Annotated in this window: 50 protein-coding genes and 1 pseudogene (2 of these 51 only partly in view); 25 read left to right on the forward strand and 26 right to left on the reverse strand. The window is 43.3% G+C overall.

All coding sequences use genetic code 11. The annotated features are described in order from the left end of the window. A protein-coding gene (locus DFP82_RS05545) for a glutamine synthetase family protein (RefSeq protein WP_110922737.1) crosses the window boundary here: on the reverse strand, positions 1-286 show its 5' end (the start). 1,058 nt of this gene lie to the left of the window's left edge; 286 of the gene's 1,344 nt are visible here — the first part of the coding sequence; the start codon lies at positions 284-286; the stop codon falls past the left edge of the window. Positions 287-630: 344 nt separating this feature from the next. On the opposite strand from DFP82_RS05545, the gene DFP82_RS05550 reads away from it, so the two are divergent. Together DFP82_RS05550 and DFP82_RS05555 are read left to right on the forward strand one after the other, a co-directional pair. Continuing rightward, positions 631-1,368 carry a gamma-glutamyl-gamma-aminobutyrate hydrolase family protein gene (locus DFP82_RS05550; protein ID WP_110922738.1) on the forward strand — a complete coding sequence of 246 codons (738 nt, stop codon included), beginning with the start codon at positions 631-633 and terminating at the stop codon, positions 1,366-1,368. Further along, positions 1,346-1,993: a cupin domain-containing protein gene (locus tag DFP82_RS05555; RefSeq protein ID WP_227681425.1), complete on the forward strand. Its 648-nt coding sequence runs from the start codon at positions 1,346-1,348 to the stop codon at positions 1,991-1,993. The genes DFP82_RS05550 and DFP82_RS05555 overlap by 23 nt, the downstream gene beginning before the upstream one ends. Before the next feature lie 87 nt (positions 1,994-2,080). Here DFP82_RS05555 and DFP82_RS05560 read toward each other — a convergent pair whose 3' ends face one another. The 9 genes from DFP82_RS05560 to carA all read right to left on the reverse strand — a co-directional run bounded on the left by DFP82_RS05560 (position 2,081) and on the right by carA (position 13,922). Beyond that, positions 2,081-3,403: a glycosyltransferase gene (locus tag DFP82_RS05560; RefSeq protein WP_245905648.1), complete on the reverse strand. Its 1,323-nt coding sequence runs from the start codon at positions 3,401-3,403 to the stop codon at positions 2,081-2,083. A 143-nt stretch (positions 3,404-3,546) separates the two neighbouring features. Further along, positions 3,547-4,419, reverse strand: a complete 873-nt coding sequence (locus tag DFP82_RS05570) for a TIGR03915 family putative DNA repair protein (RefSeq protein ID WP_110922741.1) — start codon at positions 4,417-4,419, stop codon at positions 3,547-3,549. A gap of 80 nt (positions 4,420-4,499) precedes the next feature. After that, positions 4,500-5,768: a putative DNA modification/repair radical SAM protein gene (locus DFP82_RS05575; protein ID WP_110922742.1), complete on the reverse strand. Its 1,269-nt coding sequence runs from the start codon at positions 5,766-5,768 to the stop codon at positions 4,500-4,502. A gap of 176 nt (positions 5,769-5,944) precedes the next feature. Next, the gene (locus DFP82_RS05580) at positions 5,945-6,520 is read right to left on the reverse strand and encodes a hypothetical protein (RefSeq protein ID WP_110922743.1); all 576 of its coding nucleotides are present in this window, start codon (positions 6,518-6,520) and stop codon (positions 5,945-5,947) included. A gap of 112 nt (positions 6,521-6,632) precedes the next feature. Further along, the gene (locus DFP82_RS05585) at positions 6,633-7,670 is read right to left on the reverse strand and encodes a hypothetical protein (protein WP_245905649.1); all 1,038 of its coding nucleotides are present in this window, start codon (positions 7,668-7,670) and stop codon (positions 6,633-6,635) included. A gap of 184 nt (positions 7,671-7,854) precedes the next feature. Next, positions 7,855-8,331 carry a transcription elongation factor GreA gene (gene greA, locus DFP82_RS05590; RefSeq protein ID WP_110922744.1) on the reverse strand — a complete coding sequence of 159 codons (477 nt, stop codon included), beginning with the start codon at positions 8,329-8,331 and terminating at the stop codon, positions 7,855-7,857. Between the two features lie 352 nt (positions 8,332-8,683). Next, positions 8,684-11,953, reverse strand: coding sequence for a carbamoyl-phosphate synthase large subunit (gene carB, locus DFP82_RS05595; RefSeq protein WP_110922745.1), 3,270 nt, complete (start codon positions 11,951-11,953; stop codon positions 8,684-8,686). 95 nt (positions 11,954-12,048) lie between these two features. Then, a complete protein-coding gene (locus tag DFP82_RS05600; RefSeq protein WP_110922746.1) occupies positions 12,049-12,690 on the reverse strand; it encodes a hypothetical protein in 642 nt (213 codons plus the stop codon). Then, on the reverse strand, positions 12,690-13,922 hold the full coding sequence (gene carA / locus DFP82_RS05605; protein ID WP_110922747.1) for a glutamine-hydrolyzing carbamoyl-phosphate synthase small subunit: 1,233 nt from the start codon (positions 13,920-13,922) through the stop codon (positions 12,690-12,692). The genes DFP82_RS05600 and carA overlap by 1 nt, the downstream gene beginning before the upstream one ends. Positions 13,923-14,572: 650 nt before the next feature. Between carA and DFP82_RS05610 the strand changes: the two genes are divergently transcribed. Beyond that, positions 14,573-15,109 (forward strand): gamma carbonic anhydrase family protein, encoded by a 537-nt coding sequence (locus DFP82_RS05610; RefSeq protein WP_110922748.1) that lies wholly within the window; start codon positions 14,573-14,575, stop codon positions 15,107-15,109. A gap of 118 nt (positions 15,110-15,227) precedes the next feature. Here DFP82_RS05610 and DFP82_RS05615 read toward each other — a convergent pair whose 3' ends face one another. Beyond that, positions 15,228-15,677, reverse strand: coding sequence for a hypothetical protein (locus DFP82_RS05615; protein WP_110922749.1), 450 nt, complete (start codon positions 15,675-15,677; stop codon positions 15,228-15,230). Between the two features lie 236 nt (positions 15,678-15,913). On the opposite strand from DFP82_RS05615, the gene DFP82_RS05620 reads away from it, so the two are divergent. From DFP82_RS05620 to ppnP, 3 genes are all read left to right on the forward strand, one after another. Continuing rightward, positions 15,914-16,615, forward strand: coding sequence for an HAD family hydrolase (locus tag DFP82_RS05620; protein ID WP_110922750.1), 702 nt, complete (start codon positions 15,914-15,916; stop codon positions 16,613-16,615). Positions 16,616-16,732: 117 nt separating this feature from the next. Beyond that, positions 16,733-17,828, forward strand: a protein-coding gene (prfB, locus tag DFP82_RS05625; protein ID WP_110922751.1) for a peptide chain release factor 2 whose coding sequence is annotated in 2 segments (ribosomal slippage) — positions 16,733-16,804 and positions 16,806-17,828 — 1,095 coding nt in all. Because the reading frame shifts where the segments join, the coding sequence is not laid out codon by codon here. 61 nt (positions 17,829-17,889) lie between these two features. After that, positions 17,890-18,174 (forward strand): pyrimidine/purine nucleoside phosphorylase, encoded by a 285-nt coding sequence (gene ppnP / locus DFP82_RS05630; RefSeq protein WP_110922752.1) that lies wholly within the window; start codon positions 17,890-17,892, stop codon positions 18,172-18,174. A gap of 111 nt (positions 18,175-18,285) precedes the next feature. Here the strand turns inward: ppnP and DFP82_RS05635 are convergent, their stop codons facing one another. Together DFP82_RS05635 and DFP82_RS05640 are read right to left on the reverse strand one after the other, a co-directional pair. Then, a complete protein-coding gene (locus DFP82_RS05635; protein WP_110922753.1) occupies positions 18,286-18,738 on the reverse strand; it encodes a GNAT family N-acetyltransferase in 453 nt (150 codons plus the stop codon). Positions 18,739-19,018: 280 nt separating this feature from the next. Continuing rightward, positions 19,019-19,471, reverse strand: coding sequence for a GNAT family N-acetyltransferase (locus tag DFP82_RS05640; RefSeq protein ID WP_110922754.1), 453 nt, complete (start codon positions 19,469-19,471; stop codon positions 19,019-19,021). Positions 19,472-19,650: 179 nt separating this feature from the next. Between DFP82_RS05640 and DFP82_RS05645 the strand changes: the two genes are divergently transcribed. The 8 genes from DFP82_RS05645 (at position 19,651) to DFP82_RS05680 (ending at position 32,947) form a co-directional block, all read left to right on the forward strand. After that, a complete protein-coding gene (locus DFP82_RS05645) occupies positions 19,651-20,769 on the forward strand; it encodes a DNA topoisomerase IB (RefSeq protein ID WP_110922755.1) in 1,119 nt (372 codons plus the stop codon). A gap of 288 nt (positions 20,770-21,057) precedes the next feature. Beyond that, positions 21,058-22,761 carry an AMP-binding protein gene (locus DFP82_RS05650; RefSeq protein WP_110922756.1) on the forward strand — a complete coding sequence of 568 codons (1,704 nt, stop codon included), beginning with the start codon at positions 21,058-21,060 and terminating at the stop codon, positions 22,759-22,761. A 125-nt stretch (positions 22,762-22,886) separates the two neighbouring features. Next, positions 22,887-23,678 (forward strand): SDR family NAD(P)-dependent oxidoreductase, encoded by a 792-nt coding sequence (locus tag DFP82_RS05655; RefSeq protein WP_110922757.1) that lies wholly within the window; start codon positions 22,887-22,889, stop codon positions 23,676-23,678. Positions 23,679-23,806: 128 nt separating this feature from the next. Further along, on the forward strand, positions 23,807-24,388 hold the full coding sequence (locus DFP82_RS05660) for a L,D-transpeptidase family protein (protein ID WP_110922758.1): 582 nt from the start codon (positions 23,807-23,809) through the stop codon (positions 24,386-24,388). Between the two features lie 568 nt (positions 24,389-24,956). Next, positions 24,957-27,554 (forward strand): ATP-dependent chaperone ClpB, encoded by a 2,598-nt coding sequence (clpB, locus tag DFP82_RS05665; protein ID WP_110922759.1) that lies wholly within the window; start codon positions 24,957-24,959, stop codon positions 27,552-27,554. Between the two features lie 288 nt (positions 27,555-27,842). Continuing rightward, positions 27,843-29,096, forward strand: a complete 1,254-nt coding sequence (locus tag DFP82_RS05670) for a PQQ-dependent sugar dehydrogenase (RefSeq protein ID WP_110922760.1) — start codon at positions 27,843-27,845, stop codon at positions 29,094-29,096. A gap of 178 nt (positions 29,097-29,274) precedes the next feature. After that, positions 29,275-30,918: a BCCT family transporter gene (locus DFP82_RS05675; protein ID WP_110922761.1), complete on the forward strand. Its 1,644-nt coding sequence runs from the start codon at positions 29,275-29,277 to the stop codon at positions 30,916-30,918. 373 nt (positions 30,919-31,291) lie between these two features. Next, positions 31,292-32,947, forward strand: coding sequence for a BCCT family transporter (locus tag DFP82_RS05680; RefSeq protein ID WP_110922762.1), 1,656 nt, complete (start codon positions 31,292-31,294; stop codon positions 32,945-32,947). A 216-nt stretch (positions 32,948-33,163) separates the two neighbouring features. Here DFP82_RS05680 and DFP82_RS05685 read toward each other — a convergent pair whose 3' ends face one another. From DFP82_RS05685 to dnaQ, 9 genes and pseudogenes are all read right to left on the reverse strand, one after another. Further along, on the reverse strand, positions 33,164-33,505 hold the full coding sequence (locus DFP82_RS05685) for a hypothetical protein (protein WP_110922763.1): 342 nt from the start codon (positions 33,503-33,505) through the stop codon (positions 33,164-33,166). A 228-nt stretch (positions 33,506-33,733) separates the two neighbouring features. Then, positions 33,734-34,090 (reverse strand): DUF3144 domain-containing protein, encoded by a 357-nt coding sequence (locus DFP82_RS05690; RefSeq protein ID WP_110922764.1) that lies wholly within the window; start codon positions 34,088-34,090, stop codon positions 33,734-33,736. A gap of 71 nt (positions 34,091-34,161) precedes the next feature. Beyond that, complete coding sequence (gene metK, locus DFP82_RS05695) at positions 34,162-35,328, reverse strand: methionine adenosyltransferase (protein ID WP_110922765.1); 1,167 nt, start codon at positions 35,326-35,328, stop codon at positions 34,162-34,164. A 161-nt stretch (positions 35,329-35,489) separates the two neighbouring features. Beyond that, entirely contained in the window at positions 35,490-36,086 is a 597-nt protein-coding gene (locus tag DFP82_RS05700) for a DJ-1/PfpI family protein (RefSeq protein WP_110922766.1), read from the reverse strand. A 146-nt stretch (positions 36,087-36,232) separates the two neighbouring features. Next, complete coding sequence (nth, locus tag DFP82_RS05705) at positions 36,233-36,928, reverse strand: endonuclease III (protein ID WP_110922767.1); 696 nt, start codon at positions 36,926-36,928, stop codon at positions 36,233-36,235. A gap of 140 nt (positions 36,929-37,068) precedes the next feature. Next, positions 37,069-37,902, reverse strand: coding sequence for an RnfABCDGE type electron transport complex subunit B (locus tag DFP82_RS05710; protein WP_110922852.1), 834 nt, complete (start codon positions 37,900-37,902; stop codon positions 37,069-37,071). A 225-nt stretch (positions 37,903-38,127) separates the two neighbouring features. Then, complete coding sequence (gene nudC / locus DFP82_RS05715) at positions 38,128-39,150, reverse strand: NAD(+) diphosphatase (protein WP_110922768.1); 1,023 nt, start codon at positions 39,148-39,150, stop codon at positions 38,128-38,130. A 139-nt stretch (positions 39,151-39,289) separates the two neighbouring features. Continuing rightward, entirely contained in the window at positions 39,290-40,972 is a 1,683-nt protein-coding gene (locus DFP82_RS05720; RefSeq protein WP_110922769.1) for a hypothetical protein, read from the reverse strand. Positions 40,973-41,120: 148 nt separating this feature from the next. Beyond that, positions 41,121-42,799 (reverse strand): annotated as a pseudogene (gene dnaQ / locus DFP82_RS05725) (DNA polymerase III subunit epsilon). Positions 42,800-43,155: 356 nt separating this feature from the next. On the opposite strand from dnaQ, the gene DFP82_RS05730 reads away from it, so the two are divergent. Next, positions 43,156-43,707, forward strand: a complete 552-nt coding sequence (locus DFP82_RS05730) for a hypothetical protein (RefSeq protein ID WP_227681437.1) — start codon at positions 43,156-43,158, stop codon at positions 43,705-43,707. A gap of 113 nt (positions 43,708-43,820) precedes the next feature. Further along, on the forward strand, positions 43,821-44,126 hold the full coding sequence (locus DFP82_RS05735) for a hypothetical protein (RefSeq protein WP_110922770.1): 306 nt from the start codon (positions 43,821-43,823) through the stop codon (positions 44,124-44,126). A 95-nt stretch (positions 44,127-44,221) separates the two neighbouring features. Here DFP82_RS05735 and DFP82_RS05740 read toward each other — a convergent pair whose 3' ends face one another. Beyond that, on the reverse strand, positions 44,222-44,632 hold the full coding sequence (locus DFP82_RS05740) for a YkvA family protein (RefSeq protein WP_110922771.1): 411 nt from the start codon (positions 44,630-44,632) through the stop codon (positions 44,222-44,224). 259 nt (positions 44,633-44,891) lie between these two features. Here DFP82_RS05740 and DFP82_RS05745 point away from each other — a divergent pair, with 259 nt between their 5' ends. Next, positions 44,892-46,157: an LD-carboxypeptidase gene (locus tag DFP82_RS05745; RefSeq protein WP_110922772.1), complete on the forward strand. Its 1,266-nt coding sequence runs from the start codon at positions 44,892-44,894 to the stop codon at positions 46,155-46,157. A 43-nt stretch (positions 46,158-46,200) separates the two neighbouring features. Here the strand turns inward: DFP82_RS05745 and DFP82_RS05750 are convergent, their stop codons facing one another. Then, on the reverse strand, positions 46,201-47,223 hold the full coding sequence (locus tag DFP82_RS05750; RefSeq protein WP_110922773.1) for a GlxA family transcriptional regulator: 1,023 nt from the start codon (positions 47,221-47,223) through the stop codon (positions 46,201-46,203). 182 nt (positions 47,224-47,405) lie between these two features. Here DFP82_RS05750 and DFP82_RS05755 point away from each other — a divergent pair, with 182 nt between their 5' ends. The 8 genes from DFP82_RS05755 (at position 47,406) to DFP82_RS05790 (ending at position 56,425) form a co-directional block, all read left to right on the forward strand. Then, on the forward strand, positions 47,406-49,211 hold the full coding sequence (locus DFP82_RS05755) for an acyl-CoA dehydrogenase family protein (RefSeq protein ID WP_110922774.1): 1,806 nt from the start codon (positions 47,406-47,408) through the stop codon (positions 49,209-49,211). Between the two features lie 22 nt (positions 49,212-49,233). Further along, a complete protein-coding gene (locus DFP82_RS05760) occupies positions 49,234-50,241 on the forward strand; it encodes an NADP-dependent oxidoreductase (protein ID WP_110922775.1) in 1,008 nt (335 codons plus the stop codon). A 3-nt stretch (positions 50,242-50,244) separates the two neighbouring features. Next, positions 50,245-51,027 carry an SDR family NAD(P)-dependent oxidoreductase gene (locus tag DFP82_RS05765; RefSeq protein ID WP_110922776.1) on the forward strand — a complete coding sequence of 261 codons (783 nt, stop codon included), beginning with the start codon at positions 50,245-50,247 and terminating at the stop codon, positions 51,025-51,027. Positions 51,028-51,202: 175 nt separating this feature from the next. Further along, the gene (locus DFP82_RS05770; RefSeq protein ID WP_245905650.1) at positions 51,203-51,967 is read left to right on the forward strand and encodes an SDR family oxidoreductase; all 765 of its coding nucleotides are present in this window, start codon (positions 51,203-51,205) and stop codon (positions 51,965-51,967) included. A gap of 237 nt (positions 51,968-52,204) precedes the next feature. Further along, positions 52,205-53,047 (forward strand): HpcH/HpaI aldolase/citrate lyase family protein, encoded by an 843-nt coding sequence (locus DFP82_RS05775; protein ID WP_110922777.1) that lies wholly within the window; start codon positions 52,205-52,207, stop codon positions 53,045-53,047. 243 nt (positions 53,048-53,290) lie between these two features. Continuing rightward, a complete protein-coding gene (locus DFP82_RS05780) occupies positions 53,291-54,487 on the forward strand; it encodes an efflux RND transporter periplasmic adaptor subunit (protein ID WP_110922778.1) in 1,197 nt (398 codons plus the stop codon). Continuing rightward, positions 54,484-55,707, forward strand: a complete 1,224-nt coding sequence (locus DFP82_RS05785; RefSeq protein WP_110922779.1) for an ABC transporter permease — start codon at positions 54,484-54,486, stop codon at positions 55,705-55,707. Before DFP82_RS05780 ends, DFP82_RS05785 begins: the two co-directional genes overlap by 4 nt. Then, a complete protein-coding gene (locus tag DFP82_RS05790) occupies positions 55,700-56,425 on the forward strand; it encodes an ABC transporter ATP-binding protein (RefSeq protein WP_110922780.1) in 726 nt (241 codons plus the stop codon). The genes DFP82_RS05785 and DFP82_RS05790 overlap by 8 nt, the downstream gene beginning before the upstream one ends. A gap of 33 nt (positions 56,426-56,458) precedes the next feature. On the opposite strand, the gene DFP82_RS05795 is transcribed toward DFP82_RS05790, so the two are convergent. Together DFP82_RS05795 and yghU are read right to left on the reverse strand one after the other, a co-directional pair. Continuing rightward, positions 56,459-57,043 (reverse strand): TetR/AcrR family transcriptional regulator, encoded by a 585-nt coding sequence (locus DFP82_RS05795; protein ID WP_110922781.1) that lies wholly within the window; start codon positions 57,041-57,043, stop codon positions 56,459-56,461. A gap of 367 nt (positions 57,044-57,410) precedes the next feature. Then, positions 57,411-57,671: the 3' portion of a glutathione-dependent disulfide-bond oxidoreductase gene (gene yghU / locus DFP82_RS05800; RefSeq protein ID WP_110922782.1), read on the reverse strand. Its footprint extends 597 nt past the window's final position; the window shows 261 of its 858 coding nt (coding positions 598-858); its start codon lies off the right edge, out of view — the gene reads right to left on this strand; the stop codon is at positions 57,411-57,413.

Below are 57,671 nucleotides of genomic sequence, written 5' to 3' on the forward strand. Positions count from 1 at the left end.
ATAGCGATGAGGCTGCACTGGTATTAAGAAGGGGATAAGCGGCACGACCTGTAGGACGAGCAATGGCATCAATATCACCATTACATTGAGAGGACTCGATGACGTCTGCACCCCAAATATCAACGCCTAAAATAGATAGAGGCAATCGGATGCCACCAGCTTGTGCTTTGTCCATTTGGTTAAATGGGATACGTTTACCGCGAAGTAAGCCGTTAATATCACCTGCTGCAACATATACATATTCAGTTTTACTTGCAGATGTGATGGTTCCGTTGGTCGTCGTCATGTTGTTCATCCCTGTCAGTTTTTGAAATATTTGGGTTGGCCTTGCTGATTTTGTTCACGATATGAAGCACTTAACGTATTTCGGGATACTGTCTATCAGCTTTCTAAATGTATAAAAATTGTTCTTTGTCATAAAGATGTCTTTTAATATATGGATGAAGGTTATAGTTGTCAATATTTATTTTTAATTACCTAAAAGTAATTTATATAACTCATATAAACCAATTTAATTGACAATGAAGTTTATAGTTTACATTTACTAGGTAGTTATGATAAATTTTAGTTAAGTTAAATACCGCAGTATCTGGACATCTAGGTACAGATATCACATTTAGGGAAAATCACATGCCTACTTCTAGACCTATCATCGCTATCGTCTCCTGTCACAAAATGGTGGACGGCCAGCCAGCCCAAGCGGTATATCAAAAATACATCGATGCTATCCAGTATTATGGTGGCAATCCAATATTGCTTCCCTATACGGCTGCTGACAGTGAGAATTTTGATGCATTGGTCGCGTTGGCAGATGGTATTGTATTGACAGGGAGTTATAGTAATGTCGCGCCGATGCGTTATGGCGCATCGCATGTAGAAGAAAAGCAGGATTTAAATCGTGATGAGCTAAGCTTTAAACTACTGGCTTATTCAGCGGAATCTGGCACACCTTTACTAGCAGTATGCCGAGGGTTACAAGAGATGAATGTGCATTTCAATGGCACGCTATACCCTGATTGGCGTGAAGTAGAAGGGTTCTATGAGCAGCATTTAGAAGACAATACCCAGCCGCTAGAAGTGCAATATCAGCCAGTACATGACGTCATTATTCAGCCTGAAGGGAAGCTTGCAGCATTTGGTGACGAGTGGCACGTTAACTCGTTACATAAGCAAGCCATCAATAAAGTGGGTGAGGGTTTGTTTGTAGAAGCGCTGGCACGTGATGGATTGGTAGAGGCGATTAGCTTAATAGAACATCCGTTTATGATTGGTGTACAATGGCATCCTGAGCTGAATTATGCACAAGATGGTTTTTCCAAATTTTTATTTACGGAATTTATTCACTATGCCAGTCAAACAAAATCCTGATAACGATATCCCAGAAAATGACGAGATAATCTCTGTTGAAGAACAAGAGGCGCCTGAATCGGTTGAAAAGCCAGAAGAGAATATCGGTAAAAAAATCAATCAATTGCGCCTTACTAAAGGGTTCTCACAGCGTAAACTAGCGAGACTGGCAGGACTGACCAATACCTCAATCAGTGCTATCGAGCGTAATAAGGTTAGCCCTGCTGTCAACACGCTAAAAGCGATCTTGCAGGTGCTCGACTCTGACCTAAATACCTTTTTTAGTGACGAGTGGAAAGAGCGTAAAGACAGAGTCGTCGTTACGCCAAAAGACCTCATAGAGATTAGTGAGCCAAACAGTCGGGTCTCCATCAAACAGGTGTTCAATGGCAGTCCGATCAAGAATTTAGGGTTTTTGATCGAGGTTTATCAGCCGAACAGTTCGACTGAAGATAGGATTTCTCATGAAGGTGAGGAGATTGGTACGGTCATCGAAGGCAAGATTATCATTCGTATCGATGATACTACCTACCTATTAAATGAAGGCGATAGCTACGTGATTAAAACTTGTCATCCGCATACTTTTATCAATCCAAGCAATGCCATCACTCGCATCGTCAGCGCGCATACGCCAGCGACATATTAATTGGAAGGGTGGCGGCTGGTAAGAACGGGCACGGAAATATCTATAGGCGTACAGTCAGTAGATAGCTGAATATTTATAACAGGCTTTCTAAGTATCTGTCTCTTTTGAGAGGTTGGCTGCTTCAGAAAGCCTTTTTTTAGCAGGTTCTGTGTTTGCTAGCGAATCGCTATGTTTTGCCCTAGCATCATAAATTTTGGCTTTATTATTTATCGTATTGGCAGTGGGTTTCAAATACTTCTTAATTCTTCTTACCGCTGCCGCATCGGCTTCAGCTTGCTCTTCTGCCAGCGCCATATCACTTAGATTTTGATAGACATTGAGGGTTTCCTCAATCATCTCACGCATCGTGAATTTGTTCGTCATCTCAGGACGAGTCACGCTTTCCAACTGGTTTCTAACCGCTTTACAGAGAGAGGTCGCATTGTATTTTTTGACCAATCCTTGCGGATAGAGCGGTTGTAGAATTTCGCTAAAGGCCGCTTGATCCCAACCAATGACGGGAGTGCCTAAGTGAATCGCTTGCAGCGCATTGATACCAATAGACTCTGGCTCATTGGCCAGTGCCATCACGATATTTGCCGCCGATAGCCACTCTCGCATGTCATTGCGCTTGCTACCCACATAAGTGATGCGCTCCGCCAGACCTAAGGTATTAGTGCGTTGACGAAAGTCTTCATGCGCCACATCGCCATCTTTATAGTCATCGTCCATGATAATGACATGGATATTAGGGAACTGCTCTTGTAGATTACCCAAAATATCAATCAACCACTCTTGACCATATTCATTGCCGATAATGGTTGGAAATATCAGCCACTTTTTGTGCTCAAGCTCTGGGTATTCTGCAAAGGTGTGACGTAGCCAATAAACTGATGGATTATGCCGATAGGGATAGCGGCGAGTATCAATACCTCGATAGATACGTTTGATAATTTTTGGTGCGGTATCTTCACGGCGTAGTCGGTGTTTTAGATAGTTAGTAACACTGTCAGAGACGGTAATAAGCGTGTCGACATTGAGCAGTGCTTGTGAATATCTATTGATAGGGTAAAAGCCATACATGGTCGAGACCAGTTTTGGCATACGTTTGACACGTGCACGGCGCAATGCTAAATGTACAATCCATGCTGGCGTACGCGAGTGCGCATGAATGACGTCGGGCTCGTACTTTTCAATCAAATGGCGTAGTGGGGCAACTTGGAGTAGTGATAACCAAGACTTTTTATTCATTTGTAATTGGTGATAGATATTGCCGTCACGCTTGAGGCGTCTGACCAAATCATTGTCTTCATCAGCGCTTGAGACGATGATAGAGGTATGTCCATTTTTGACCAATGCGCGCCCAAGATGAAAAATACCGCGCTCGGATTCATCATGCTTCAAAGACGACAGTAAGCGCATAACTTTCATAATAGCGTCGATCACAGGTTAGTAATATCAAGTTGCTATTGTCAGTTAAAAGCGGTAAAAACTCAACCATCAAGGTAAAGTTAAAGCGTTTGTTTTTTAGAGCAATGAATAAGGCTGCCGTATATATATAACGCTTAAAATGCTTAGCGACGTTTTTGTAGATGCTCAGCATTGGGCAGTACTTGTTTTTCGCTCAAGTATTTCCAATAGCGTTGTGGTAGGTACTGCTTGTGCAAACGTGGGTTTTTACGCTCTTTAATATTGACATTGGTAAAATATCCTTGCCAAAATTTCTGATAACGTTGCTCATATTCGCTATGAATACTGGCAGGATTACGCAATACCGCATCATCAAGGTTAGTAATGGTTTGCAGTGCGGCAGGGCGTGACGGTGTGCTTTGGTTTTTGTCATAATAAATCCCAAATCCGCGACTGATGTCATAAATCGCCCAATGCTGATCTTGGTAACGCTGACGAAAGTGCTCGCCAATCAAGGGCAATACATTAAAATCAGGCTCTACTCGCGCAAAATATATATCGTCAGTGGTATGCTCAAAACGCACAAACGCTTCCATGCGGTGCTTTTCACGACCCACAGATTTGACCGTCTGCACCAATTCAAGGACGTTTAAATTACCCAAATCTTGCATAATAGAACGGCTAGGGTAGTCAATGGCATATTTCGCGACTTGAAATAGAGTGGTGCCGATATTGCCTTTTTCGGATAAAAATCCCCAAAGCATATTGCGCATACCTGAGCGCCCCAATAGCTTGTTCAGTTTTGTGAGGACACGCTCGGCCTTGTCTTCGTCAGTTGTCACGCTGGTTGCTTGAGCAATCAATGAGGGTATATAACAATCTTGCGCTATGAGCTGTAATGCTGAGTCGTGTTGTATTTTGTGCTCATAGGCGTAATAGACTGCACTCAACCAACCTTCAAAACTTGGCTCATAAATGATGATGCTGTGTGTCAATTGACCGACGGAGTAGGTTTGGTTTTGAGTAAGTGCTGACATTATCTGTCCTCAATATCTATCAAAAATACAGGTGCGAAGCGATAACCTTACTATTACTAGCTCCTGTTTTTATATAAACTCTAAAATAAGGCAAGCTGCCCACTACGTTGGTCTTTAAATTTGGTTTGTGTTTGCGCCAGTACATATTGTCGGAAGTTATCGCGGGTCAAATGAGCAAGGTGCTCGTTTTTACCTGTCGTTGCGATAAAGTATTTGGCACGATTGACCGCCGCTCCCATCTTTTTGAGATGGTACAACGTCAGCTGATTAAACTTGCGCGCTTTCACTATTTTTTTAGCCGTTTTAGTACCAATACCGGGTATACGGACAATCATCTCGTAGCTGGCAGTTTGGATATTAACGGGAAAATGCTCGCGATGACGTATCGCCCACGCCAGTTTTGGGTCGCAATCTAGATCCAAGAATGGCGAGTCAGGCTCAACGATTTCATGCGCGCCAAACCCATAAAAACGCATCAGCCAATCTGCCTGATAAAGGCGATTTTCACGCACCATAGGCACCGGCGTTCCAATCGCTGGCAAGCGATTGTCAGACAGCATCGGTACATAGCCAGAGTAGTAGACACGCTTGAGATCATACGTTTTATAAAAATGACTCGATAGCTGAATCACTTGTAAATCAGTCTCGTTACTAGCGCCAACAATCATCTGACTGGTTTGACCTGCGGGTACAAATTTCGGTGCTTTCTTATGGGTTTTACGACTTTCTTTGATAGTAATTATTTCAGTTTTAACCGTTTCCATTGGCGCTTTTAATTCATCATGTGACTTCTCTGGTGCTAGTAAAGCCAATCCTGATTTGGTCGGAATTTCGATATTAACGCTTAAGCGGTCAGCGTAAAGCCCTGCTTCTAACAGCAGCTCTTTTGATGCACCCGGAATAGTTTTTAAGTGGATATAGCCGTTAAAACGCTCACGGGTACGTAATATCTTAGCAACTTCGACCAGTCGCTCCATCGTATAGTCGCCACTTTTAAAAATACCAGAGCTGAGAAACAGTCCCTCGATATAGTTGCGGCGATAAAACTGCATGGTCAAGTCAACCACTTCTTCGACGCTAAAAGCGGCGCGCGGCGTATCATTGCTTTTGCGTGAGGTACAGTAAGCACAATCATAAATACAATGATTGGTTAAGAGGATTTTTAATAAGCTGACGCAGCGGCCATCTTCGGTATAGCTATGACAGATGCCAGTCGCTGAGGCATCACCGAGACCGCCGCCTTGGTTTTTGCGGGTACCAGCGGAAGAGGAGCAAGAAACGTCATATTTAGCAGCATCTGCTAAGATGTTGAGCTTACCCTGTAGTCGTTCATAATTGATGGTTGCCATAAGCGGTATTTACCAATGCATTAATGAAAGACTATTTTAACAAAATTAGCGTTAAGTCATTGTAATCATAGCTAAAATCAAGAAGGTAAACGACAACTGTTGTCGCCTTATCTGTGCATATTCCCCGTTCTTTTTTAGATAAGTTTTAGTATATGTATATTGAGGTTGGTTGTGGTTTATACGAAAAATTTCTCGTCTAATAATCCAATGATTAAGCCACCTACAACACCCAAAATACTAAGCAATAGGAGGGGAATAGCCAGTATCGTCAGTACCTGTGACTGGCTTTTTTTAACCTCGATAGAGTATCGGTTCAAATCAATGTCTGCCAAAGGTATGGCATTTCCTGAAATTGCTTGCAGTCTTGAGGTGCTCGACCCTGGCACTAGCTTCAATTCGTAATGACCAGCTTCCGCCCGAAAGGTGAAAAGCTCCATTTTACCAGTGGCAAAATTATTTGAGCGTGGAGACAGTATTGAGGGATTAAGCTTAATCTCTTTGCCAGTAGATGTACTTGATATATGAGGTCGGAACTGAGCCAGTGGCGTTTTTTTAAACACAGGACCTTTGTGCCAAATGGCATAAACACCGGATTTCGGGATAGTGAAACTACCAACGTTATCATGGTAGGGCAGCGATAATAATACGTCACCATTGAAAGCGTTTCTCAGCAGTTTTATTGCTTTGAATACTGTAAATATGCCCACGGGAACAATGAGGAATAAGAGTATTTTAATGGACAGTATGCTCATTATTTATATTCCTCAATGATTGAAAACTTGGCAATTTAAAAGAAGGTCTTGCCGGCTAGAAAGTTAGCCAGTAAGACCTCATAAAATTTATTAAACAACCACGGCCTAGTTTTTATTGTACCTTAGCACGTATCACTACAGTCTGGCTTGCACTGGCATCTAGATTGACCAAGTCCCATTTAAGAGCAGAGTAGTTTACTTGTGTCGCTGCCGTATCACTCATCGGTTGAACCACTTGATAGCTGTTGCCGTCCGTGGTTGCCAGGGTTGGTAGTAGACTGTTCAACGATAGCAACTGGATGCCATTTGGTAATGACACCATCGCATTGATACCGTTTACTAGTTGATTGGTGGTATTGGTATAAGTGGTGTGGTACTCAATGATATCGCCCTGAGCAATGTGATTGGCAGGTACGGCTATTTCACGGCCTTCTTTGTTCTTTAATATTTTCATGACCTTAGTTTTTGCATTGACGACATCAGGCTTACTAAAGCTTGGGGTCAGTTGTAGAGTCTCTAAAGAAACTGTCTTAGCAGTTTGATCGGTAAAGGTTGGGCTAATCGCTGACTGGTTAAGCGTTGATTGATTGAGCGTCGATTGACCAAGCGTTGATGAGCTGGTCATGACTTGAATAGCGGTTGATGCATTCATCACTGGCAATTGAGTAGCGGACGCGACAGGCAGGACTTGCTTTACGTTATTGAGTGGTGTGGTGATAACGTTCACTTTGGTGACGGCATTGGTCCCCTGATTGGTCACAGGCACACTTGTGACGGTGGTGCTGGCTTGAGAGATGGTAGTATCGTTTGTACTATTACTGACACTCTGACACTCTGACACTCTGACACTCTGACGAACGACATAGCTTGGAGTTGTTGTTACTTGCGTCACAGCGTAAGGCATGCCGTCCTGCATGGTGATGCCATTAGGTGTTGCAGTGATAGTCGCGGTGTTGCCATCAGTGTACTGCTCAACCACAGTCGTACTGCCGCTAGCTGATTGATTAATGCTTATTTCAGGCGCAGCATGTGCTGAGGATACGGCAAGTAAAGTGCCTGCGACAATCGAAGAAATAGCAGTGGCTATTGATGTTTTTTGCACCGCTATTTTTTTGGTAGTAACCAGTGATGCTGCAAAATCCATATTCATAAAAGACTCCTTAAAAATAATAGTAAGTGAAGCAATATTAGATCACGTGTAAACAAAAAACCCTCGTTATTTGACACTATAGCGCATGTCAAATAACGAGGGTATCAGTATTTATAATAGCCAATCTCAATCATTCAGCCATCATTATTTTTCGTAAGATGTTAGGCCAAATGATGGAGCGATACTAGTTGTATATGACTTTCATAATTTCATATTCGACCACGCCTTTTGGCGTTTCAATACGGGCTTCATCGCCTTCAGACTTACCGATAAGACCACGAGCAATTGGTGAATTGACAGAGATTTTACCAGCTTTAAAGTCCGCTTCATCGTCACCAACGATTTGGTATTGTTTTTCTTCTTCAGTGTCCATATTTTCGATAATGACGCTCACACCGAATACAACGCGACCTTCTTGTGGTAGTGTTGAAGGATCGATAACTTGCGCGCCGCCAAGCTTGGCTTCTATATCACGGATACGCGCTTCACAAAAACCTTGTTGCTCACGGGCTGCATGGTATTCAGCATTTTCTTTTAGATCACCATGTTCGCGAGCTTCAGCGATAGAAGCCGTGATGCGTGGACGGTCGATACTTTTTAACTGTTTTAATTCGGCTTCTAAAGCCTCATGTCCTTGCGGAGTCATGGGATAACGTTGCATGTTTTTTCCTTAAACCAATAACACCACACCATCTCCTACTCTTAGTAAATAGTGAGATGGTGTTGGGATTATTGCAATGGGTATAAAATATAAAAAGAGAGTGGTTGAGGCTGCATAACTAGCATACGAGTGGTTATGTATGAGCGTATTTATGCTCCGCTAATGCACACTTAACCTTACGTAATAAAAAGCATAGTCGCCGTTTAGCCACTATGCTTTTTGGGTCTGTCTTTTCAAAGGTATTGTCTGACTAAAGCATTACTGTCATATAAAAACCAATTTCGAATGAGCTTTTACATTAGCCTAACGGTTATGCTTAATCTACTGAAATTATTCAATCAAGTCAATAGAGCTAAGCAATAGTCTTTGCTTGTTCATGTAAGTCTTGTAGCTTATAGACTTCAAATGGCAAGTCAATCGAATAAGATTTGCAAATCGCATCTGCAGCACCCAATGTCGTGACGTAGAATACTTTACCTTGCAGCGCGCTGCGGCGGATAGAGAATGAATCCTCTTGTGCCTGCTTGCCCTCAGTTGTATTGATGATAAGGTCGATTTTACCATTTTTCAATGCATCGACGATATGCGGACGACCTTCAGTAACTTTATTGATTTGCTTGCACTCGATACCAGCATCGCTCAATATTTTTTGCGTACCAGTGGTAGATACAATGTCAAAACCAAAGTCAGCAAGCTGGCGGGCGATAGGGGCGATTTGAGTTTTGTCACTGTCGCGTACTGAGATAAAGACAGTCTTGTTTTCGCCCTCAGTTGGAAGACCTGGCAGACGCTCATTACTACCAATGATGGCTTTGTAGAACGCTTCGCCAAAGGTTTTACCAACACCCATGACTTCACCCGTTGATTTCATCTCAGGGCTCAAGATTGGATCGACACCAGGGAACTTAGCAAATGGGAAGACCGCTTCTTTGACTGCATAGAATGCAGGAACAATTTCTTTAGTGAATCCTTGGTCTTTAAGCGACGTACCAGCCATACAGCGAGCCGCGATTTGTGCCAATGAGGTACCAATGCATTTAGAGACAAATGGTACGGTACGGGCAGCACGTGGATTGACCTCAAGAATATAAATAGTTTCACCTTTTACGGCAAACTGTACATTCATCAGGCCGATAACGCCCAGCTCTTTAGCCATAGCAATGGTCTGTGCGCGCATCACATCGCATAACTCTTTGGATAGTGAGTAAGGCGGCAGTGAACAGGCTGAGTCACCAGAGTGAACACCCGCTTGTTCGATATGCTGCATGATGCCGCCAATCACGACGTCAGTACCGTCACACACACAGTCTACATCTACTTCGATGGCATCATCTAAGAAGCGATCTAGCAATACAGGCGCTTCGTTTGATGCTTGTACCGCAGTGCGCAGATAATGTCTGAGTTCATCTTCGTTATAGACGATTTCCATCGCGCGGCCACCTAGGACATACGATGGGCGTACGACTAGTGGATAACCAACGTCTTTTGCTTTAACCAAGCCATCTTCTAAGCTGGTTGCTAAAGCATTGGTTGGTTGGACAAGATTCAATTGCTGAATCATGTGCTGGAAGCGTTCACGGTCTTCAGCACGGTCAATCGCATCAGGGCTAGTACCAATGATTTTTACACCAGCGGCTTCAAGCGAGCGAGCCAGTTTCAGTGGCGTTTGACCACCGAATTGTACGATAACACCATCAGGGTTTTCGATACGGACGATTTCTAGTACGTCCTCTAATGTGATTGGCTCAAAGTATAGACGGTCTGAGGTGTCATAATCGGTTGAAACCGTTTCTGGGTTGCAGTTGACCATGATGGTCTCATAACCGTCTGCACGCATCGCAAGGGCAGCGTGTACACAGCAATAGTCAAATTCGATACCTTGACCGATACGGTTAGGACCACCACCAATAACCATGATTTTCTTGTTATTGGTAGGCTTCGCTTCACATTCGCTATCATACGTTGAGTACATATAAGCGGTACTGGTAGCAAATTCTGCTGCACAAGTATCGACGCGTTTATAGACTGGATAAACGTTTAAATCCCAACGTTTTTTGCGTAGCTGTTTCTGAGAGACACCAAGCAATTTGGCCAAACGCAAATCTGATAAGCCTTTACGCTTAAAGCGACGCAAGTTGTCTTCAGTTAAACCGCCGAAGCCTAATGATTTCACTATTTCTTCAGTTTTGACGATGTCTTCGATTTGAACCAAGAACCACGTGTCAATTTTGGTGAAGTTAAACACTTCATCGACACTCATTCCGATACGGAAAGCATCTGCAATATAATAAATGCGTTCAGGGGTTGGAATGGTTAAGCGGTTGATGATTTCACTGCGGGCCTTGTCAGTACTAAGGCTACCGTCTTTAATAGCAGCAAAGTCAATTTGCTCATCAAAGCCATCATTGCCAGTTTCCATACCGCGTAATGCTTTTTGCATTGATTCTTGGAAGTTACGGCCAATCGCCATGACTTCACCGACTGATTTCATCTGCGTTGATAAAACACTATCGGCTTGAGCGAATTTCTCAAAGTTAAAACGAGGTATCTTGGTCACGACATAATCAAGCGCAGGCTCAAAGCTTGCTGGTGTTTTGCCGCCAGTAATGTCATTTTGCAATTCATCTAGGGTATAACCAATCGCCAGTTTTGCCGCGATTTTAGCAATCGGGAAACCAGTGGCTTTTGATGCCAATGCTGATGAACGTGATACGCGTGGGTTCATCTCGATGACGACCATGCGGCCCGTATCAGGGTTGATACCGAACTGGACGTTTGAGCCGCCGGTTTCTACACCAATCTCACGTAGTACTGCCAATGAAGCATTACGCATGATTTGGTATTCTTTGTCCGTCAACGTCTGTGCAGGTGCAACCGTGATAGAGTCGCCGGTGTGCACACCCATTGGATCAAAGTTTTCGATGGCACAAATGATGATGCAGTTGTCGTTTTTGTCACGAACCACTTCCATCTCGTATTCTTTCCAACCGATTAACGACTCATCGATAAGCAATTGATGGTTTGGAGACAAGTCAAAACCGCGCTCACAGATTTCAATGAATTCATCACGGTTGTAAGCGATACCGCCACCTGAACCGCCCATGGTAAATGATGGGCGAATGATGCATGGATAGCCCATCTTTTCTTGGGTAGCAAACGCTTCTTCCATGGTTTCAGCGGTTTCAGCGCGTGGGCACTCAAGGCCAATACGCTTCATGGCTTTATCGAATAAGTTGCGATCTTCTGCCATTTCGATTGAATCTTTGGTTGCACCAATCAGCTCACATTCGTACTTGGTTAGTACGCCATGCTTATCTAGATCTAATGCGCAGTTTAGCGCCGTCTGTCCGCCCATCGTTGGCAAGATAGCGTCAGGACGCTCTTTGGCAATGATTTGCTCAACGGTTTGCCAAGTAATCGGCTCGATGTACGTGGCATCTGCCATGACAGGATCGGTCATGATGGTCGCAGGGTTTGAGTTGACCAAGATGACGCGGTAGCCTTCTTCTTTTAACGCTTTACAGGCTTGGGCGCCTGAGTAGTCAAACTCACATGCTTGGCCGATGACGATAGGGCCTGCGCCAATGATAAGAATGCTTTTTATGTCGGTACGTTTTGGCATAATGTTTTTAAGTCCTATTTTGGCGGTTTGGAATTTGTATGATTAGGTATTTAGAATCCATTAGAGATATTACATACTCGATCTTTTTAAGTGATTTAGTTTCCCTTGCACTCATCTGTTGAAGCTTTCATTATTGCAGCAGAATATAAGACAGAGAGACTGAAGGAATTAACCAGTTGATTATTTTTATCAAGTGTTGGCAGACCTAGGAATGGTAATAATTTCGAAAAACGTGGATCTAAAATTACACTTTGCAATTTTAAACTTTCTTCATCAGTCATTGTATTTAAGGCAGAAGAAGCTGGAAGATCATCAATGTTAAAATCAACAACATCTGGGTAGTTGACAATTTTACTATTAACTCGTGCTAAAAAATCTAAATTTTCCAACCATAGATCAGTAGCTTCTTCTGGATGCTTATTTACATACTCTAGCAAGATTTCATAAAGATTTCGCTTGTAATTAAAGTCAGCCTTATTGACGGCACATTCAATCTCAGACTTGTTAAGACTATTGTCAATAGTAAAGATAGTACTCTCTAAAAACTCTTTGTCTTGGAAATCGGAGTAAATTAAATCAGCTTTTAAAGCTTTCTCTGTCAAAACTTGCGCTTTTTGTTCTGGTGTTTTAATTAAACTGGGTGCAGTCGAAAAGTTTTCATTTTGGCTGGCAGCAAGCGTAGAGGTGCATGCTACGCTTGCTGCAATTAAAAAAGCATTTTTGATTGATTTATACATTAAGCCTTAGCCTTCGCCATCATCTCTGCAAACTTATCAAACAATGGCGCGCAGTCATGTGGACCAGGGCTGGCTTCTGGGTGACCTTGGAAGCTAAATACTGGCTTGTTGGTCAGCTCGATACCTTGGTTAGTACCATCGAATAATGAGCGATGGGTAGATTTCACGTTATCAGGTAGCGTGTCTTCATCAACCGCAAAACCATGGTTCTGACTGGTAATCATAACTGTGCCAGCTGCCACATCTTGTACTGGATGGTTAGCACCATGATGGCCAGTTTTCATTTTGATGGTGTTTGCACCGCTAGCAAGACCGACCAACTGATGGCCTAAACAGATACCAAAGGTTGGAATACTGGTCTGCTCGATAATGTGACGCACGCTGTCAATAGCGTAGCCACAAGCGGCAGGGTCACCAGGACCATTCGATAAGAAGATACCGTCTGGATTCATCGCTAGCACGTCAGCGATAGGCGTTTGTGCTGGTACGACCGTTACATGGCAGCCGCGATCGACGAGCATACGCAAGATGTTGGTCTTGGTACCAAAGTCATAGGCCACTACATTAAATTTGTGCTCAACGTGCGTGCCTAACTGCTTAAAGAAACCGCCTGTACCGCTATCATGACTACCAATGGCATCACGGTTAAGTAGGGTATCTGATAAATCCCACGTACCTGCTGTCCATTCGAACGTCTCTTTAGTACAGCATTCTTTTGCCAGATCCATGCCTTCAATACCAGCGAACTCTTGCGCCAATTTGATGGCTTGTTGCTCGTCATCACTGCTAATGGTCTCGCCATTAGAGGCTGTCATGATACAACCGTTTTGAGCGCCTTTATCACGTAGTAGACGAGTCAATTGACGGGTATCAATCTCAGCGATTGCGACGGTATCATGGTTTTGTAAGTAGTCACTCAATGATTCCGAGTTACGGAAGTTTGAAGTAACCATAGTGGCATCACGAATGATGAGACCATCTGCCCATACTTGATGACCATTACCAGACTCAGTGTCCTCGCTATTGGTACCAGTATTACCGATGTGCGGATAGGTTAGGGTCACTAGCTGACGAGCATAGCTGGGGTCAGTTAGGATTTCTTGATACCCTGTCATGGCTGTATTAAACACCACCTCACCGACACGATGACCGAGACTGCCGATACTCACACCGCGAAAAATCGTACCGTCTGCTAATGCCAAAATTGCTTGTATTTCTGCCGATGAATTCAAGGTTTGCCTCCGCTGTTATTGGTGAGTGCCGTAATTTCTCATGATTAAATTTTGGATTGAACGCAGCTTTTTATATCTTGATAATCACTGTTAATTAAGAATAAAAAACAACTAAACCCAAAATTTTTCCACAAAAAAGCGAGAAGACATTATTGATGGAAACTACAAAACCCACTAGATAGTGAATAGGTAACTTGCATCATGTCCGCTCGCTTAGGCACAGATTTTGCGCATTATATACAATATACACGCAGATAGCCAGTCGATTTTCTAACTTAACGGACACGGATTCCTCGTCTACCGTAAATATACAATATACTATCTGTTAAATAATTGTTTATAAAAGATTTCTGAAAAAACAATATGTGAAAAACAGCAAACTAATTGCGACGAGTGATTTTTCTATTCTTACGGCCTAAAAGATAATTTGTTCTAAGTGATAATTTGTTCTAAATCAGTAGCTACGACGGTCATAATAGCCTAAGTAGAACTAGATACTTCTTACGGTGACTGGTACAACCATGATACTAGGGTGAATAGCACTAGATTTTGATAGAAGGCTTTGCCACAATAGAGGGCATTATTGACTGATATAGAATGACAGCCGTCTATTATTATGTTGGTATAAAAAACAATAACAAGGAGTGGTTATGATTTATCAATATTTAGACAAAGTGCCTAAGTTCGCTGTGCCTTTTAATGGCTGGGTAGCAGATTCTGCGCAAGTCATCGGCGATGTGTATTTGGGACATCAAGCCAATATTTGGTTTGGTGCGGTGCTCCGCGGTGACAATGAACTGATTCATATCGGTGACTATAGCAACGTGCAAGAAAACAGTGTGATTCATACTGATGCAGGTATTGAGGTAAAAATTGGCAATTATGTCACCATTGGGCATTTAGCGATGCTGCATGGCTGCGAAGTCGGTGATAACAGTTTGATTGGTATCGGTGCAGTGGTATTAAATAATGCCAAAATTGGCAAAAACTGTATCATCGGTGCCAAAGCATTGGTCACGGAAGGCAAGGTTATTCCGGACAACTCATTGGTGATGGGCGCGCCAGCAAAAGTGGTGAAAACATTAACAGATGAGCAAGCTTCGATGCTGAAATTGTCAGCGATGCATTATGCGGAACGTTGTCAGAAGTTTAAAACAGGCTTAAAAGAAATCGCAATGCCTGATTAATTAGTACGGGGCGAAGGATCAGTTCAGTACAGTGGAAGCGATCAGTAGTGAATAAAAATAAAAGGATGGTAGTCTATTGTTCCATCCTTTTTATATTCTTATAATATGTTGCCAGTGGTTATACCATGAGCATCATAACCAGCCAAATAACGGCAAAGATGATAATACCTATAATGAGTCCACGAAAAATATCATGACTGATAGAGGTGTCATCGAGATAAGGATTATGGTTAGCAGTTTCGTCGATATGTAATGCGTTGACGCTCTCAGCACCTGCGTTTTTACCAACGATGAGTCCTATCAATACGCCAAGTACGACCATGAAAGGGGTGAATAGCCAAAAAATTTCACCATTACCAAGACCAGCTATTGAGCGAATGACAACAATGGCAAGGTCGATAAGTAATCCACCAAAGCCATACATCAAGCCATTCAAGAGCGCATAGAACACACGGTCTAAAGGTGATTGATAAGCATCACCCAATCGACGTTGTCTGATTTCTCTGATAGAGCGAGCTGGACGGTGCGGTCTATTAGGTAAGCTGGTTTTGTTATCATATGCTTTCATAAGGTTCTCTGGGTTGCTTATTAAGTCCTCTAGACCCGTTATAAAATGGGCTAAAGAAATAATTTACCATAATTATGTCTAGCAAACAGTAGTGTTCTAGCAAATTTACTGAGTAAACATTATATCCATAAAACCGACTATATTGAAGGCTTCAGAGCAAATATGGTCGATATAACCCTTAATGACCATTAATCCTACTCACCCTCAAATTTTTCAAAAAATAATAAGGCTTCGCTATGCAAGCATCTCACACCCAAAACACTCAAAAAGAACTGGCACTATTTGATTTAGATCATACTTTACTCGATGTCGACAGCGACTATCTGTGGGGTGAATATATCGTTAATAATGGTCTGGTCGATGAGGCGCAATATCGCACAGCCAATCAAGAATTTTATGAGCAATATATAGCAGGCACGCTCGATGCCACCGAGTACAATGAATTTGTCGCCCTGTTTTTGACCACGTTACCCTTGGCGCGTTTGCATGAGTTGCGTGAAGATTATATCAAACGCGAAATCGAACCGCATATTCGTCCAAAAGCGATGGAAGTGTTGTGTCAACATATTGAGAAGGGCCACGACGTGGTGATTATCTCTGCCACCAATGATTTTGTGGTGTCTGCCATTGCCAAACGTTTCGGTATAGAAGCCGCCAATGTGTTATCGACACCGCTTGAGATAAAAGATGAGCGTTATACGGGTAAGTTAGCGGACAAGCCCAATTTTAAAGAAGGTAAGATATATCATCTAGATAAATGGGTGAATAAGCAGCAGTTGGCTGGGGTTACCTTTGAAAAAACGTATGCGTATTCAGACTCTAAAAACGATATTCCGTTGCTTGAGTGGGCAGATGTGGCAATTTGTGTGTCGCCGGACGATGCACTGCATGCGCACGCTTTAGCACATCACTGGGCAGTAGAGGATTGGTCGATTTAGGTTATTTAGCGCTACTTAATATATAGGCGGTACTAATTAGCTAACTATTTAACATCAATCTCATCTAAAATAGCGCCACATTCGTTATTTATTTTTATTAGAAAAACAGGAACATTTATGGAAATCAATCCGTATCAAGAACAAATTAAAGATTTATCTGAGCGTGGGCAGGATTTGCGGAGGTATCTTTGACTTCGATGGTAAGCAAGAGCGCTTAGAAGAAGTCAATTTAGAGTTAGAAAACCCCGAGCTATGGAACGATCCAGAGCGAGCGACTAAGATTAATAAAGAAAAAAGCCATCTTGATGGTGTCATCGATGTGGTGGTGTCGCTTGAAACCACATTAGAAGATGCGTCTGCCATGCTAGAGCTGGCGGTAGAAGAAGACGATGAATCACTGCTCGCTGATGTGCAGACCGAGCTGGATAATGCTGAAAAACGTGTGGCTGATTTAGAATTCCGCCGTATGTTCAGTGGTGAGATGGATCCAAACAATTGCTATTTGGATATTCAATCAGGTAGTGGTGGTACCGAGGCGCAAGATTGGGCAGAGATGCTATTGCGCATGTATACGCGCTGGGCAGAAGCACATAACTTTAAAGTTGATGTGATTGAAGTGTCTTCGGGTAGTGTGGCTGGTATTAAGTCGGCAACGATTGAGATTAAAGGTGATTATGCCTTTGGTTGGTTGCGTACCGAAATTGGTGTCCACCGTCTAGTACGTAAGTCACCATTTGATAGTAATAATGGTCGTCATACCTCGTTTGCTGCGGTGTTTGTCTCACCTGAAATCGATGACAATGTCGAGATTGATATCAATCCAGCGGACTTGCGTATCGATACCTATCGCTCATCTGGCGCGGGTGGTCAGCATGTGAACACGACAGATTCTGCGGTACGTATTACCCATGAGCCAAGTGGCGTGGTCGTTACTTGTCAGAACGAGCGTAGTCAACATGGTAACAAAGCCACCGCCATGAAAATGCTACGTGCTAAGCTGTATGAGCTAGAAATGCAAAAGCGCATGGAATCACAGCAAGCAGTCGAAGATGGTAAGTCTGACGTTGGCTGGGGCAGTCAAATTCGCTCGTACGTACTTGATGACTCACGTATCAAAGACTTGCGTACCGGTGTTGAAACCTTTAACACTGGTGCTGTGCTAGATGGTGACCTCGATCAGTTCATTGAAGCGAGTCTAAAAGCAGGACTGTAAAAGGCCGTTTTAAATAAGCAGCCGTTTTAAAATAGTAACTAATATTTAATTAAGGAAAATTATGCCAAGCGTTAATAATTATTTTGATGATAAAGTGACTTCTATCGCCTTTCAGACAGCGACTAAGTCTGCTACTGTCGGTGTCATGGAAATTGGTGAGTATGAGTTTGGTACTAGCGAATTTGAAACCATGAGCGTGGTGAGCGGCGCGTTGACCGTTAAACTGCCAGAAGCTAACGAGTGGCAGACTTTTAACGCTGGCGAGCAATTTACGGTTGAAGCCAATCAGAAGTTTCAAGTAAAAGTGGCCGTAGAAACAGCATATCTATGCGTTTACGGTAAATAATGTCTAAGCTGCTTTAACCTAACGTTGTATTGATAAGAAAACGCCAAGTGTTTAACACTTGGCGTTTTTTATTTGCTCATTCATTATAAACTATAAGACAGGTAGTACAAATCATAGGTTTTTACGATACTGCACCATGTCCGTTAAGCTTGCGACATTGTCATACAGTTGGCGTGCATCAGCATTACTTTCTTGTGTTTTCCAATAGACGTGGTTGCAGCTTTTTTGAGTAGCAAAGTCAGACACATATTCAATCAAGGTACGTCCGACACCTTGCCCGCGAATAGATTCACTAACATACAAATCTTGCAGGTAGCAACATCCATTACTGGTCCAAGTACTGGGGTGCAGCACCACATGAGTGATGCCTACCAATGTACCATCCTGCCATGCGCCAAATCCGTAAATAGCTATATTGCTATCTAGCAAGTTGCGCCATGTTGTGTCAGTCGTGCTCATGGGTAAACTGGTCTCGTAAAATGTCAGATAGTTTTGCCACAAGTGTAACCAACTATCGTAGTCAGTATTAGATAATGGAGTTATTTTTATAGAAGAGTTTTTCATGATTTTTTACTCAGCTTTATTAATGAACAGGTGCTTAAGTATGACTCAATAAATCATAATTGATAACCCTTCTATGCTGCAGATTTTACACAGGATTACACTTTGCCCGTGGCAAGTAAACAGTAAAAATAGCCGTCATTAATTATGCTAAAACAGCATACTTATATGTATACGGTAAATAAAATTTTTAGAAAGCGTATTTAGTATAAGGTTGTTTTTAGACAATCAACACCAAGTGTTTAATAACACTTGGTGTTTTTTATTTCTGAACTATAGAAAACTATAAGTTTTTACGATACTGCACCATATCTGTTTGAGTGGCAATGGTGTCGTATAGAGTGCGTGCCGTTGTGTTACCTTCTTGCGTCGTCCAATACACACGGTTGCATTTCTTCTGGCGTGCAAAGTCATACACATATTCAATCAAGGCTCGCCCGACACCTTGTCCGCGAACAGATTCACTAACATACAAATCTTCTAAATAACAACATTCCGTGGTATTCCATGTATTGGGGTGCAGCACCACATGAGTGATACCTACCAATGTACCATCCTGCCATGCGCCAAATCCATAAATAGCTACATTGCTATCTAGCAAGTTGCGCCATGTTGTGTCAGTTGTGCTCATGGGCAAGCTGGTCTCATAAAATGTCAGATAGCTTTGCCACAATGCTAACCAAAAGTCGTAATCTGCATTAGATAATGGAGTGATTTTTATAGAATGGTTTTTCATTGTGTTTTATTCAACTTAAGTTTTGATAGTCATTAAATTATGCCCTAAAATTCAATAATTGAGAACCCTGCCATCCGCTTAGTTTTACACAGCATTACACTTTGTCTGTGTCAAATAAACAGCAAAAACTACCGTCATTAATTATGCTAAAACGACTATTTTATAAGACGGATATTTTTATGACCAAGGTAAATCATCAGGCAGATACAGCAGTAGATGTGCGCCATAACTATGAACATCTGGCTCGTTTGGCGAATTTGCGCTACGTGAGTGATGATGAGCCTGGTTATGAGCGTAGACGCTGGGGTCGCGGTTTTACTTATAAGGATGCTATTGGTAACACGGTCAAAGACAAGGCTTTGCGCAAGCGTTTTGATGCTTTGGTGATACCACCGATGTGGTCGAACGTTTGGATATGCCAAGATGAAACAGGGCATCTGCAATCGACAGGCCGTGATGACAAAGCGCGCAAGCAATATTTGTATCATCCAGAGTGGGATCGCGTACGTGACCGAGCGAAATTTGATGCGATGATTGGCTTTGCAGAGGCGCTACCAAATCTACGTGTTCAGGTTGAGTTGGATTTGGATGCGAAACCCTTGTCACGAGTTAATGTACTCGCTGCGGTGGTTAAACTGTTAGAGACTACCTTAATTCGTATTGGCAATAGCCGTTATGCCAAGTTGAATAAAAGCTATGGTTTAAGCACGCTACGTAGTAAGCATGTGAATGAAACGGATAATGGACTGGCGTTTGATTTTGTCGGAAAAAGTGCAAAAGAGCATCATATTGAGCTGCAAGACGAGCGTTTGATTGACATTGTACAAGCGTGTTCTGAATTACCTGGCTATCAGATATTTAAATACTTAGACGACAACGGGCACAAACAAATCGTCGACAGCGCCGATATTAATGATTATATACGCACCCATACTGGCTGTGGTGATGGCACTGGCAATATGTATAGTGCCAAGGATTTCCGGACTTGGATGGCGAGTGTCCTCGCAGCCAGTCATTTATATGATGAGCTACAAACAGAACATGGAAAAACAATATTAGCCACTGAGCCTAAAAGCGCTGAGCGCCAACAACTGGTCGTTGATATGGTCAAAAGCGTGGCAGCAGAGTTGGGCAATACCCCGACAGTATGCCGTGCTTCCTATATTCATCCTATTGTGATTGAGCATTTTTTAGCAGGTCAGTTTTTTGAGCCGTATAAAAATGCCTATCGTGGACGTAACAAAAAACATCAGAGCAGTGAAGAAAAGGCGCTACTGGGTTTTTTAAGCATACGATAGTAGGCTCACTATAAAACCGTTAAGACGTTCATCTTGCTAGCCATACTAAACATCATTTAGGATGGCACTCCTTGTATCGAAGTAATGGCATATTAGCTATAGAATGAATTTATATTTCTATAAAAATTAGTTTTTACTATGAAAATGATACGTTATGTATTGAAATAAACATAAAAATGCGTTACTAATAGGACATGATAAATACGAAGATATGAAACGGTCTATAGGATGTGACCGTTTTACAATCACAATTTTACCAGTTATCTGTTATTGCTAAAGGATTAGCTTATGAACACGGCCTTTCAAACTGCTACGATCGTTGATGTAGATGCCACCATCACCTCAAAAAACTATACCGATTATTATAATAACTTCGACATGAAAGCGCTGCTGTCAGAGATCTTTGGCACGCAGGTAGACGATCGGTTGAATGCTTATATGGCATGCTGTGGTCGTCATGTACGTGACGGTCGCGGTGATAACATTGCGCTAGTACATGAAGACACGTCTGGCAATGTGACTCGTATGAGCTTTGCTGAGCTAGACGCGGCGAGTGCACAAGCCGCTAACTTACTACTGTCTTATGGCGTACAAGTCGGTGACCAAGTCGCGACCATGCTACCACGTACACCTGAGTTACTCACCGTTGTACTAGCAACTTGGCGGATTGGCGCAGTTTATCAGCCGCTATTTACCGCTTTTGGTTATGATTCAATTAAGTATCGGATGGACAAAGCTGACACCAAAGTCGTTTTTACCAATCAAGAGAATCGTGGCAAATTTGAAGATTTGGCCGAGCAAACCAAAATGGTCATGGTAGGTAGCGTCGTGGATGCTCAGACTTGGGGTGATGATCACTATGCCCAGTCAATGGCAGTGCACTCACAAACTCTAGCACCTGTATCGCTTGATACTGATGCACCATTTTTGCAAATGTTTACCTCAGGTACCGTAGGTAAATCAAAAGGCGTGAGTGTACCACTAGGCGCATTATCGGCTTTCTATCTCTATATGCGCTATGCGATTGATTTGCGCGACGATGATCACTATTGGAATATGGCCGATCCTGGTTGGGCATATGGATTGTACTATGCAATCACAGGGCCTTTATTGTTAGGTGTCACGACTTATTTCAATGAAGTGGGCTTTGATGCTACTCATACCCGCGACTTTATGGTGCGTCATCAGATTACCAATTTAGCGTCTTCACCGACTGCCTTTCGTATGATGAAATCTAGCGGTGTGTTTGACAGCTTACATAATGATACCAACGCGAAACTATCTCTACGCTGTGCGAATTCAGCAGGAGAGACGCTCAATACCGAAGTCGTCAGCTGGCTAGAAACCTATCTGGGCTGCCAAGTCAAAGACCAATATGGGCAAACAGAAACTGGCATGACTTGCTGTGCACATCACGCACTGGCGCATGAATGTCCAGTTGGCTCGATGGGTATGGCGCTACCAGGTCATAGGCTAGTCGTACTAGATGATGATATGAATGTATTACCGGATGGTGAACAAGGGCAGCTAGCAGTTGTGGTCAGCCAATCCCCTGCATTTTATTTCCGTGGCTATAGCTGGAATGAAAAACAAGCCTTTATAGATGATTACTATCTGACGGGCGATGTGGTCGAGCGCCACAGTGATGGCAGTTATTGGTTCTCAGGGCGTGATGATGACATCATTATCACCGCAGGCTATCGGGTAGGGCCAACCGATGTCGAAAATACGGTGCTCGAGCACGACGCAGTTGCAGAATCAGCAGCGGTAGGCGTGCCAGACGAAGTACGTGGCCATACCATCAAGTCTTATGTGGTGCTAAAAGACGGCATCGAAGGCAGTGAGCAAATTGCCAAAGAAATCCAAGAGCTCGTACGCAAGCGTCTATCCACTCATGCGTATCCGCGCGAGGTAGAGTTTGTGGCGGAATTACCGAAAACGCCAAGTGGCAAAATTCAGCGCTTTTTACTACGTAGCTTGTCATTGGCTTAGCTGTAACTATGTTCATGATAGCTTTTGACGACTGAATTGAAGATTAAATATCAATGCGTCAATTCATCAATAATTCAATAAAGTTAAGAAAATATGCAATAGAAATACTAATTAAAGGAATAATTATGCAAATTGAAAAACACAGCTTTTTGGTGACGGGTGGTGCATCAGGTCTAGGCGAGTCAGTGGCTCGTGCTATCGTAGAGCAAGGCGGCAATGTCGTCATCGCTGACCTCAACCAATCAGCTGGGCAATCTCTAGTTGCAGAGTTGGGCGGTAATGCACGCTTTGTACGTTGTGATGTCACCAGTGGCGATGAGGTGCAAGCGGCTGTGGATATAGCTGAAAAAGAATTTGGCGGCTTACAAGGTTCTATAAACTGTGCAGGTATCGCTGTCGTACAAAAATTACTTGATCGTGAAAATAATCCGGCAGATCTAGAATCTTTCAGCCGTGGTGTTAATATCAATCTAGTCGGTTCATTTAACGTGGCACGCTTGGTTGCTGCCAGTATTGCTAAACGCGTGGCTAATGATAGCAATGCAGATAACAGTACAGGCAGTAATACAGACCAAGGCATTATTATCAATACCGCATCTATCGCTGCTTTCGATGGCCAAGTAGGGCAAGCCAGTTATTCATCATCTAAAGCGGGCGTGGTCGGTCTGACTTTACCGTTAGCGCGTGAGTTGGCTCGTCATGGTATTCGCGTGATGACTATCGCACCTGGTGTATTTGCCACACCGATGATGGATACTATTCCTGAAAAAGCTCGTGAGCAGCTAGAGGCAGGTGTTCCTTATCCTAAGCGTTTGGGTGCGCCAAATGAGTTTGCTAAATTGGCTGTCCATATCATTGATAATGCCTATCTAAATGGAGAAGTCATTCGCTTAGATGGCGCGATTCGTATGGTGTAGTTATCTGTTTTGAATGAATGACTGAGTATTTGCCATTTTCCATATTATTTACACATTAGCAAGCGCCATGCTTTGATACATTATTATTAACTGTATTTAACGTTATTAATATCATAAAGGGTCAACTCATGGCATTCTTGCGTAATCGTACTCATCATTTATTACTTATCTTGGTTGGTCTTGGAGTGGTTACGGTTATCAGCAGCAGCGTTTTTAATTATATGACACGCGCGTCTGCGAGTAATAGTACCTTTGATAATCCAAATAACCAGCCTATCGCTGATGTGGTGATTGATAAGGTGTTCGTTGATAAATCCGAACGCCGTTTGCAATTATTGAGTGGCGATGACGTGATTCGTACGTATCACATTGCATTGGGCGATAGTCCTGTTGGACATAAACAGCAAGAGGGCGATCAGCGCACCCCAGTTGGCATCTATACATTAGATTATAAAAACGAGAACTCTATTGCCCATCGCTCTATCCATATCAGCTACCCCAATGCTGCCGATAAAGCCCGTGCCAAGCAACTGGGTGTCAGTCCAGGTGGAGATATTATGATTCATGGTCAGATGAATGGCTTTGGTCATTTGGCTGCTATCAATCAAAAATATGATTGGACCGATGGCTGTATCGCCGTTACCGATGACGAGATGGATGAAATTATGGCGGCAGTAACGCTTGGTATTCCTATTGAGATAGTAGAGTAGGGCTATCTATTGTGTTCTGATATAGCCAGTCATTTATAAACTAGAAATGGTATCAGGATTACCCAATCTACTGTCTGTATCGTTTTTACTTTTAATACCTTTATTCACTTCCACTCACTCTCCTTGTGTCTATATTGCTTTGAACCGACTAGCTATTCTTGAAACCACTACCCATCATTCATATTTAATCGCATACTAATCATGCTTTTGCATGGTTATACTGTGTCTACAGTCGATTAACTACTAAACCGCTACGGCGTTACCCTCCTTAAATGTACTACTTGTACAATCTGCAGTCGGCTGCCTTGTACCCATTTTAGAGTTCTGTGACTATATTTTTAGTTATTTCATAGTGCCATTTACTCCAAATACCTTTTAAATTTATCTTAAAGAAGTATTTAAATGATATTAATCAATAGGCAAAGCTAAATATCATTGCTTATAGTAAGGTTTTATTCGATAATTGGCTTGAAATAAGAACATATATACCTTATATATATGACAGATAACAGTAGTTGCTAGACTATAAAGCATCTGCTGTAAATACTAATTATAAAAGGATGGAAACATGAGATTTGAGAAATTTACCCAAAAACTGCAATCCGCTATTCAAGAGGCACAAAGCCTAGCCTTAGGTCGCGATCATACAGGTATCGATCCTGTGCATCTGCTTGCGGTATTGCTACAAGATGAGTCTAACTTGTCTATCTGCCAACAAGCAGGTGCTTCTATTCCTGCTCTAAAAAACGGCGTGGCAAAGGCACTCGACGGTCAAGCAACGATTTCGGATCCAACAGGTGATGTCAATCTAAATCCAAACTCGGTTAAGATTTTAAACTTGGCAGATCGTCAAGCGCAAAAAGAAGGCGATGATTTTATCGCGACGGAGTGGGTGATGTTAGCACTCGCTGAACAGGGCGAAACTAAAAAGATATTTGAAAGTGCTAGCGTGACGGCTAGCAAATTAAAAGTGGTTATCGAGCAGCTGCGCGGTGATGACACCGTCAATAATCAAAACGCAGAAGATCAGCGTGATGCACTCAATAAATATACGATCAATCTGACTGAACAAGCAGAGCTTGGCAAGCTGGATCCAGTGATTGGTCGTGACGAAGAGATTCGCCGTACCATTCAGGTGTTGTCACGTCGTACCAAAAATAACCCTGTGCTCATCGGTGAGCCGGGTGTCGGTAAGACGGCTATCGTCGAAGGATTAGCCCAAAAAATTATCAATGGTGATGTGCCAGAAGGTCTACGCCGTAAAGAAGTATTGTCATTAGACTTAGGCGCACTGATTGCAGGGGCAAAATTCCGCGGTGAGTTCGAAGAGCGACTCAAAAGCGTATTGAGCGATTTGGCCAAGCAAGAAGGTAACGTCATCTTATTCATCGATGAGCTGCATACCATGGTCGGCGCCGGTAAATCTGAAGGGGCGATGGATGCAGGTAATATGCTAAAACCTGCACTAGCTCGTGGTGAGCTACACTGCGTTGGTGCGACGACATTAGATGAGTATCGCAAGTATATTGAAAAAGATGCGGCACTTGAGCGTCGTTTCCAAAAAGTACTGGTCGATGAGCCAACGGTTGAAGATACCATTGCGATATTACGTGGCCTCAAAGAGCGCTATGAGCTGCATCATGGGGTCGATATCCAAGATAGCGCCATCATTGCTGCGGCACGCATGAGTCACCGTTACATCACGGATCGCAAGTTGCCAGACAAGGCGATTGACTTAATTGATGAAGCAGCCAGTCGCTTACGTATGGAGATGGACAGCAAGCCTGAAGCACTGGGTAAGCTCGACAGCCGTTTGATTCAGTTGAAAATGCAGCGTGAAGTACTTAAAAATGAAGAAGACGCTGGCGCGCAAGCAGAGCGTAAAGTACTGAATGCACAAATTGAAGAGCTTGAAAAAGAGTACGCTGATCTTAATGAAATTTGGCAAGCAGAAAAAGCACTGGTCAAAGGCAGTCAGCAGCTAAAAGACGAGCTAGATAAAGCCCGTATTGCGTATGACAAAGCCAGTCGTGAAGGTGACTATGAGACCATGAGCAAGCTGCAATACGAAACCATTCCGCAGCTAGAGCGCCGTATCACTGAGTCTGACTTGGCAGAACAAAAAGAGCAAACAGGCGAAGGTAGTGGTGTTAAATTACTACGTAACAAAGTCACAGACAACGAGATTGCGGAAGTGGTTGCGGCTGCCACAGGTATTCCAGTCAACAAAATGATGCAAGGCGAGCGTGAAAAAATGCTGGCAATGGAAGAAAAGCTCCATGAGCGCGTGATTGGTCAAGATGAAGCGGTCGAATCGGTAGCAAATGCGGTACGCCGTAGCCGAGCGGGCTTGTCTGATCCCAATCGTCCTTCTGGCTCGTTCTTATTCCTTGGGCCTACAGGGGTCGGTAAAACTGAGCTGACTAAATCATTAGCGAATTTCTTGTTTGATAGTGAAGATTCGATAGTACGTATCGACATGAGTGAGTACATGGAGAAACACAGTGTCAGTCGCTTGGTGGGTGCGCCTCCAGGTTATGTTGGCTACGAAGAAGGTGGTGCGTTGACTGAGGCTGTTCGCCGTAAGCCTTATAGTGTGATTTTGTTTGATGAAGTCGAAAAAGCACATCCTGATGTTTTTAACATATTATTGCAAGTATTGGACGATGGGCGTTTGACTGACTCGCAAGGTCGTGTCGTTGATTTTAAGAATACTGTGATTATTATGACCAGTAACTTGGGTTCGCATAAAATTCAAGAAATGGTCGGCGAAAGTTACGAGGATATCAAAGCTGAGGTGATGGATTCTGTCGGCCAACATTTCCGTCCAGAGTTCGTCAACCGTATCGATGAGATTGTGGTCTTCCATCCGCTTGGTATGTCACAAATGGCAGGAATTGCCGCCATCCAGCTAGATCGTTTGCGTCAACGCTTGCATGAGCGTGAGATGGATATCGAGCTATCAGCTGATGCGATGAACAAGTTGGTCGCGGTCGGTTATGATCCTGTGTATGGTGCACGCCCGCTCAAACGTGCCATTCAGCAAGAGATTGAAAATCCATTGTCATTGAAGCTATTAGCGGGTGATTTCGTTGCAGGAGATATCATTAAAGTCGATGTTGGCTCTGACGACAAGCTGAGCTTTAATAAACTTAGAATGAGCTAATATCTAAGCCAACAGGACTGTTTCTTAATAAAACCAACCCCTTACTTGCCTATATTTCATATGGGTAAGTAAGGGGTTTTTACGTTGTGGGCGAGTATTATTTTACCGTTTTCATGCTTTGATTATGCTATAAATAATCTATAGTCAAAGAACTCTAAAATGGGTACAAGGCAGCCGACTGCAGATTGTACAAGTCGTACATCTAAGGAGGGTAACGCCGTAGCGGTTTAGTAGTTCACCGACTATAAGCGCTCATAAGAGGAATGCAAAATACAAGGAGATGACAACATGGCGATAATCAATAAAAAATATTTAAGTGCGCCGTTAACTTTACCGATTATAGTAGCGACATTGTTGATCAGCACGTCGGCGTGTTCCAATCAGTCGGTAGTTAATACCAATGAAGATTTGGCAGAATACAAAGAAGCCAAAACCTCAGATGCTAGTTCGTCCATGAGCGCTGATAAACCAGAATTTGTCACTAAAATAATCACTACTTTTGATGAACCTTGGGCAATGATAGCGTTACCTAAAGTGGATAATTCACCACAAAAAATCTTGGTGACACAAAAGACAGGTGAATTATTCGTGGTCGATACCGAGACAGGTGCGAAGACACCAGTGACTGGTGTACCAAAAGTCGCTTACGGTGGTCAAGGTGGCTTGGGAGACATCATAGTGTCACCAGATTTCTCTAGTTCCAATAATCTCTATATCAGCTACGTTGAAGCAGGTGAGGGTGCAGATAGTAATAAATTCGGTGCGACAGTCATCAAAGCAACGCTCTCAGGACTAGAAACGACGACACCAAGTTTGCAAGCCATTACGCCAATCTGGGAGCAGTCGCCAAAAGTAAAAGGGCAAGGACATTACAGCCATCGTCTCTTGTTTTCACCTGATGGACAATATTTATACATCAGCTCAGGCGAGCGCCAAGAAAAAACCCCAGCTCAAGATATGAGTGTCAACTTGGGCAAGATAATACGCCTAAATCCTGATGGCAGCGCCCCAGCAGACAATCCATTTATCGATACTGGCAATGGTATAGCTAAGCAGTTTTGGACAGTAGGCCATCGTAATGTGCTTGGTATGGCATTTGATGACAGCGGTAAGTTATGGGCGCACGAGATGGGGCCAAGAGGCGGAGATGAGTTTAATCTGATTGAAAAAGGCAATAACTATGGTTGGCCGATCGTGTCTAACGGCCGTAATTATTCAGGTATTGATATCCCTGATCATGATACTCAGCCTGAGTTCGAAGCACCCAAAATCACATGGACACCAGTTATATCACCTTCATCGATGAGCCTCTATTCTGCGGGTACAGAGAATGATTTTCCAGCATGGCAAGGCAATGTGCTGATTAGTGGTTTGTCATCCAAAGCGCTCATTGTGGTGAGTATGAATGATGACAACACAGCTTCTGAACGTTATCGCTATGATATGGGGGAGCGTATTCGTAGTGTACTGGCGGTAGATGGTAACGTTTGGGTGTTAGAAGATGGTAATGATGGTCAATTACTCAGATTATTGCCTAAATAACATCATGCTAGCGTTCTAAGAAGGTAGTGTTGATTTCTTAGTTTATTCAATTATTTTAAATAAATTTATTAAATCTTTTAGATTAAATTAACTGTTTTATCAAGCTTTATTTTGTAAAAGATTGATAGTTAAGGCCTATTTTGTTAAGGTAATGTTCCTTGGATTTTGAGACTTGCACATGGAAGAAGTAAAAGTAGGCAGATTAGGACCTTTTCCACGGGTGAGTAAACCTGTGTTTATTACATCGTCACTGTTGATAATTGGATTCATTATTTTTGGTGCACTTTTCACTGAAACAGCAGGGGCCGTCTTTAGTTTTTTACAAAATTTCATTACTGATAAGTTTGGTTGGCTGTTTATTCTCTTAGTCAATGCGGCGCTCGCGCTTTGTATTTACTTGGCAATGAGTCGCTATGGCGACATTCGGCTAGGCAATCAAACGGAGCGACCACAGTACAATCTGTTCTCTTGGATTGGTATGTTGTTTTCTGCAGGTATTGGTATTGGCTTAGTTTATTGGGGTACAGCGGAGCCGTTGTATCACTTTATGGCACCACCAATGGGCGATGCCGAAACGGTAGCAGCTGCAAAGCAAGCGATGAACATCTCATTTATGCATTGGGGTCTACACGCTTGGGGTATCTATACGGTTGTGGCGCTGTCTTTAGCGTACTTCCATTTCCGTCGTGGGTTGCCGTTATCGATTCGATCAACTCTGTATCCTTTGCTCGGCAAAAGAATCTATGGCCGATGGGGGCATACGGTCGATATCTTGGCAGTGTTCGGTACGATGTTTGGCGTGGTTACCTCACTAGGTCTTGGCGTGATGCAGATCAATTCTGGACTAGAGAAGTTGTTTGGTACGCCTAATAGTCTTACGGTACAGTTTGGTTTGATTGCGTTTATTACAGCGCTTGCAGCCGCTTCTGTTATGATGGGCTTGGACAAAGGTATTAAGCGCCTTAGTGATATAAATATTGGATTCACAATCGTCTTATTGGCGTTTATGGTCATCTTAGGGCCGACGCTGTTTATCTTTGATAGCTTTATTGAAAACATCGGCAACTATCTGACCGTGATTGTACCACTAGGTACGTGGGGCGAGTCTTATAGCGGGACAGATTGGCAAAGTAGTTGGACGATATTTTATTGGGCATGGTGGGTTAGTTGGGCACCATTCGTTGGTATCTTTATTGCCCGTATCTCTCGCGGTCGTACTATCCGTGAATTTACGCTTGGGGTGTTGTTGATCCCAATGCTTATCTTGTTCTTCTGGTTTACGACTTTTGGTGGCGTTGCTGTTCATATGGAGCTTGCTTCTGCTGTGTCGGGTATCAGCCCAGGATTGGTTGAAGCAGTACAAGCGGATTCTGGTAGTGCCATCTTTAAGTTGGTTGAGTACTACCCATTGGCAAAACCGATTACGCTACTGATTGTGGTTATGATCATGCTATGGTTTGTGACCTCATCAGACTCGGCCAGTTTTGTTATCGATATGCTGACCGCTGGTGGTGATACCAATCCTCCAAAGATTCAGCGTTTGTTTTGGGCAACAACAGAAGGCGTTATCGCTGCTATATTGCTAGCGGCTGGTGGACTATCTGCCTTACAAGCGGCGGCTATCGTAGCCGGACTACCGTTTGCCTTAGTGATTTTTGTCATGATGTATGCGTTGTTACGAGGTTTGAGTCGTGATCGTCTGATTCTATATCGAGCTCAGCAAGGCTTTATTACTGATGAATCAGCAGACCATAATTCAGCGAATGAATTCGTTGATGAGCACTTGTTAAAAGGGCCACCTAAGATTGTAGATGGTGACTAATTATCAAAGATAACTAGGGCGTGTCCTCAATTCAATCGATAGTTATCTAAATGGGTTAAAAATGGCTAAATCTTGCCAAACGGCGTCAAATAGCTGACTAATATCTCGATATTATCTGCGCTATTTTCCTTGTTTGACTGCAATTTATCTCATTTTTATCACCATTTTTAAAATGAGGACACGCCCTAATAATTGTTGCAGAATTTATTGTTAATTAAGTTGCACTGATTAGTAGTGACGTTCGAAAAAACCCCTAAAATACGCAGGTATTTTGGGGTTTTTTATATTTTCAATTGTAATGAATATCTGCTTAGATTTGATAGTTTGCGCATATCTTGTTAAGGTAGCCACCCCAAAAAATTGAGATTACGACATGGATCATGTGAAAGTTGGTCGATTAGGCCCTTTTCCGCGGGTAAGTAAACCCGTGTTTTTAACTTCAGCGTTGTTAATTCTTGCGTTTATTATCTTCGGCACTCTCTTTAGTGAGCAAGCAGAGCTGGTCTTTGGTCATGCAAAAGCCTTTGTGTCTTTACGCTTTGGCTGGTTTTTTATTGTGGTTGTCAACTTAACATTGGTGATGAGCATCTATATGATATTTAGTCGCTATGGCGATATCAGGCTTGGTCATCAAAATGAAAAACCAGAATATAACCTATTATCTTGGATTGGCATGTTGTTTTCCGCTGGTATCGGTATTGGGCTGCTTTATTGGGGAACAGCTGAACCGTTGTACCATTTTATGGCACCGCCATTAGGAGAAGCTGAAACGGTCGCTGCCGCCAAACAAGCGATGAATATATCGTTTCTACATTATGGTTTACATGTGTGGGCGCTCTACGGTATGGTCGCTTTGTCATTGGCTTATTTCCACTACCGAGTGGGTTTGCCATTAGCCATCCGTTCGACACTATATCCTATATTGGGTAAAAAAATATATGGGGGCTGGGGCCATACGGTGGATACGCTAGCAGTGTTTGGCACGATGTTTGGTGTCGTGACGACACTCGGTTTAGGCGTGTTACAGATCAACTCAGGTCTTGAGACTTTATTTGGTATTCCTAATAACACGACCGTTCAGGTTATTCTCATTGCATTGATTACGGTGCTGGCAGGATTGTCACTGTTTATGGGACTAGATAAAGGTATCAAGCGTTTGAGTGATATCAATATCTTGTTCACCATTGTGCTACTGAGCTTTGTGATTATATTAGGCCCTACGCAGTTTATTTTTAATAGTTTTGTCGAAAATGTTGGTAACTATTTACATGAAATTGTACCCTTAGGGCTTTGGACTGAGTCTTATGAAGGTCAGGATAATTGGCAGTCTTCATGGACGATATTCTATTGGGCATGGTGGATCAGCTGGTCACCTTTTGTCGGGGTGTTTGTCGCTCGTATCTCTCGTGGTCGTACCATTCGTGAGTTTATATTAGGGGTGTTGTTGATTCCTATTACCATCTTGTTCCTATGGTTTACCGCTTTCGGTGGTTCAGCGGTGCATATGGAACTGATGGCAGCAGCCGATCCTAGTATGGTGAGTCCTGGTCTTGTCGAAGCGGTACAAGCAGATACAGGCAGTGCTATCTTCAAGCTGATGGAATCTTACCCATTAACCTCAGCCGTTAACTTACTCATTGTCGTGATGATTGTCTTGTGGTTTGTGACGTCGTCAGATTCAGCGAGTTTTGTGATTGATATGTTGACCTCTGGTGGCGATGCCAATCCACCAAAGATTCAGCGTCTGTTTTGGGCAGGTACAGAAGGTGTTATTGCGGCCGTACTGTTGACAGCAGGCGGATTGAGTGCCCTGCAAGCAGCCTCTATCGTTTCGGGTTTCCCTTTCGCTATCGTCATCGTTATTATGATGTATTCGTTACTACGAGGCTTGAGTCGAGATCGTCTGATACTATATCGTAATCAGCAATGGTTCGTCACCGAAGAGTCAGCAGAGCATAACTCAGCCAACGAGTTCCGTGATGAAGACTTGCTAACAGGTCCGCTTGATCTTGAAGACTCTAAAAATTAAATAATAAGTTAATCGAAAGTAATATTTAAAAGCCCCCACTTATGATTAAGTGGGGGCTTTTTATATCATTCAGCTATTTTTAATTTTAATCTAAATTATCTATAGTCGGTTCAATATAATTTGGATACAAGGCAACCGAGTGCAGGTGTATAAGTGATACTTTAAGCGAGGTTAACGCTGTCACTCTTTTATAGAGGATTGATTATATCTGCAAGGTTATGAGCATTGTCCTTTCACATAGCCTAATGCCGTCGTTGTACCGCATGCTGAGCATGAATTGCCCGCAGTACGATAATTAAATCCTGAATCAGTTTTCACTTTGACACAGACAGGATCGTATTGTGCGGTACACATCGTTTGCTCAGGATTATATGGTGGGCATTTGGTAAAAGGATTGTCGCTAGATATCGGTTGGTGATGCTCAGTGCTGTGAATAGGGTAGGTGGCTGTATCAGGCGTATCAATGCCTTGGATATTGCTACAGCCAGCTAACGCGATGGCTGCGGATAAGCCTAGCAATGACACGCATGATCGCCATGATTTGAGTAAGTGGTTCATAATAATATGTCCTTATAGAAGATAAAGTTCGATAAATCCCTTTTATCGATAGTCAGCTTCAACCATGTTATGAATCAAGTGGTTTCCATCCATAGTAGCCTATTTATGAGCAGTCATCTACTAAATCATGATGAACAAAAAACCCAAGCTTAATCATAAGCTTGGGTTTAATTTTTATTACTATAATGGCTTTCATCGCTTTGCAAGATTTAGCGAAACGCTATCGTACTATTTTGCTGCTTTGTCATCTTGATTAAGCTGAACATATTTATCAAAATTTTGCGCATAATCCGTTAGATTGTCGCTTAGCATTTGGCGATATTGCTTCACATAAAATTCAACGATATCGTCTTTTTCTTTGGCAAAATCATCGCCTTTGACAAACCCGATAGAAGCGACTGACGCGCTATAACGGGCGGCTGCATACAATAAAGAAGCGCCTACTTGTCCTGAATGTGCTTCAGGACCTAGCTGGCTGTTTGCAATACCGATGATGGCATCAGCACGTTGGTAAAATGCCTGCATTTCAGGGGTAATCTCAACGTTGGTATCAACTTCGTTGCCTTGAGTCGTGTCTTGAGACATGAGCTGCTCCTAATAAGTATCAGTAAATTAAATTTCTAAAAACGGTTTGTAAATAAGTTAAAGCAAGGATTTTATAAACCAGCGTCTGCTTTCAAGATTTCAGCTTTGTCTGTTTTTTCCCATGTAAAGGCAGTTTCTGAACCTTGACGACCAAAATGACCGAAGGTAGCAGTTTGCTGATACATTGGCTGTAATAAGTTCAGCATGCGAGTAATACCATAAGGACGCAAATCAAAATGCGTACGAATCAGACGAATGATTTCATCGTTACTGATTTTGCTAGTACCAAACGTATTGACAGAGATAGAGGTCGGCTCAGCGACACCGATTGCATAGCTAACTTGTACTTCACAGCGATCAGCAAGACCTGCTGCGACGATGTTTTTTGCCACATAACGTACCGCGTAAGCCGCACTGCGATCTACTTTTGAAGGGTCTTTACCACTGAAAGCACCGCCGCCATGACGAGCCATACCGCCGTACGTATCGACAATGATTTTACGACCAGTCAGACCAGCATCACCAACAGGGCCGCCAATCACAAACTTACCAGTTGGATTGATATGATAGCGTGTACCGGCGTGTAAAAGCTCAGCAGGCAGTACTTGTTTGATGATAGATTCCATGACCGCTTCTTGTAGATCGGCTTGTGAAATACTAGGATCATGTTGCGTTGATAATACCACTGCATCAATCGCTACAGGTTTATTACCATCGTATTTTAGCGTAACTTGTGCTTTGGCATCTGGGCGTAACCAAGGCAGATCTCCTGCGCGGCGTAGCTCAGACTGACGCTCCATCAAACGATGCGCATATTCGATAGGCGCTGGCATTAATACTTCGGTTTCATTACTGGCATATCCGAACATCAAGCCTTGATCGCCTGCACCTTGCTCTTCAGGGTCGCTACGATCGACACCTTGGGCAATCTCAGGAGATTGTTTGCCGAGCATGTTAATCACTGCGCAAGTCTCGCCATCAAAACCTAAGTCTGAATGGTGATAGCCAATGCCATTTACGGTGTCACGCACAAGACGCTCTAAATCGATATTTGCTGTCGTGGTGATTTCACCTGCGAGTATCACAGCGCCGGTTTTCACTAAGGTTTCGCATGCCACACGTGCATGTAGATCTTCACGTAAGATAGCGTCAAGGATGGCGTCTGAGATTTGGTCAGCCATTTTGTCAGGATGACCTTCGCTTACAGATTCTGAGGTAAATAAGTTGTATTCACGCATAAAAGGGTCGCTTAATTGCAGGGACTGTAGTCTACGAACTCAGTCATTATTAAATATATCTAAATGAAAAGACGAAAAGGAATCAAAAAATTATCGTATTTTACCGTGTATCGAGGCAAAACTCTAGCAATGGATGGTGTTGTGAAGTAACTGGTTATGGATTAAGGGCGGTAAAATTCGTCCATACCACTATTCTCTTGCCACCGATATTCGGTATGGTTAGCGATTTGACGTGCGGTATCTATATTGTGTCTATCGGCGATAAAGCCAAGCGCCATATCCATACCAGCGCTCACACCTGATGAAGTATAGAATTTCCCATCAACAACCCAGCGTGCTTGCGCTACCCAATAGACCTTATTAGATTGAGATGTTACCCATTGCCATGCCATTTTATTAGAGGTGGCTCGCTTACCGTTCAATACACCGCTTTTCGCTAACAAGGCGCTACCAGTACAGACGCTAAGTACCCAATCAGCCTCATCAGTGAGGGTTGTTAACGTTTGCAAAAAGGAGTGATTGTAGACTAGCTGCCGCGTACCAAGCCCGCCCGGTACTAAAACAATATCCGTCTGATATGCTAACTTGCTGACAGCGACTGTTTGCATAGGTACGCCATGCTTACTGCGGATGATGCCACCAGCCATCGAGGTAAATTGAATACGATAATGCTCAGGCAAGCTCCCAAACATCTCAATAGGTCCGAACAAATCTAAGGTTTCAAAATCATCGAACACTAGCGCGGTAATCGTATGCATGTGGCCCCCGTACTTGAAAGTATCTTTTATAAAAACAAGACATCATGTTATGGCACTCTGTCATGTCATGTCATCACAGCATCAACATACTATCTGTTCATAAAAGTAAAACACACATTGATTAAACGGCAAACAATCAATGGTCATTATAACTCTAAAAACGCGGCCCTATCCTTAAACATACATTCATCATAGACAGGGCAGGCACCACATTTCGGTGTACGCGCTTGACAAGTATAGCGCCCGTGTAAAATAAGATAATGGTGTGCATCAACGATGAAATCGTCGGGTATGCGCTCAAGCAGTTTATTTTCGACAATTAGCACGTTTTTACCAGTAGCGAGACCAGTGCGATTCCCCACCCGAAAAATATGAGTATCGACCGCCATAGTGGGCTGACCAAAAGCGGTATTTAAAACGACATTGGCTGTTTTACGCCCAACGCCCGCCAGTGATTCTAAATCTTTGCGATTGTCAGGGACGGTACTATCGAATTTCTCAATCAAATCTCGGCAGGTTTTGATGACATTTTTGGCTTTGGCATTATATAGGCCAATATTTTTTATATAAGATTTTAGACCGTCTTCACCTAACGCCAATATTGCCTCCGGCGTATTCGCCACTGGATATAACTGCTGAGTGGCAATATTGACACTCACATCTGTTGCTTGTGCGGACAATATCACCGCAATTAATAACTCAAAATTGCTGTCATAATTGAGCTCAGTAACGGGCTCGTCAATGGTCACTGCCAGCTTCTCAAAAAATGGGCGCACGTCACGATTGGGCATTCGTCTGGATGGCGGTGTATCAGCTGTTTTGTGTTTGACGGTTTTACTCATGGTATCTTTACTACTATTTTGGCGGTCAGTTATTCAAACTGTTGGCTATCGAGTTCTTTACGTGATGTATATGGTGTTTGCTGTACTGTCCTATCAATCGTCTATCATTCATACTATTGTATGAATCGCATGTTGCACGATTAGAGCTGTGATAGCTCCGCTTGTAGCGCTTCAAGATCGGCTTGCTTTTGATCATTCGCACGAACGCTCAACTGTTTCTCTAGCTTTTTAATTTTGCTACGTATCTTGGCTGCTGCAATAGTATTCTTTGCTTGTTCTTCACTGATATCTAAAGACTGACTGGCGGCATTGTTTAGTTTTGCTTCGACCATGCTGACCACAGGTCTACTGTTGCTACTATCAGCGAGCTGTTCGGTGACGCGTCTTAAGTGAGTGTGATATCGCTGTCTTAAATCTTCTTGCTCTGCTATTCGCTCAGGCTCAGAGATGTCACGTTCAACAGTGACTAAATCGATGCAGTCGACTGGGCAAGGGGCGATACACAGCTCGCATCCCGTACACAAGTCAGTAAAGATGGTATGCATGTGCTTGCCAGTGCCGACGATGGCGTCCACTGGGCAGGCAGGGATGCATTTGGTACAGCCAATACAGTCATCTTCCCGGATAACAGCACGTACCTCTGTTGGGCGTTCAGAGGTGGCGTCTATTGGCCACTGAGAAGGCGCAACGCTAAGTGTCGCTTCATAGCTATTGATATCGATAATTTGCGCGATTGCATCAGTAACGGGTTGACCACCAGGCACGCATTTATTGTATGACTCACCCTCTAGCACGATAGCGGCAGCATACGGCAAGCAGCCATCTGGATGCTCGCAAAGCCCACATTGTGTTTGCGGTAGACAAGCATCAATATGCGAGATTTGTGCTTGTATATCCGCAGGTAATGTTTCTAAGCTCAATGTATCGAACAATATAGGTAAATTGACTAAGCGGATAGTGGTGCTACTTTGCATTGAATTAATGACCTTGCTATCAGTGATAAGTGCTGACATTATACCAAACCCAAAACTCAGCCGTATCAAACTCGTTTGGTCTACAATGCACAATGCATGTACCTGCACTCGTTTTCTTTGCTAATGTGAGTTTTGTGGAGAGTATTAGAATAAATATAGTCAAAGCACTTGTAAATGGTTGCGGTGTAAAAGGCTTCGACTATAATCAGTGTTAAAGAGTAAAAACTAAATTGGCATGCCTTGTTCGCGCATAACTTGCGCAATGAGCTCATGAGCAATACTGCCTTTTGGCGGTATTTTAGGCAGGTTAGAAACATCAAAAAAGTCAGCATGTGCCAGCTCTTCTTCTTGAATTATGATATCACCACTGGCGTAAGAGGCACGAAAACCCAGCATCAAGTTAGAAGGAAACGGCCATGGTTGGCTACTCACATAGCTAATATCTGATACGCTAATATTTACCTCTTCTGCGACTTCGCGTACGACTGCATGCTCAAGGCTTTCTCCAACCTCCACAAAACCTGCAATCAAACCATACATAGGCGACATAGTTGGCTGACCATGACGGTGATGATGCGCGAGCAAAATTTGCATTTCACCTGTCATTGGGTTTGGTCGGGTAATGGCAGTAATGACACAGGGTTGCACACGAGGATACTGGCGCAATCGACATACTGGACAGACCATGGCACGTTCACCTTGGTCAGCATGTACAGTAGGGCTAGCACAGCGACTACAAAACTGTGTATCTGCTTGCCAGCTTAATAGCTGTATCGCTTGGCTAATTTGATCTGACAAAGCAACTGGCAGATGAGCCATTAGTTGACGATAAGGAATAAAGGCGTTACCACTACTTTCATCGCTTTCATCGATAATAGGCAGTGCAATATTATATGCCACTGCATAATCATAAGTAATTGCGCTGGCTGCTTGTGCAGTAAAGGTATATTCATTATCTACTTCGGAATTGACTAAATTACCGGCGCTTTTGTTTGTATTTTCCTGTGGGCTTTTATAAGTATTTTCAGGAATATCTTTAGAGCCATTGGCATGATCTGCTGATTGCCAATGACTTGGTGCTAGGCTTGGGACTAGGGTTACATGCCCCAGCTGATAAGCTTGCTGATAGTCATCGCTTGCTGCATTTTTATTGTTGAATGGTGGTAATTGAAGCTGTAAAGGCCACCAACCATTAGGGGTCTGACGGCATAAAATGGCATCGTCATTAAATACAAAAGCGTTGGTCATATAGAGTTCCAAACAGTTCGAGACCAGTACGTATCCATATAGATACACACTGGCTTACAGTAAGAGATATAAATGAGGATTTGTGGCAGCAAAGAAGCGACCACAAAGATAGGGATTTAATTATTAAAAAGTTGAATTACTAGGCAGCGAGTAAATGGCTCAAGCTTTGCTGACCCACATCAAGTGCTTGCTTGCTAACAGGACGATTGTTTTCAAAACCATCCAAATGATGATCGACTGCCATCATTACATCTGCAACACACGCTAGCGTATTATCTTCGATACGTTGTCCGCCTTCGATACGTTGCTCTAGATAATTTGCTAGCTGGCCTAGCATACTTGCTGGTGTGGGTAGTTGTAAAAAGCGTACCGCCCCTGAGACTTGACGCATCATTTCAGGAATATTTTGAATATTAAGCATATCACGCTCTGGCTCAGCCAAATAATCATTGATGGCTTGTTCAGCACTGGCAATCGCGCTACGACTTTCTTGTATCAATGTATCGTGTGCCGTATTGAGTTGATGCAACGAGATATGAGGGTTGTTAAGTGGCAAATAAATCGCCCCTGGCGTATGCATTTCTGCCATCGCAATAGCAGCGTTTTCAGCATGCATCAATGCCAGTAGCAGATGATCAAAATCGTCAGGCGACGGTGCTTGCCACTTGCCTACAGCTGCTGCTGCTGTGCTGAGGCTATTGGCTGAATTTGATAGACCAAGCAAGCACAGCGCCGAGCTCAACGTTGTTAGCTCTTCAATAATCTGGGCTGTCTGTGCATCAACAGGATTGATCGAATCACCGCGCGTATAGCTATCGACATTTTCTTTAATGGTATTAATTTGGGTTTGAATGATGCTGTTCAACGTATCGGTCAGCTCACGATTAGGGCCGAACAAAAAGCGTTTCATTTGCTCAAACTGAGGGGCTTCCAACTGATTTTTAGCATACTGCTCACGCAACTGTTGTGCTGCTTCATTATCGCGCTGGCATGCAAAACTGACCAAGTCAGCAAAGCGTTTATCCATCACTGGTAAGTAGCTTTGGAATTGCTGCTCTAAATAAATAAGGGTATGTTTCTGGTTAAGGTTCAGCGGTAATATAGTGGCTATATTAGTAACCGCTGCATTGGCTGCTTGCCAAAACAGGCTGCTGGTATTTGCCGCTATCAAGGCACACGCTGCACTCATACCATCAAGTTTCTGCTGATCGTCTGGGCTAATATTGCCATCTTGATTAAGCAATGCAACACCAAGGCCACTGCGATAAGCGTAAGTTAATAACTCACTGTCTAGATTAAGCTCGTTCAGTGGCTGAAAGTTTTTTTCAGGATTGGCGATAACGACACTGCTGCTACCAAAAGCAGAGAAGTAGTCTGATGTAATAGCGGCATGTTGTCCATGAGCATTGAGCTTGTTAATAATATCCAGTAACAAGGTCGGCTCGACCGATTCTGTCAAGAGTACAAACTCTATGTAGCGCTCTAGTGTCATGATGGCTTCTGACAAATCCATAATCAGATAGGTATCGTTATTATCACCATTATCATACAGTCGCTGTAAACCGTTTACGATGGCAGTATTCAACGCTTCTGCACCAACCAGAGAGATCAGCTTAAAAATACAGGACAGCTGCTTTAGCACAATGATAGAGTCTAATAACAGAGGCGCCTGACTATTATCATCATTAAATTCACTTAGGTGAATCTCAGTATCTTTAAGAGTTACAATGATTTCATCATGCAATAGATGCAGTGACGGTAGGTTGAAGTCAGTGACACTAAGCGTTGGGGCGGTTAATTTCATTTGCGCAGACTGGTCCATAAGGAGTTTCCATAATGTACTGATGAGAATAGCAATGGTTTGAATGACGATTAAAAAAGCATTTATTAATAATTTTTTGACGCTTTATATAACAATAATCAAGACTATATTGTACAAATGTCGATATCGCAAGTCATTTAAATGACGACTACATATAGGTTTTGAGAGCAGGGTAGTCTTCTGACAGCGACGTATACCAGTTTTGATGGGTATTTTCATCACTGGGTGATGCCAGTAGTAAAGACGCTAGATTGGCAAGGTTAGCATGTGCTGTCTGTCCGCCATCTGTTTGCGCGTCTTCTTCGATAGCGAGTGTGACCTGTCCACCTGTCATCGCCAAATAAACTTCTGCTAAAATCTCTGAATCCAGTAAGGCCCCGTGAAAAGTACGGTCTTGCTTACCAACGTTTAGACGTCGTACAAGCGCATCTAGGGTATTTTTCTGTCCAGGATATTGCTGCTTTGCCATGAATAAGGAGTCAGTCACTTGGACTCGTTCGGCAAAGTCAGTCATACCGACTTTTGCAAACTCCATATTTAAGAAGTTCATATCGAACGAGGCATTGTGAGCGATGATCTCGGCACCGTCCATAAAGTCATATAGTGATTGAGCCACTTGATCAAAAGTAGGCTTGTCTGTTAAGAACGCTGGAGAAATACCATGAATGCGAATAACTTCGTCATCCATACCGCGCTGCGGGTTGATATAAACATGTAGTTTTTCGCCCGTGAATTTACGACCAATCATCTCAACGATACCGACTTCAATGATTCGATCGCCTTTTAACGGATCAAGCCCTGTGGTTTCGGTATCCATAATGAGCTGGCGATCAGACTCGTGGCGATTTATTGGTTTGGGTAGCAGTGGCTTAAAATGTGGATTGGCACGGCTAGTATCACCATCGAATTTTGGTGCATCAGCATCTATACGCATATCTGTATCTGGCGTAATGTTATTCATCGTTGTATCAGTCATAGGCGTTTGAGCTTCTGGCATATCTGTATTACTCATTGGTTTGCTAGCATTATCATGATGGTCATTCGTGCCTATAGTGGCATCTTGGTTAATCGTCTGATCATCGTGATTTTTATCGTCGTGACTGTCTAGTGGTTCTTCGTCGAGGTTATCGTCATCTATGAACTCTTCATCTACGAACTCGTCATCTATGAACTCATCATCTACAAGGTCTTCGTCATCCATTATATCTAGACCTAATGGGTCGAAACTTAGCCAGTCATCGTTAGACGGTTTTTGCGCGTTATCAGTCATTATTTGAGTTTTTTTTTAGCCGTATCTTGTAGGTCTGTATCCGATATGTCCGCACTGCGTGAGGTGACACCTAGATTGGCTAGTTCATCTGCCTTTTCATTACCGGCATGTCCAGCATGGCCCTTTACCCAGTGCCAGTCAACCTCTCGCTGTTGGCATAGGTTGTCTAGTTGTTGCCAGAGATCTTGGTTGGCGACTGGTTTCTTACTCGCTGTTTTCCAGCCTCTTTTTTTCCAGCCTTCAATCCATTCAGTGATGCCTTTTTTGACATAGCTGGAGTCTGTCCAAATCTCAAGGTTGTGCTCGTGTGGGCTATGAGTCAAGGCTTGTATCGCACCCATCAGCTCCATACGATTATTGGTCGTCTCTTTATCGCCGCCATATAAATCTTGTGTGCGTCCATCACTAAAAATAAGATGTGCACCCCAACCACCAGCACCTGGATTGCCTTTGCAAGCACCATCTGTATAGGCAACGGTTGTGTTTGGCTTGGCAGCTAATGGATTTACCGCGTTATTGGTATTAAATGAGGGTGCTGAGGTGCGATTGTCTGACATAAAAAATTATTAACCTAATAAGTGATGAGTGCAAAGCACAGAGATTCTGCTACCGTTTTGTTCTGGCTATCACTCCATATGCTGAGGTTGAGTATAACAAATCTATCATTAAGATGGGCAGTCGTAATGCACAAAATCGCAAAACCACATATCATAATAGTAACCTTTCCGTTTTCTGTTAAAATAGGCTGGCTAGCGTTAAGGTCTCGGCTATTTGACTGAATAAATATCTGTTTATTGACCTCGCTACGTGACGCTTGAACTGTTTTCAAAACCAGTTCAAGCTATCCGCCATCACTGTTTAACGGTAATTTTTCTCATAAAAGTCTAATGCATGAATGCAGGATAATCCTATTATGTCCTTACGCTCAAACGTTTTTTATAAAAGTCTGACAAATCTAACGGTCGGTATCGCTGTGAGCAGTGCGCTATTTTTGACTGCTTGTAATGATGGTGGGTCGCAACTGGATAAAGAAGTAGCAGCGCCAGTAGATCTCTCTGTGTTTGAAGGGTGTTATACGGTTAGCAGTGAAGAGCCTGCACAGATCAGAGTTAGCCAACAGGATGGCGCATGGGTCATGCAAATGAAAGAGCCTGCAAATGCGAAGCGTGTTTGGGATGATGCTGAGCCGTTAGAGTTGATAGAAAATAGCGAGATACCAAAGTTTTTCTCTATTGATCCTGATAATGTCGACGCTGTCCTTGGCCGCCCTGACAGAGTGCTAGTGCTGGCTCATGTCAAACCTGTTTATGCCAATATCGATCCGCTACTAGACAGTGAGTATTTGTCCTATATTTATCGAGGAGCCAATACTATCTATCGTGTGGAGTGTGATGAGGTGAATACGGATATCTTAGCCAATCCACATGCCAATATTATTATTGATAATGTCAATGAGAGCAGCTAGACAAGTCTATCAATGCTCTTCTATCAATACTTCTTTATTACCTTGTGGTAAAAGCGATAACAAGTCATTTTTTATAAACAGTTAGGTCATCCATATGATCAGAGTTAGGCAATATGAATTTTTTTAGTTATGTGGTGTTGGGCGGGTTTTCTTATGCAGCTGGTTGGGCAATAAGAGCATATATACTCGATAAAAAGCCTGAACCTGAGCAGCCTTATAATCTCAAGCATCCAGCCATCTTGGCGTATCTGGGCGGATTTTTTATTATCATGCTGATTGTCTCATGGCTGATTGGTCGTTATGCATTGGGACATGCTGCCATAGATTTTCCTTTTATTATTATCAATAGTTTGGTTGCCACCTTTGTTTGTTCGTTCGGTCTCAATCCTGAAAAAGCCAATTATGAAGTGCCAGACTAATGAGATAGCATAAATGACTGACAGTAAAAAGCCACGACTGATAATCAATATGTCAGTCGTGGCTTTTTACTGTTTACGATGTTTGATGTATGGCGTTAAGCTTGTTTCTTTACATTCGTTTTTTTAGTGGTGGCTGACTGGCTGTTTTTCCAAATCTGATATTTTTTGAGGTCTTTTTCGATCAGCTTTAAGCAAAAGCCCAGCACTAACGCATCATCGATATGACCGATGAAAGGTATGAAGTCTGGAATGATATCAATGGGGTTGAGAGTGTAAAGTAGACCGACCACGCCTGCTGAAATGGTTTTGTACGGAACCTTGCGATAGTTGCCTTTGTAGTAGTCTTTAAGCAGACTCATGAATAGCATTAAGTCTTTAGCAAAGCGCTCAAGGTGACTGCTGTCTTTTAGTTTTTCTTTGAGCTTCTCCTCCTCACTAATGAGATATTTCATATCATAGTCGAGTATGTCGTCTTTATTTTGTTTATCAGTTGTTTTAGAAAACATCGTTAGTATCCTTATTTCATAGCCATTGCTGCTTTCATACTATAACAAAGTCGAGGTGTGTGCCAATATTGAATAGTAGTGGCGAGTTAAATGTTCAGCTAATACGGTAGCGAAAAAGTAAATATAGGCAAGGGTTGGGCAACTATCATCGCCAAAAAAACGTCTACAATATGCTGCTGTGCGGTTTGAGCAAGTAGACTGCAAAATAAAGATGATGCAAAAGTATATTAAAATAAAAACGATAAGGTAGCAGCGAGATATGGGTGCCAAGAGTCAGTCATTAAAAAATAAAAATGGCCATATAGTAAGTGAAACGAAATCTGGATTGAATCGCCGCCAGTTTTTGCGTCAAATCGGCGTGAGTGCAGGCGCAGGGTTGTTAGCGACTCACAGTATCACTCAAGCACTGGCCTCTAATACTATGGATTCAAGTAGTACGCAACTGACTAAAGATGATCTGCCATCTGCGCTGATGGATGATGGCTCATTACCACAAACGTCATTAACGCAGACCAGCTGTATTGCGCCTATGATTGAAACACGACTTTTTGCCAGCTCCAACGTTGGAGGTAGTGACGACCGCACCCAATTGGCGTTAGTTCGTGTGGCGTGTGCAGGTTTTAAAGTCAATAATCCTACGATTACCAATCGGCAGTATTTGCGGTTTGCGGGTACAGACTCGCAGCGAGCGAGCGATTTGCAAAACATCGCTACGGGTGCTATTGCAGCGCCCAACGTGCTGCTTGGTGTGCGTGGTGGCTATGGCGCCATGCGTTTGTTACCGATGGTTGACTGGTCGACGCTAGGACGGATTATGAAAGAGCGTGGCACGATACTCGCAGGTTTTAGTGATGTGACGGCTATCCAATGCGCATTGCTAGCAAAGGGAAATATGAGTTCGCTTGCCGCACCGATGCTCTATAGTGAATTTGGCAAGACCAAACCTGACGAGGTCAGCTGTCGACAGTTTGTTGAAGCGCTCACCAATCCCAATCTAGCTATTGATATATCAGACGCTTCTTTAACCAGTTCTAGCTTACCCAGTATTTTGACCAGTGCTGAGCCAAAAACTATAACTGGTACGATTTGGGGTGGCAACTTAAGTGTCGTATCGTCGCTGGCAGGCAGTGAGTATTTACCGCGTATTAATGGCGGTATTGTGTTTTTAGAAGATGTAGGCGAGCAGGCGTATCGTATTGAGCGCATGTTATATGATTTATATCTCGCAGGTGTGTTTAAGAATCAACAAGCAATTGTGTTTGGTGCATTATCTGGTGCAGGTGAGGACAGCTATGACAAGCGTTATGATGTTGCCACAGTCATTCGTCAGCTGCACGAATTGACTGGATTACCCATTTATAGTGGCATGCGTTTTGGTCATATTGGACAAAAATACAGCTTTCCATTGGGGGCGACCTGTCAAATTAGCGCTGATACCGTTGGTGGTTATCAGTTGGCATTTGCCAATTATCCAACCATCAAGTCTGAAACCATCCATGCTGAAGGATTGTGGCAAGCGGTTTAGCCATTCGTAAAACCTTATAAAAAATAGCCATTAAAGAACCGTGCTAAATAGCCAACCGCGAAAATTTATCTTGATACTCTTTCGGTGTCAGCTCTGTTGCGCGCTTAAAGAGGCGTGTGAATGAAGAAATATCATCATATCCAACTTGTTCGGCAAGCGATTTTATCGTTACATCTCCCAATTCAAGCAGGCGCTTTGCCTGCTCAATCCTGACGGCCTGAATATACTCAATCGGACGCATGGCTACAGAGGACTGAAATCGCCTGTTTAAAGTACGTGGCGTGATATTGACCATGGCAGCCAATCCGCTCACCTGAATAGTCTGATAAAAATTTTCCTCAATGAATTCTTGTACTTGCTTTACCAGTTGGTCTGAATGTGGCTTGTGCAACGTTACGTTGGTATAGCTGTTTTGATTGCCTCGTTTACTATCGATGATTTGGGTTTTGGCTACTTGAGTAGAAATCTCACGTCCGCAATAGCGCTCTATTAGTAACAACCCTAAATCATAAAATGCACTACCGCCCGCCGCACAGAATATATTACCTGACTGACTGTCTGATTTACTCTTTGAATGAGTAACAAACTGGTTTTCTTGTAAGTCAACGAGTGGGAAATCTGCCTTAAACTTATTGGCGTAGCCCCAGTGCGTGGTGGCGATTTTATGATCTAGCAGTCCTGCTTTTGCCAAAAAGAAAGCGCCGCTACAGTTGCTGGCTATATCTGACTTGGTATCTGCCAACCGCTTTAAATGTGGTATTAATTCTGCATTTCGGCTCAGTACTTTATCGATTGAATCACCAATAGTCGGAATTAATAGCAAGTCGCATTCTGCCACTTCCTGAATATCGCAATGCGCTTGCATGATTAAGCGGTTGCTACATCTAATATCCACGCCACCAACGCTTGCTATCTGCACATTAAATCGTGGCTCTACTGGCTCATCTAAAAATCGTTGCCAACTGACACCAGTGAATGAGAACAAATCTAATGCGCCTGTCAATGCACTGCCGAGCACACCATCGAATCCAATAATAATGACTTTAAATGGTTTGAAATAGGGCATGGGTGTCTATCCTTTTTTTAATTCTAAGACCGAAAATATCAGTTTTTTATCTGAATTTTCTAAATATAAGTACTATTTATGTCGTATTTGACCATGATTATGTCATAAATGACAATACGGTAAGGCGTTAAATTAGATTAATATCGATTGATAATCAAATTTAATCAGTTAACGAGAATACTATGGCAGCAGATACGCTTATCAATGACTTTGAGTTACCGTTCCAATTGTATGATGTATTGGGCACTGAAAATTTAACCGAGCATGCTAAGTTTGCAGAGCATAGCCGCGAAACGTTTGATGCTGTATTGGATACGGCCAATAAAATTGCGACCCAATTGTTTTTGCCACATAACCATGTAGCGGATAAGAATGAGCCACAGTTTGATGGCAAAAAGGTCAGCATGATAAGTGATGTAAAAGTCGCTTTTGATGCATTTCGTGAGTCAGGATTTATCGCTGGTCGTTATAGTTTTGAAGACGGCGGCATGCAGTTACCTGAAACGGTCATGACAGCCGTGGCAGGCTACTTTATGGCTGCCAATCCATCAACCACTGCTTATCCATTTTTGACCACAGCGGCAATCAATGTTATCTCCCACTTTGCCAGTGATGAGATCAAAGCCGCCTTTATGCCACGCATGCTGACAGGTGAGTTTACTGGAACAATGGCATTAACAGAGCCACATGCAGGTTCGTCACTTGCTGATATCAAAACCACTGCGGTAAAACAAGACGATGGTTCTTATCGCGTAAAAGGTAGCAAGATTTATATCTCAGGCGGTGATCACGAACTGTCTGACAATATCGTCCACTTAGTCTTGGCCAAGGTGCCAGGTGGTCCAGGTGGCGTTAAAGGCATCTCTTTATTTGCTGTGCCCAAGTATCGCTTGAATGAGGATGCATCGGTCGGCGAGCGCAACGATGTACATCTAACAGGACTCATTCATAAGCTAGGCTATAGAGGCACGACGTCTACGGCACTGAGCTTTGGTGACGAAGGTGAGTGTTATGGTTATCTCATCGGTGAAGAGCATTTCGGCCTGCGCTATATGTTCAAAATGATGAATGAAGCGCGCATCGCTGTCGGTTTTGGCGCGTCGATGGTCGGCTATCGCGGTTATCAGTATTCACTTGATTATGCTAAAGACAGAACGCAAGGCAGAATCGCCCCGCACAATAAACCTGAAGATGCGGCAACCGCTATCATCAATCATGGTGACGTAAAGCGCATGCTATTGGCGCAAAAAGCCTACTCTGAAGGTGGCATCTCATTATGTCTATATGGCTCAAACCTGATTGACCGTATCAATACTTGTGAAGATGAAACGTTAAAAAACGAGCTAATAGAGTTATTAGATCTTCTCACCCCAGTATTAAAAGCATGGCCATCTGAGTATGGGCCAAAAGCCAATGATTTGGGCATCCAAGTATTGGGCGGTGCAGGTTATACGCGTGAGTATCAAGCCGAGCAGTTTTGGCGTGACAATCGCCTAAATCCTATCCATGAAGGCACAAATGGCGTGCAGGCATTGGATTTGTCATTTCGTAAGTTATGGCAAAAAGGTGGTTTGGGTATTCAAATTCTCAAACGTGAAATCACACAAGATTTGGAAAGCATCACTACACCAGAAACGGCTCAATTAGCAGGTAAATTGATGCCTTACATGGGTCACTTACATGAAGTATTGGTGCATCTCAGCAAAGTGCTACAAACCGAAGAAGCCGTGACATTGACAGGCAACGCGCAAGCACTGATGAATATCTTTGCCTCAATTGTGCTGAGCTGGATTTGGATTCGTCAAGCCAGTAAAGCTGAGAAGCTATTAAGCACGACGCAAGATGCTGAGCAGCAGAACTTCTACAAAGGCAAGATACAAGCGGCCAAATACTTCATTGATTGGGAACTACCATTAGTTAAACGTGACATCGAATTATTAACCAACACCAACTCTGTTTGCACTGATATGCAAACAGAATGGTTCTAAGGACAACTCTAAGGAAAGAGACATGACAAAAATTAATAAACAGTGGCGATTAAAGGCGAGACCGGTAGGCGAGCCTAGTGCTGAGACTTGGGATTATACCGAGACAGAAATACCGACTATCACCGATGGTCAGCTACTGATTAAGGTTGAATACATCTCTATCGATCCGGCGATGCGTGGCTGGTTGAACGATGCCAAATCTTATATCGCACCAGTACAAATTGGTGAAGTCATGCGCGCCGGTACTGTGGGTGAAGTGATTGAAAGTAAGCATGAGAAATTTGCCGTTGGTGACTATGTCGTAGGTCACGATGGCGTGCAGTCCTATGCCGTCAGTGATGGTGCTAATCTGTATAAAGTTGATCCAAAACTGGCGCCATTGTCTTATTACTTGGGTGTACTCGGTATGCCAGGTATGACAGGGTATTTTGGGTTGCTAAAAACAGGTCAGCCAAAAGCGGGTGAGACCGTTGTCGTCTCTGGCGCAGCCGGTGCCGTTGGTAGCTTGGTTGGTCAAATTGCCAAAATTAAAGGCTGCCGCGTCGTTGGTATCGCGGGCGGCGCTGAGAAATGTAAATTCTTAGTCGACGAGCTTGGGTTTGATGCGACGATTGATTACAAAAATGAAGATGTGAAAAAAGCACTGAAGAAAACCTGCCCAGACGGCGTCGATGTGTACTTTGACAACGTAGGCGGTGATATCTTAAATGATGTCCTCACACAAATAAATCTGCATGCGCGTATCGTTATTTGCGGGGCTATTAGTCAATATAACAACACCACAGAAGTCAAAGGTCCATCGAACTATTTATCATTATTGGTCAATCGTGCCCGTATGGAAGGCATCGTGGTATTTGATAATATCAAAGAATATCCAGTCGCCATGAAAGATATCGCTGGCTGGATTCAGTCAGGTGATATGAAAGTGAAAGATCATATTGTTGAAGGTATCGAGACGTTCCCAGATACCTTGATGATGCTCTTTAACGGTGAAAACTTCGGCAAACTGGTACTTAAGGTAGAGGGATAGATCATGACATTGAATACAAACGGAATTGCATCAGATGTAACGGGTAAACGAATTTTGATCACGGGCGGTGCCTCAGGTATCGGCGCAGCAAGTGCATTATTGCTGGCCAGTCGCGGCGCAAAAGTCGTGATTGGTGATATGGCAGAAGAAATGGGCGAAGCAGTTGCTAAACAAGGTCAAGATGCTGGCAACAGTATCGTCTTCAAAAAAGTAGACGTGACCAGTGGTGATGAAGTGCGTGCGTTGTTCGACTTTGCAGTAGAAACGCTTGGTGGCTTAGATGTTGTGGTAAACAATGCTGGTATCGACCATAAGCCTTCGCCAATGCATGAGCTGAGCGATGATGATTTTGATCGTAATATCGCAGTGAACTTAAAAGGTGTTTGGCACTGTATGCGTGCTGCGGTCAATTGTATGATACCTAATGGCGGTGGTCATGTGATCAACGTCGCATCTATTGCAGGTCTGCGTTCAGCACCGATGCTATCAGCCTATAGTGCTGCTAAACATGGGGTTATGGGTCTGACCAAGTCTGCCGCCCATGAGTATGCTCGTGCCAATATTCGTTTTAACGCGGTATGCCCAAGTTTCATTGATACGCCAATGGTCCGCAATACCATGGCAACCATGGATGAGCGTACGCAGCAAGCAACGATTAAAGCCAGTCCACTGCGCCGTCTAGGAGATGTGAATGAAATCTCTAGTGCGATTGCATGGCTAGCCAGCGATGAGAGTACCTTTATGAACGGTCATGGCTTTACACTCGATGGTGGTATGCTAGCGTAACTGTGACAATTGAGCGCTCATTATTCAATTTATTAGTGCTCGATAATCGCTGTTAGATATGACAGCGATTATCTGCGTTTAGTTATCCAATTCTAGATACACGTTTTAGATATATGAGTTCAGCGCTCAAAAATAGTTTTTTGAGAATAGACAGTTTATAAAAATATAAGGAATAATGATGAAAGATTTATTTGATTTAACCGGTAAGATTGCTTTGGTTACGGGCGCTAGCCGCGGTATTGGCGAATCTATTGCTCGTTTATTGGCATCCAGAGGCGCGCACGTGATCGTCTCTAGCCGTAAGATTGATGCTTGCCAAGCAGTCGCTGATAGCATCATCGCTGATGGTCACAAAGCTAGTGCCTTTGCTTGTCACGTGGGCGAGATGGCGCAGATTGACGCAATTTTTGAGCATATCAAAAGTGAATTTGGTCAAATCGATATCTTAGTCAATAATGCCGCAGCTAACCCGTACTATGGTCACATCTTAGATACAGATTTAGCGGCTTTTGATAAGACCGTTGAAGTTAATATCCGTGGTTACTTCTTTATGTCGACGGCCGCTGGCAAAATGATGAAAGAGCAAGGTGGTGGCGTCATCTTGAATACCGCATCGGTCAACGGTTTAGTAGCGGGCGACAAGCAAGGCATTTACTCAATCACCAAAGCGGCGGTCATTAGCATGACCAAAGCGTTTGCTAAAGAATGTGGCCCACTCAATATTCGCGTCAATGCGCTACTGCCAGGTTTGACGGATACTAAGTTTGCCTCTGCTTTGACGACCAATGATAAAGTCTTAAAAATGGCACTACATGCTATTCCACTAGGACGTGTCGCGAATCCTGACGAGATGGCTGGTACGGTATTGTACTTAGTATCTGATGCCTCAAGTTATACCACAGGCGCAACGATCGTTGTCGATGGTGGTATGCTGGCTTAATTAGATAATCTATAAGACATAGGTTAGATAAGAAAAGTAATTGTTTAAAATTGCATTAGACTCAAGAACCGCATGAGATTAATTTTTATGCGGTTTTTTTGATTTGATTTTTTGATGGAGTGTCTAAATAGTTTTAGTGTCAATTGCATCGATAGATTATTAATCTAAAGTAAAAATAGGCAGTGTAATGGCATAATAAAGCTGCTAACCGCTACTTGAATAATATAGGAATTAAGCATGAATTCAGTGACCAATCATAAAATAAATATAACTTCTCAAAATAAAATATGGCTATTTGTGCCAGCGACTCGTATCGATAGAGTAGCCAAAGCCTTTGCTAGTGGAGTAGATGCAGTTATAGTCGATTTAGAGGATGCCGTTGCGCTAGAGGATAAAGCAGACGCTCGCGAAGCATTACAACAATATTATGATAGTGCAGATTATCAGCCGATTTGGCTACGTATTAATAAGGCAGGTAGCGAAGAATTTTTCAAAGACATAGTGCTCTGTCAGAAAATGCCAAATTTAGCCGGCGTGTTACTGGCTAAAGCTGAGCAAGTCGCCGACATTGAGAGCGTGCACCAACTCACCAACTTGCCTGTGATTGCATTGATTGAGAGTGCCATTGGACTGTATCAACTCGACAGTATGGCAAAAGCAGTCGGGTTAGCCGCATTTAGTTATGGATTTTTAGATCTGTGCAATGATTTGCACGTGCAAGTAGGAACGCCTGCTGCTGATATCATCGCCAATCAAATCCGCTATCAACTAATCCTGACGTCAAAAGTACACCAATTATCGCCGCCCATCGATACCATTTATCCTGAATTCAATGACGAAGTAGGGCTAAGCGCCCGAGTGCAACTATGGTCACAAATGGGGATGTCAGGAATGCTGTGTATTCATCCCAAACAAGTGGCTGTCGTCAAGCAGGCATTACAACCAACAGACGAAGCATTGTCATTTGCTCAGCGTGTGGTCGAGGAGTATGAGCGCAGTGGACAGGCAGTGTTTGAAATAGATGGTCAAATGGTAGACGCACCAGTGATTGAGCGCAGTCGTCAACTGTTAGATAAGTAGGTAAAGTTTGTTAAATCAACACTATTATTATTGATATAATGATTCTCTCACTCGATATTATTGTGCATAAAATATTTCTATAGTCGGTTCAATATAATTTAGATACAAGGAAGGCGAGTGAAAGTACTACAACTCGTAGACTAAGCAAGCCTGACACCGTATCCAATTTATAGAGGATTGACTATACATAGACCATATTGCCCGTCAGTATTAGACGCTCTTACTCAAAATCGGAGAAACTCATTGCGAGCTGTCAACTATAAGTATTTGATTGTGATTGTTCTGCTAGCGCTTGCAGTGGGTTTTGCTATCTTTCGTTGGTGGCGAGGACCGCTGTTGCCTAGCTATACAGTTTCATCTATGCCATTGGTACAAACGGTGGTTGCGACTGGACGTGTCGTGACGACATCACGTACTCAAATTGGTAGTGAGGTGACGGGGGTCGTGCTTGAGCGCTTGGTACAAGAAGGCGACGAAGTGGCAAAAGGTGATTTATTATTGGTACTCAGCTCAGATGATGTGGCTGCACAAGTACGTCAAGCAGAGGCTGAATTGGCTGAGCTTGTGACCAGTAGGCGCCCACAAGCAAAGATTGACTTATCAAAAGCTGAGGTGCAGCTTGCACAGGCGACTCGTAATGTCGCACGTCGACGTGAGTTGGCAGCGATTTCAGCGATATCGGATGAAGAGATGGAGCAGGCGGAGCAGTCCCAGAGCCAAGCTCGTAATGACTTGGAAGCGGCGCGTCTAAGAGCAAAGGCATTGGCATCTGGCGGTGTTGAAGAAGCGCTACTACGTGAGCGCATTGCGGCATTGCAGGCTCAATTGGCTAAGACAGAAGTGCGCAGTAAGATTGCCGGCACGGTACTGACTCGTGATGTAGAGCCGGGCGATCTGGTACAGCCAGGTAAAACGTTATTTACTATCGCACTCGCTGGGAATACAGAGGTACATGTACCGCTTGATGAACGCAATTTATCACGATTGGCCTTGCAACAAGAAGCACTTGCCATCGCCGATGCGTATCCAGACCAACCTTTTCCTACTCGTATTGACTTCATAGCACCGAGTATCGATTCGCAGCGAGGTACTGTGGAGGTTCGCCTCTCAGTTGATCCTGTGCCTGAGTTTCTACGACAAGACATGACCGTTTCAGTAAATATTGAAACAGGTCGCCGTGAGCAGGCATTGGTTCTTCCCAATGATGCTTTAGCAAATATCAAAGAGGATACGGCTCAAGTATGGTTGCTACGTGATGGTAAAGTACAACGTCAAAAAATAACATTAGGACTTCGTGGTCTAGCGATGTCGGAAGTCATTGCAGGGCTGGATAACGGAGATCAAGTGCTAGTTGATGCGACTTCATCATTGGTCGATGGTGAGCGAGTGCGTACTGATGAGTCAGCAACCCGTAATGAATCAACGGTAACATCCAAGTGAAAAATTTGTTCGGGCGCTTATGGATCGATGCGGTCATTGCGATCAGTTTTTTGCGCGAGGGACGGGTACAGTCGCTGATGATTACATTAGGTGTGGCTATTGGTGTGGCTGTTATCGTCTTTATCACAGCCTTGATTCAAGGTTTACAAACCAATTTAATTGATAAAACGCTTGGCAGCCAGTCTCACATTCAATTGGTATCACCAGATGAAGTTAATCTAGTGGCACCAGTAGCAGCGGGAACTGCACAGCTGATACAAGAAGATAAGCGTCCCCAACGGCTGCGATCAATTAATAACTGGCAACAGATTACCGCTACCTTAGATCAACTACCATTACTGACGGCAGTATCACCGGTGGTATCAGGACCTGCGTTTGTTCGGCGCGGAGAAGCATTGGAGTCGGTGGTATTAATCGGAACAGAACTCGAACGTTACCAAAAAATCATACCGCTTGATGAGTATCTAATCAGTGGCGATCTGCGAGTAGGTGCTGATAATGTGCTCATCGGTAGTGAGCTTGCCAACAATCTCGGTGTTCAAGTGGGTAGCAAGCTGCGACTCGACACTGGTGAGCAGGACAATACCGTGGTAAATGTGGCCGGTATATTTGAGTTGGGTGTCCGTGAGCTGGATGCACGTTATGTCTATCTGGACCTAAAGCAAGCACAGTCATTGCTCAGTTTGCCAGGAGGCGTCACCGTGATTGACCTCACGGTTGCCGATATCTTTGAGGCGGACAATATTGCTGAGCAAGTAGGGCGTCTGACATCATTGCAAGCAGAGAGCTGGATCGAGACCAATGCACAATTGATGAGTGGACTATCAGCGCAGAGCTTGTCTACCAACATGATTATCGTGTTTGTAGGTATCTCGGTCGCCTTTGGTATTGCGAGCGTACTATCTGTCAGTGTGGTACAGCGTACTCGAGAAATTGGCATTTTACGTGCTACTGGTGCGACTCGTCAGCAAATTTTGTGGATATTTTTGATTCAGGGTGCTGTGTTTGGCTTATTAGGTTCTATTTTAGGTAGTGCGGTGAGTTATGTGCTGGTGTGGGCATTTAACACTTTTGGCCCAAGTTTATTTTATATTCCAGTGTCTATAGAGCTTGTCTTGTTAGCAATGTTGCTAGCGACGCTAACCGGTGTATTGGCTGCTGCTATACCAGCGCGCCGAGCTGCCGCATTGGATCCCGTGGTGGCTATTCGTTATGTCTAATAATAACTCTCATGAAGTGCTGCGTTTAGAGGCACTAAAAAAATCTTATAATATTGGCCAGCCCAATGAGATTGAGGTGCTGCATGGTATCGATTTACGCATCGATAATAATGATTTTGCTGCGCTCATCGGGCCTTCGGGCTCTGGTAAGAGCACTTTGTTGAATGTGCTTGGTCTGCTAGACAAACCCACTAGTGGTGAGTTGTATCTGCTCGGGCAGGCGACGAGTAATATGGATGATGCTGGTCGCACGGCACTGCGAGGTGGCAGTATTGGCTTTGTCTTTCAGTTTCATCACCTTATTCAGGCATTTACTGCGTTAGATAACGTGTTAATGCCATTGATGCTGACTAAGGGTCGCCCGAATCAATCTGCCATACAAAAAGCGCGCGATTTACTGGCTTCGGTGGGTTTAGAGAAGTTCGCTAATACCAAGCCGAATGAGCTCTCAGGTGGTCAGCAACAACGAGTGGCTATCGCGCGCGCGCTCATCACAGAGCCTGCATTGTTATTAGCGGATGAACCCACAGGTAATCTAGATACGGTAACGGCTGCCGAGGTGTTCGAGCTGTTTCGTAAGGTCAACCGTGAGCGTGATTGTGGTGTGTTGTTGGTTACTCATGATCCACGTCTATCTGCATCCTGTGATCGGACTATCAATCTGGTAGACGGCCTTATCGAAAGTGATTCACTAAATGTTAAAAAATCTGAATCTTAATGTCTCAAAGTAACGCTATATCTCAAAGTAACGCTACAAAAACCTTGCGAATATATTATCAATATACTTTTCTACTGCATCCGTATCATTCGTTACTTGCGAATATGTTCTCAAGCCGATCATTTGAATTTGAAAATAGCGGGCGAGTTCGGCGGCACTTTCATCTGTGTTGATCTCACCATCATCAATGGCTTGCTGAAAAACTTTAACAAAAGACGCTTCGACATTTTCTAGAATATTGGTCGCATGAGTCAGCAAATCTGGACTGTCATTTTGTGTCAGCTCACTGACGGTTTTGACAATCATACACATGCCACTCGGGGTAGTGCTCTTATTGCAAACAGTCACGCTGTGAATGAAGCGTTTCAGGCCATCAAGCTTGGTTTTTTCTTGGGCAATACTGTTGGCAAGGTTTGTCGCACCTTGTTCAGCATAGCGATTTAATGCCTCTTTAAACAGGCTGTCTTTATTACCAAAAGCAGCATAAATACTGCCAGGACGCATATCAACCACATCTTGTAGATTTCTCATCGACGTAGCGTGATAGCCTTTTTCCCAATAGAGGTCTTTGGCTTTTTCGATTACGTCATCACGATTAAACTTCGCATGTGCACTCATAATTTTCACCTTAAAAGCAGTTATAGTCAATCCGCTATAATTGGATACGGTGTCAGTTTCGCTTAGTCTGCTATAGTCAAAGAAATCTAAAACAGCTACAAGGCAGCCGACCGCAGATTGTACATATAGTACCTCTAGGGAGGGTAACACCGTAGCGGTTTAGTAGTTCGCTGACTATACTTGTAGCACTTTCACTCGCCTTTCTTGTATCCAAACTATATTGAACCGACTATGTTCTAAAACTATCGTTTTAATAATTAGAAAACCAAGTAACACTATTATCGTTTGCATTGATAATGATGTCACTTGGTTTTTATGTGTTATCTGTATTCAAACGGATTTGTCAGAATAGATTTAGTAAGAAAATCTACTCTGGTTTTAATGCTAATACATCATCAATATCTTGGGCGCTGTGACGATTCTCTAGTTGTTCCCATGCTTCGCCCCAAGTGCGGTTGACGATACGGCCACGTTGTACGGCTGGTCTCGCTAACATCGCATTTGCCCAGCGCTGAACATGAGGGTAGTCATCAACCTGCAAAAATTCTTGCGCATCATACTGAGTACCCACGACTAGATTGCCATACCAAGGCCAAGTGGCAATATCAGCAATGCTGTATTCGTCACC

Source organism: Psychrobacter fozii (genome assembly GCF_003217155.1).
GTDB classification, from domain to species: Bacteria; Pseudomonadota; Gammaproteobacteria; order Pseudomonadales; family Moraxellaceae; genus Psychrobacter; species Psychrobacter fozii.

Bases quoted from the DNA above. Each gene is read 5' to 3' on its own strand.
- DFP82_RS05700 (WP_110922766.1), bottom strand. From the start codon at position 36,086: ATGCATACGATTACCGCGCTAGTGTTCGATGATTTTGAAACCTTAGAT.
- greA (WP_110922744.1), bottom strand. From the start codon at position 8,331: ATGCAACGTTATCCCATGACTCCGCAAGGACATGAGGCTTTAGAAGCC.
- DFP82_RS05575 (WP_110922742.1), bottom strand. From the start codon at position 5,768: ATGGCAACCATCAATTATGAACGACTACAGGGTAAGCTCAACATCTTA.
- DFP82_RS05720 (WP_110922769.1), bottom strand. From the start codon at position 40,972: ATGGACCAGTCTGCGCAAATGAAATTAACCGCCCCAACGCTTAGTGTC.
- DFP82_RS05655 (WP_110922757.1), top strand. From the start codon at position 22,887: ATGCAAATTGAAAAACACAGCTTTTTGGTGACGGGTGGTGCATCAGGT.
- ppnP (WP_110922752.1), top strand. From the start codon at position 17,890: ATGCCAAGCGTTAATAATTATTTTGATGATAAAGTGACTTCTATCGCC.
- DFP82_RS05740 (WP_110922771.1), bottom strand. From the start codon at position 44,632: ATGTTTTCTAAAACAACTGATAAACAAAATAAAGACGACATACTCGAC.
- DFP82_RS05795 (WP_110922781.1), bottom strand. From the start codon at position 57,043: ATGAGTGCACATGCGAAGTTTAATCGTGATGACGTAATCGAAAAAGCC.
- DFP82_RS05550 (WP_110922738.1), top strand. From the start codon at position 631: ATGCCTACTTCTAGACCTATCATCGCTATCGTCTCCTGTCACAAAATG.
- DFP82_RS05585 (WP_245905649.1), bottom strand. From the start codon at position 7,670: ATGAATATGGATTTTGCAGCATCACTGGTTACTACCAAAAAAATAGCG.
- metK (WP_110922765.1), bottom strand. From the start codon at position 35,328: ATGCGTGAATACAACTTATTTACCTCAGAATCTGTAAGCGAAGGTCAT.
- carB (WP_110922745.1), bottom strand. From the start codon at position 11,953: ATGCCAAAACGTACCGACATAAAAAGCATTCTTATCATTGGCGCAGGC.
- DFP82_RS05580 (WP_110922743.1), bottom strand. From the start codon at position 6,520: ATGAGCATACTGTCCATTAAAATACTCTTATTCCTCATTGTTCCCGTG.
- DFP82_RS05660 (WP_110922758.1), top strand. From the start codon at position 23,807: ATGGCATTCTTGCGTAATCGTACTCATCATTTATTACTTATCTTGGTT.
- DFP82_RS05710 (WP_110922852.1), bottom strand. From the start codon at position 37,902: ATGCAAAGTAGCACCACTATCCGCTTAGTCAATTTACCTATATTGTTC.
- DFP82_RS05760 (WP_110922775.1), top strand. From the start codon at position 49,234: ATGACAAAAATTAATAAACAGTGGCGATTAAAGGCGAGACCGGTAGGC.
- DFP82_RS05735 (WP_110922770.1), top strand. From the start codon at position 43,821: ATGAATTTTTTTAGTTATGTGGTGTTGGGCGGGTTTTCTTATGCAGCT.
- DFP82_RS05635 (WP_110922753.1), bottom strand. From the start codon at position 18,738: ATGAAAAACTCTTCTATAAAAATAACTCCATTATCTAATACTGACTAC.
- DFP82_RS05770 (WP_245905650.1), top strand. From the start codon at position 51,203: ATGATGAAAGATTTATTTGATTTAACCGGTAAGATTGCTTTGGTTACG.
- DFP82_RS05690 (WP_110922764.1), bottom strand. From the start codon at position 34,090: ATGTCTCAAGACACGACTCAAGGCAACGAAGTTGATACCAACGTTGAG.
- clpB (WP_110922759.1), top strand. From the start codon at position 24,957: ATGAGATTTGAGAAATTTACCCAAAAACTGCAATCCGCTATTCAAGAG.
- DFP82_RS05570 (WP_110922741.1), bottom strand. From the start codon at position 4,419: ATGTCAGCACTTACTCAAAACCAAACCTACTCCGTCGGTCAATTGACA.
- DFP82_RS05680 (WP_110922762.1), top strand. From the start codon at position 31,292: ATGGATCATGTGAAAGTTGGTCGATTAGGCCCTTTTCCGCGGGTAAGT.
- DFP82_RS05620 (WP_110922750.1), top strand. From the start codon at position 15,914: ATGCAAGCATCTCACACCCAAAACACTCAAAAAGAACTGGCACTATTT.
- DFP82_RS05750 (WP_110922773.1), bottom strand. From the start codon at position 47,223: ATGCCCTATTTCAAACCATTTAAAGTCATTATTATTGGATTCGATGGT.
- DFP82_RS05640 (WP_110922754.1), bottom strand. From the start codon at position 19,471: ATGAAAAACCATTCTATAAAAATCACTCCATTATCTAATGCAGATTAC.
- DFP82_RS05755 (WP_110922774.1), top strand. From the start codon at position 47,406: ATGGCAGCAGATACGCTTATCAATGACTTTGAGTTACCGTTCCAATTG.
- DFP82_RS05610 (WP_110922748.1), top strand. From the start codon at position 14,573: ATGATTTATCAATATTTAGACAAAGTGCCTAAGTTCGCTGTGCCTTTT.
- DFP82_RS05555 (WP_227681425.1), top strand. From the start codon at position 1,346: ATGCCAGTCAAACAAAATCCTGATAACGATATCCCAGAAAATGACGAG.
- DFP82_RS05650 (WP_110922756.1), top strand. From the start codon at position 21,058: ATGAACACGGCCTTTCAAACTGCTACGATCGTTGATGTAGATGCCACC.
- DFP82_RS05730 (WP_227681437.1), top strand. From the start codon at position 43,156: ATGTCCTTACGCTCAAACGTTTTTTATAAAAGTCTGACAAATCTAACG.
- DFP82_RS05790 (WP_110922780.1), top strand. From the start codon at position 55,700: ATGTCTAATAATAACTCTCATGAAGTGCTGCGTTTAGAGGCACTAAAA.
- DFP82_RS05675 (WP_110922761.1), top strand. From the start codon at position 29,275: ATGGAAGAAGTAAAAGTAGGCAGATTAGGACCTTTTCCACGGGTGAGT.
- DFP82_RS05670 (WP_110922760.1), top strand. From the start codon at position 27,843: ATGGCGATAATCAATAAAAAATATTTAAGTGCGCCGTTAACTTTACCG.
- DFP82_RS05765 (WP_110922776.1), top strand. From the start codon at position 50,245: ATGACATTGAATACAAACGGAATTGCATCAGATGTAACGGGTAAACGA.
- nth (WP_110922767.1), bottom strand. From the start codon at position 36,928: ATGAGTAAAACCGTCAAACACAAAACAGCTGATACACCGCCATCCAGA.
- DFP82_RS05685 (WP_110922763.1), bottom strand. From the start codon at position 33,505: ATGAACCACTTACTCAAATCATGGCGATCATGCGTGTCATTGCTAGGC.
- DFP82_RS05775 (WP_110922777.1), top strand. From the start codon at position 52,205: ATGAATTCAGTGACCAATCATAAAATAAATATAACTTCTCAAAATAAA.
- DFP82_RS05645 (WP_110922755.1), top strand. From the start codon at position 19,651: ATGACCAAGGTAAATCATCAGGCAGATACAGCAGTAGATGTGCGCCAT.
- DFP82_RS05560 (WP_245905648.1), bottom strand. From the start codon at position 3,403: ATGAAAGTTATGCGCTTACTGTCGTCTTTGAAGCATGATGAATCCGAG.
- DFP82_RS05600 (WP_110922746.1), bottom strand. From the start codon at position 12,690: ATGTATAAATCAATCAAAAATGCTTTTTTAATTGCAGCAAGCGTAGCA.
- DFP82_RS05745 (WP_110922772.1), top strand. From the start codon at position 44,892: ATGGGTGCCAAGAGTCAGTCATTAAAAAATAAAAATGGCCATATAGTA.
- nudC (WP_110922768.1), bottom strand. From the start codon at position 39,150: ATGACCAACGCTTTTGTATTTAATGACGATGCCATTTTATGCCGTCAG.
- DFP82_RS05615 (WP_110922749.1), bottom strand. From the start codon at position 15,677: ATGAAAGCATATGATAACAAAACCAGCTTACCTAATAGACCGCACCGT.